Here is a 57,496-nt window from a genome sequence, read left to right as displayed (position 1 = left end):
AGTCGCGGAGGGCCGGGGCGGAGTCGAGGGCGCCGGCGAGCAGTCCGCTCACGTGCCGGGCGTGCCCCGGGTTGATCGGCGCGGGGTCCTCGAGGACCTCCACCAGTCGGTGGAGCACGGCGCAGGTGTCCGGACGCGACATGCGATCCACCGTATTGACGGCCCTCGCCTCCCGGTAGAGGCGATTCGCGCCAGACCCCCCGTCTACGCTTCGGACATGACTCGATTCGAAGGCTCCGTCGTCCTCGTCCTCGGTGCCTCCGGCGGGCTCGGGCGGCTGATCGCGGACGAGCTGGAGCAGCGCGGCGCGACCGTGGTCCGCTCCGGGCGCCGCGCCGCCGACCTCGGCGACGCGCCGCTCGTCGCCGATCTCCTCGGCGAGGACGCCCCGCAGCGCCTGGTGGACGAGGTCCTCCGCCGTCACGGGCGACTCGACGGCGTCGTCGTCGCGGCGGGCGTCGTCGCCTTCGGCCCCTCGGCCGAGCTCGATCCGGCGGTGCTCGAGGAGCTCGTCGACGTGAACGCTCTGGCGCCGATCCGCGTGCTCACGGCGTCGTTCGCCGCCCTGTCCGCCTCGGGGAATCGGCCCTTCGCGGTCACGATCAGCGGGGTGGTCGCCGAGGCGCCGACCGCCGGTCTCGCGGCGTACTCCGCGTCCAAGGCGGCCCTGTCCTCGTTCGTCCGGGCATCGGCCCGGGAGTACCGGAAGGCGGGCGTCCTCCTGCTCGACGCGCGGCCCGGCCACACGGAGACCGCGCTGTCGCAGCACCCGCTGGCGGGCACGGCTCCGCGCTTCGGCGCGGGGCACTCGCCGGAGACGGTCGCGGCGCGCATCGTCCGCGCCGTCGAGGACGGCGAGACGGACCTGCCGCCGGCGGCCTTCGACGCCTGAACGAGTCCGGGAAAAGAAGCGGTCGCTCGTCCCTCCACAGCCGCGTGATCGCTCGGCCCTCCCCAGATCTCGGGATCCGACGCCGGAGCGAGCGCGGCGCTCGCCACCATCGACGCATGGGAATCCGTTATTACGCTTACGCCTTCGATGCCGATCTGACCGAGCGCGCGCTCGCCGACCCGCGGAGCGTGATCGGCGAGACCGCCCTGGCGGGCGCCTGGGGGATGCCGCACGGCGCCGAGATCGACGCCGCCGATCTGCCGCAGCCGGTGCCGGAGGACGACATGCTCTTCCTCGACCGGGCGTGGTCCGGGTTGCAGGCGCTGACCGCTCCGCGCTCGCCGGAGCAGCCGCCGCGGCCGGCGCACCGGATGCTGGAGGGCCGGGTGTCGCTGCGGGGGATGTGCTGGGATCCGTGGGTGCGCGCCGTTCCGCCGGGAGAGGTCGCCGAGATCGCCGACGATCTGCTCGCGCTCCGGCAGGAGCTCGAGGAGGGCCTGCCGCAGCACCCCGAGGGGGAGCAGCTCGGGCAGTACCTGGACCGCGCCGTGGAGTTCGCGTCCCGGATCGCGCGGTCGGGTCGCGGCTTCGTCTACCTGATCGGCTAGCGCGTGCCTCTCCCGGATCGGCCGGCGCGTGCGTCGCACCTCACGCCGTCGCGAAGCGCTGGGCCGAGCGCTCGCGGGCCTTCGCCGCCTCGACCTCGCGGTCCTTCGGCGGGGCGGCCGTCACCAGGTCCTCGAGGAGGTGGCCCGTGATGTGGGCGATCTCCGCCACGGCGCGGTCGAACGCCTCCTGGTTCGCCTTCGACGGGCGGGTGGCGCCGCTGATCTTGCGGACGTACTGGAGGGCGGCGGCGTGCACCTCCTCGTCGGAGGCGGCGGGCTCGAAGTTGTGGAGGGTGTGGATGTTCCGGCACATGCGACGAGGGTACGTCCGGGTACGTCCGGGTACGCGCGGGCGCGAGAGGGCGGACACCGGCCGTTCACCCCGGCGTCGCTCGGGGCCCCTAGCGTCGCTCCGTGCCCTCCGTCTCCGATCGCTCCCTCAGCCCCGACGCCGTCCTCGACGCCGCTCCCGGCGCCAATCCCGGTGCCGCTCCCCGCGGCGCCCTCGTGCCGACGCCCGAGCTGCTCCGCTCGCTCACGCCCGAGGACGCCCGCGACCTCGTCGTGCTCGACGAGGACGACGACGATCCGGTGCTGCTGCGCCGCGACGGCACGCAGGTCGACACCTGGCGCGAGGGCTACCCCTACGACGAGCGGATGTCGCGCGAGGAGTACGAGGCCGGCAAGCGGCTGCTGCAGATCGAGCTGCTCAAGCTCCAGAACTGGATCAAGAAGCACGGCCGGCGCTTGGTCGTCGTCTTCGAGGGGCGCGACGCCGCGGGCAAGGGCGGCACCATCAAGCGCTTCACCGAGCACCTCAACCCGCGCGGCGCCCGGGTCGTCGCGCTCGAGAAGCCGACCGAGCGGGAGGGCACGCAGTGGTACTTCCAGCGGTACGTCTCGCACCTGCCCGCCGCGGGCGAGATCGTGCTGTTCGACCGCTCCTGGTACAACCGGGCGGGGGTCGAGCGCGTGATGGGCTTCTGCACTCCGGAGCAGTACGACGAGTTCGTCCGGCAGACGCCGCTGTTCGAGAGCATGCTCGTCGGCGAGGGCATCGACCTGGTCAAGCTCTGGTTCTCGGTCTCGGCCGAGGAGCAGCGCACCCGGTTCACCATCCGGATGATCGACCCGGTGCGGCAGTGGAAGCTCTCGCCGATGGACCTCGCCTCGCTGGACAAGTGGGACGACTACACCGCGGCCAAGGAGGCGATGATGGCGGCGACCGACACCGCCGACGCGCCGTGGACCATCGTCAAGAGCAACGACAAGAAGCGCGCCCGGCTCGAGGCCATGCGCTACGTGCTGAGCCTGTACGACTACGACGGCCGGGACGACGAGGTCGTGTCGCCGCTCGGACCCGATCCGCTGATCGTCGGCTCGGCGGCGGACGTCTACGAGCGCGGCGAGCACGCGGCGACCGCTCGGGCCGCCGAGTAGCGCCGGACCGGGGGGACGGGATCATGGGGGACACGACCGTGGGGGACGGGATGAGGAACGACGACGGCGTGCGCGATCTGCCAGGGGTGCACCTGCGCTGGCTCGCGCTCGACGAGCAGCGCCTCGACGCCGAGCGGCTGCTGCCGCTGCTCGGCACGGCGGAGCGGGAGCGCTACCGCGCGACGGGGTCGGCGGCGGTGGCGGAGCGCTTCGTCTTCGGCCGGGTGCTGCTGCGGATGCTCGCGGGCGAGCTGCTGGGGCTGCCCGCCTCGATGATCCGGGTCACCGCCCGCTGCTCCCGCTGCGGCGGTCCGCACGGGCGCCCGTGGATCGAGGGCGCCGAGCACCTCTCCGTCAGCATCGCGCACTGCCCGGGCGCGGTCGTCGTCGCGGCCAGCAGCGCGGGCGTCGTCGGGGTCGACGTCGAGCCGGTCGCGGGTCCGCCCGAGCGCGGCGTCGCGATCACGCGGATCGCCGGCGCTCCCTTCGCGACGGGCGGGTTCCGCGCCGCCGATCCGATCCTGCACTGGACCCGCATCGAGGCCGCACTGAAGGCCGACGGCCGCGGGCTGGACGTCGACCCGCGGCGCGTCCGGATCCACGAGTCGCGCTTCACCGCGGAAGCCCGGATCGACTCCTCGCGCTTCCGGCTCGCCGAGCCGCACCTCGACCCGTCGCTCCGGGTCAGCGTCGCGCTGGGCGACTCCGTCGGAGGTGCCGGTCCGATCATCGGCTGGCGCCGCGAGCACGGCGACGCGCTCGAGGACTCGCTGGTCTCAGCGGGCGGGCGGTAGCGGCGGCAGCCGCACGTCGACGAGCCAGGCGTCGAGCAGCGACTCGACCGCCGAGGCCGCCGTGCCGCCCGCGATCGCCGAGCCACCGGCGACCTCGGCGCAGAGCGCACGGAAGTCGTCCTCGCTCGCGGTGGCGGACGCGTGCCGCGCGGTCCAGGTGCGCAGGAGCCGGAAGAACGCCTCGTCGCCGAGCCGGAGCCGCAGCGCGTGCAGCGTCAGCGCGCCCCGCTTGTAGACGCGGTCGTCGAAGAGGTCCACCGGTCCCGGGTCGCCCAGCACGAGGTCCTGGCGCTGGAACCGCAGGAGTGCGTGGTGCCGGCGGGCCTGGGCGTCGGCGCTGAGTCCGCCCGACTCCTCCGACCACAGCCACTCGGCGTAGCAGGCGAAGCCCTCGTTCAGCCAGATGTGCCGCCAGCGGGCGAGGCCGACGCTGTTGCCGAACCACTGGTGCGCGAGCTCGTGGGCGATCAGGCGCTCCGAGCCACCGCGGCCGTCGACGTGGTTCGCGCCGAACACGGCCATGCCCTGCGCCTCGAGCGGGATCTCCAGCTCGTCCGCGGTGACCACGACGGTGTACTGGCGGAACGGGTACGGGCCGAAGACCCGGGAGAAGAACGCGAGCATGGCGCTGAGCGGTGCGAAGTCGCGGGCGGCGCGGGCGGCCAGGGCGGCCGGGCGCGCCAGCGTCACGGCCACTCCGGAGAGCAGGCGGTCCTCGAGCACGTAGCGGCCGATCTGCACCGACGCGAGGTAGCTCGCGGTCGGCTCGCGCTGCTCGTACAGCCAGGTGCGGCGGCCCGAGCGCTCGCTCGTCTCGAGCAGGACGCCGTTCGCGAGGACGGAGTAGCCCTCCTCCGCGCTCACCCGGATCCGGTAGGTCGCCTTGTCGGCGACGTCGTCGTTGCAGGGGTACCAGGTCGACGCGCCGGAGGGCTGCGAGGCGACGAGCACGCCGTCGGTCAGCTCCTCCCAGCCGAGCTCGCCCCAGTGGCTGGCGCGCGGTCCGGGGTGCCCGCCGTACTCGATCTCGACGACGGCGCTCGCGCCGGCCTCGAGCGGCTCGGCGGGGGTGATCCGGAGCTTGTGCGCCGCCTGGTCGCTGCGCGCCTTGCGTCCGGCGACCCGCACCCGCGTCGCCCGGAGGCGGCTGAGATCGAGCGAGAACCGGCGCAGCGGCTGCAGCGCGACGATCCGCAGGGTCGCCCGGCCGGCGAGCCGGTTGCTCGAGACCCGGTAGTCCAGGTCGAGATCGTAGGACTCGACGCGGTAGCCGGTGTTGCCGATGCCGGGGAGGTACGGGTCGCCCGCCGTCTCCAGTCCCGTCTGCGCGTCGCTCACGCGACGGGCGCGTGGTAGTCGCCGACGCGGACCTCGCGCCACGGGCCGATCGGGTTGCCGCTCCAGCGGCTGCCGGCGGGCACGAGCTCGCCGCGCATGACGAGCGAGGCGGGGCCGACCGTGCCGTGCGCCGCGATGGTCGCGGCGGGGAGGATCACGCTGTGCGGGCCGAGGGTCGCGCCGGCGTCGAGACTCACGAGATCCATGCTCATGATTCGATCATGGAACAGGTGGGTCTGCACGACGCAGCCCCGGTTCACGGTCGCTCCGTCGCCCAGATCGACCAGATCGGCCTCCGGGAGCCAGTAGCTGTCGCACCAGACTCCGCGGCCGATCCGCGCGCCGAGGCTCCGCAGCCACCAGACGAGGGCGGGCGTTCCGGCCGCGGCGTGCGCGAACCACGGCGCCGCCACCATCTCGGTGAAGGTGTCGGCGAGCTCGCTGCGCCAGACGAAGGAGGACCAGAGCGGGTGCTCGCTGGGGCGGACGCGCTGGATGAGGAGCCACTTCGCCGCGGTCGAGACACCTGCGGCGACCGCACCGGCGGCGAGCAGGACGACGCCGCCGACGACCGCCGTCGCCGGTGCCCCGATCACCGGTATCAGCGCCAGCAGGGCCGCGACGACGCCGAGGCCGATCGCCATCGAGACGACGACCGGCACGAAGCGCAGCAGCTCCCAGACGATCCGGGCGGCGCGAAGGCGCGCGGCCGGCCGGAACGTGCGCGCCGACTCCGCCTCGACCACGGTGCGCCGCAGCCGCACCGGCGGCGAGCCCAGCCAGGACGAGCCCGCCTTCGACTTCCGCGGGGCGGAGGAGAGCACCGCGACCAGCCCGCCGGCCGGCACCGTGTGGCCGGGCGCCGCCATTCCGGAGTTGCCGAGGAACGCGCGCTCGCCGATCTCCGCGCGGGCCAGCCGCATCCAGCCGCCGCCGAGGGCGTAGGAGGCGACGAGGGTGTCGTCGGCGAGGAAGGCGCCGTCGCGGATGGTCGTCATCGCGGGCAGCAGCAGCACGGTCGAGGCCTCGACGTCGCGGCCGACCTTCGCGCCGAGCAGCCGCAGCCAGACCGGCGTGAAGAGGCCGGAGTAGAGCGGGAAGAGGAGCGCGCGCGCGTGGTCGAGCAGGCGCTCCGTGGACCAGACCTGCCAGCCGATCCGGCCGCGGACAGGATGCGTGCCGGCCTCGACGCCGCGGCCGAGCAGGCGCACGAGCACGACGACCAGCCCCGCCAGCACGACGCCGGTGACGGCGACCGCGGGGACGAGGGCGGCGACGGCGCGGGGGAGCGCCTCCGCGAGATCCGCTGCGCCCTGCACGGCGAGGGCGAGCACGCCGAGGCCCGCCGCGAAGGAGACGACCGGCACAGCGGCGAGTCCCACCGCCGAGACGGCGTAGGCCCAGACCCACGGCGTCGCACGCGGCGGGCGCTCGGCGGGGAAGCCCGCGCTCGCCTTGCCGAGGCGCTGTGCGGGCGAGCCGCCCCAGCGCTGGCCGGCCGGCACCCGGCCGAAGACCGCGGAGCCGGGCTCGATCTGCGCGTTCTTGCCGATGCGGGTGCCGGGCAGGAGGGTGCTGCGGGCGCCGACCGTGCTGCCGGCGCCGACGCGGACCGCGCCGACCCGCAGGACGTCGCCGTCGATCCAGTAGCCGGAGAGGTCCACCTCCGGCTCGATGGCGGCGCCGCGGCCGAGGGTGAGCATCCCGGTGAGCGGCGGGAGCGAGTGCAGGTCGACGTCGTCGGCGATCCGGGCGCCGAGCGCGCGGGCGTAGTGCGCGACCCAGGGTGCTCCGGCGAGGCTGACGGCACCGAGCTGGTGGGCGATCCGCTCGGCGAGCCACAGCCTCAGGTGCACCCCGCCGCCGCGCGGGTGGTCGCCGGCGCGCACGCCGCGCAGCAGTGCGCGGGCGGCGAGGACGGTGAGGCCCATCCGGCCGAACGGAGTGCAGAAGAGGGCGAACGCGACGACGAGCCCGGGCAGCGGCACGGTGGGCAGCCAGCCGAAGCCGGGCAGCAGGTCGAGCAGGGCGCAGACCGTGAGCACGACCGTCGTCCAGCGGGCGCCGCTCAGCACCAGGAGCGGCGCGCCGAGGAGGGTCTGCAGCACCTGCATCCGGCGCGGAACCGGAGCGATCCGGTGGCTCGAGACCTCGCCGGCGCCGGTCGCGCGACTCGCGATCTCGGCCGACATCGCCGCGAGCCGGGGGTGCGCGTAGACGTCGGCGACGGTGAACTCGGGGTCCTGCTCGCGGATCCGGGCGACGAGCTGGGCGGCGGCGAGCGAGCCGCCGCCGAGGTCGAAGAAGTTCGCCCTCTCGTCGACCGGGACGCCGAGGACCTCGCGCCAGAGTCCGGCGAGCCAGGCGGTCCCGGCGTCGAGCCCGGGGTCGGCCGCGGTGCTCTCGGGCAGCGGCCAGGGCAGAGCGGCCCGGTCGACCTTGCCCGACACGCGCGTCGGCAGCTCGTCGACCACCGCGAGCAGCGGGACCAGCGCGGCCGGCAGTTCCTCGCGCAGCCGCGTCAGCGCCGCGTCGCGGTCGAGCTCACGGCCGCCGGCGAGGGCGAGGTAGCCGACGAGCACCTGGATCCCCGCGCCGGTGGTGCGGACGGCGGCCGCGGCGCCCGAGACCCCGGGCAGCCCCTGCAGCGCCGCCTCGACCTCGCCGAGCTCGATCCGCCGGCCGCCGAGCTTGACCTGGTCGTCGGCGCGGCCCTGGAAGACGAGTCCGGCGCTCTCGAAGCGCACGAGGTCGCCGGAGCGGTAGGCGCGCTCCCAGCCCAGCGTCGGCGCGGGAGCGTACTTCTCGGCGTCCTTCGCGGGATCGAGGTAGCGGGCCAGCCCGACGCCGCCGATGATCAGCTCGCCGACCTCGCCCTCGCCGACGCGGCGGCCCTCGGGATCGACGACGGCCAGCCGCCAGCCGTCCAGCGGCAGGCCGATCCGCACCGGGCCGGCCCCGCCGAGGGGCGCGGCGCAGGCGACGACGGTCGCCTCGGTCGGGCCGTAGGTGTTCCAGACCTCACGGCCGTCGACGGCCAGGCGCTGGCCGAGCTCGGGCGGGCAGGCCTCGCCGCCGAAGATGAGCAGGCGGACGTTCTCGAGCGACTCGGCGGGCCAGAGCGCGGCGAGGGTCGGCACGGTCGAGACGACCGTGATGCCGTGCGTGGTCAGCCAGGGACCGAGGTCCATCCCGCTGCGCACGAGCGAGCGCGGCGCAGGCACGAGGCAGGCGCCGTGCCGCCAGGCCAGCCACATCTCCTCGCAGGAGGCGTCGAACGCGACCGAGAGGCCGGCCAGCACGCGGTCGCCGGGCCCGAGCGGCTCGGCCTGGAGGAAGACGCGCGCCTCGGCGTCGACGAAGGCGGCGGCCGAGCGGTGGCTGACGGCCACGCCCTTCGGTGTGCCGGTCGAGCCCGAGGTGAAGATGATCCAGGCGTCGTCCTCGAGGGTCGGCGGCTGCAGCAGCGGGATCGAGGCGGTGCTGGGGTGCGGCGCCGACCCGGTGAACAGCCGCGCGGGCTCCGCGTCGGCGCGCTCGAAGCGTCCGGAGCCGGTGATGACACCGCGGACGGCGGCCTCGCCGAAGACGAGTCGCGCCCGCTCCTCGGGGTCGTCGGCGTCGACCGGGACGTAGGCGGCACCGGCGGCGAGGATGCTGAGGATCGCGAGGTAGAGCTCGCGCGAGCCGCTCGCCATCCGCACGCCCACTCGGTCGCCGCGACGCACCCCGGCGGCGGTCAGCTCGGCGGCGGCGGAGACGACGCGGGCGAGCAACTCGCGGTAGCTGAGGGCGCCGGCGGGATCCTCGAGTGCGGAGGCGTCGGGGTGGCGCTCGGCGGTGTCGCGGAGCACGTCGATCAGGGTCCGCGGTGCCGGGGCGAGGGCGCCGGCGTCGAGGAGGTCCTGGGGATGCGCGTCCGTGCTCACGAGTGCTCTCCGTTCCGGCCGCGCGTCCGGGAGCGAATCGGCCGGGGCGCCACGGTAGGGGCACCCGGTGTCGCGGAGGTGAACAGCCGGTGCCCCGCGCGGACGCGGAGCACCGACGGTCGGCCTAGTGCGCGACCATCGGCCGCGGGCCGTCCGTCTCGGCGGGGCGCTTCACGAAGAAGGCGGCGACGATCGCGGCGGTCGCGATCGAGGCTCCCCAGACGAACGCGGAGTGGATGCCGCCCGCCGTGGCGACGACCTCGTCGACGCCCTCGCGGGCGAGCGCGGCCGACTGCACCGAGAGAACCGTGACGAACAGCGCCGTGCCGGCTGCGCCGCCGAGCTGCTGGACCGTGCCGATGATCGCGCTGCCGTGCGAGTAGAGCGCGGGGCGCACCGAGCCGAGGCCCGCGGTGAACAGCGGAGTGAAGACCAGCGCGAGGCCGAGGCTCAGCACCACGTGCAGGGAGAGGATGAACCAGGAGACCGAGTTCTCGTCGAGCGTCGTGTAGCCCCAGAGCGCACCGGCCACGATGATCGAGCCGGGCACCAGCAGCACCCGCGGGCCGAAGCGGTCGTAGCCGCGGCCGACGAACGGCGCGAGCAGACCCATCAGCAGCCCGCCCGGCAGCAGCAGCAGACCGGTCTCGAGCGGGGTGAGGCCGAGCACGTTCTGCGTGTAGAGCGGGAGCAGGATCAGCGTGCCGAAGAGCGCCGACATGCTCACCGCCATCATCACGATGACCACGGTGAAGTTGCCCGAGGAGAAGGTGCGCAGGTCCAGCAGGGCGCGGTCGGTCTTCTGCAGCAGCAGCTGGCGGACGATGAAGGCGGCGAGCGCGACACCGGCGACGACGAAGGGCACCCAGGGAGCGACGATCGCCTCGCCGCCCTCGCCGAGGCTGCTCAGGCCGTAGACCAGGCCGCCGAAGCCGAAGACCGAGAGGACGACGGAGAGCGAGTCGATCGGGATCTTGCGCGGCTCGGTGACGTTCTCGACCTTGCGGAGGCCCAGGATCAGGGCACCGACGGCGATCGGCAGCACGATCCAGAACATCCAGCGCCAGCTGAGGAAGTTGAGGATGACGCCCGAGATCGTCGGCCCGACGGCGGGTGCGACCGAGATGACGATCGAGATGTTGCCCATCATCCGGCCGCGGATCGCCGGCGGCACGAGGGTCATCACGGTGGTCATCAGCAGCGGCATCATGATCGCCGTGCCGCCGGCCTGCACGACGCGCGCCGCCAGCAGGACCTCGAAGGTCGGCGCGAGCGCGGCGCTGAGCGTGCCGAGGCTGAAGAGGGTCATCGCGGCGGCGAAGAGCGTGCGGGTGTGCAGCCGCTGGATCAGGTAGCCGGTGATCGGGATGACGACCGCCATCGTCAGCATGAACGCCGTGGACAGCCACTGGCCCACGTGAGCTTCGACACCGAAGTCGCGCATGAGGTCGGGCAGCGCCACGCTCATGATCGTCTCGTTGAGGATGACGACGAAGGCCGAGACCAGCAGCAGGCTGATCACCAGGCGGCTGCGCGGATCGAGCGCCGTCGAGGGCGTGTCGGTCGCGGCGGCGGGCCGGGTCTCGGGAAGGGTGCGCTCGGTCACTGGTGCGTCTCCGGTCGTGAAGGGGATCGTCGTGAGGGGGCGCATCGCCAGGGTGACGTCGATGCGACGGGTGGTACGAGACTCAGAACACTGCCAGGCGCCTCCGACATTCCCGATCGGCCGACATCCGTCGCGCATCCGGCGTGTCGGGAGCGAGGCGAGCGGTGACGCGACGGCGCACCGCCGCCGCGACTGCCTGCTGGTCGAGCAGCCCGCAGGGGCCTGCCGCGACTGCATGCTGGTCGAGCAGCCCCGAAGGGGCATATCGCGATTGCATGCTGGTCGAGCAGCCCCGAAGGGGCGTATCGAGACCCACCGTCCCCAGCACGGCGAGTCTGCAGTCGTCTCGTCTGCTGTCGGTGGATCTCGATACGCCCGCTCTGCGGGCTACTCGATCATCATGAAGGGCGCAGCGACGTCTTCGAGGAGTGCCCGTCACTCGACGGGAACCAGGTCCCCGATCAGGCACCGACCGGTCGAGAGCGGCGCGACGACCGCCCCGAGGTACCTCGGGTCGCCGTCCTCGCCCGAGGCCTTGTGCCGGTACTGACCCACGAGGCAGGAGCCGCCGACCCTCACCGCGACGAAGACCGCATCGGCCCTCTTGTCGGCGGTCGTGATGTCGGCCGTGACCTCCAGACCGGCCCGGTCCACGCCACCGGCGATCAGCGCCCGCGTCAGATCCGCGCCGCTCGGGTCGCTGATCGACGCGACCGACGCGCTGTTGATCGCGTCGAACGCCTCGAGATCGAGAGGCACGGCCTGACCGGGTCCGTCGACGCTCGGGACGGCGCTCGGAGCGGGCGACGGTGGTGCGGATCCGTCGATCGGCGGCAGTCCGAGTGCGCAGCCGCTGAGGACGGCGGTCACGACCGCGAGGACGGTCACGGCCCTGGCGCCGGATCGGGAGGGCGACGGCGTCGGCTCGCGAATCACCATCTGCACACCGACCGCTCGTCCTTCTGCAGGATCGTCGTCGTCCTGGTCCGTAGAGGACCCTAGGCACGATCGACAGCCAGAGCCTTCCCGCCGCAAGAACTCGAGAACATCGGCGCGCGACGTCTGGTCAGTGGGTCGGACCGCACGCACATGCTGGTCGAGCAGCCCCGCAGGGGCGTCTCGAGACCTGCCCCGTCGGTACGTGAGCGCTGAGGGCCCTGCTCCTGACGGTGGTGGATCTCGATACGCCCGCTGCGCGGGCTACTCGATCAGCAGGGAGGAGGTGTGCCTGCTCCGCTCCTCACCAGCAGGGAGGAGGTGCACTCGCGCCGCGCCCTACGCCGGCGCGAGCACCGCCGCGAACGCGTCCGCCGCGGCGTCCGCGTCCGCCGGCGTCGACTCCGCGCCGAAGCTGAAGCGCACCGCCGTCTGCGCGACGGCCGGCTCGAGGCCGAGCGCCAGGAGCGTCGGCGACGGCTCGTCGCGCCCGGCCGCGCAGGCCGAGCCGCTGGACACCACGACGCCGCGCTCCTCCAGAGCGAGCAGGATCGACTCGCCGCTGCGTCCCGGCACGACGAACGACGCGATCGAGGGGAGCCGGTGCTCCGCCGCCCCGAGCGGCACGGCCCGCGGCACCTCCGCCGCCACCCGCGCCGCGAACGCGTCGCGCACCGCCGAGACGCGGGTGCCCCGCGCGGGATCCACGAGCTGCACCGCGGCCCCGAGGGCCACCGCGAACGCCACGTTCTCCGTCCCCGAGCGCCGCGCCCGCTCCTGACCGCCGCCGTGCACGAGCGGCTCGAACGGCACGCGACTGCGCAGCAGCAGCGCCCCCACGCCCTTCGGCGCCCCGAGCTTGTGCCCCGAGATCGACACCGCGTCCGCGCCGAGGCCGGCCAGGTCGATCCAGCCCGCCGCCTGCACCGCGTCCACGTGCAGCGGGATCCGGTGCGGCCGGCAGAGCGCCGCGATCGCCGGCACGTCCTGCAGCGTCCCGATCTCGTTGCTCGCCGCGAGCACCGAGACCAGCGCCGTGTCCGGTCGCAGCAGCGCGGAGAGCGCGTCCAGGTCGAGCCGCCCCTCGCCGTCCACCGGCGCGACCGACACCTCGAAGCCGTGCAGCCGCCGCAGATGATCGGCCGACTCCACCGTGGCCTCGTGCTCGATCGCCGAGATCACGACGTGCCGGGCGCGCCCCGCGGCGAGACCGCCGAGCGCGATGCCCTTGACCGCCGTGTTGATCGACTCCGTCCCGCCCGAGGTGAAGAGGACCTCCGAGCCGCGCCCGCCGAGGAAGCGCGCCACGTGCCGCCGCGCCTCCTCCAGCGCCCGCGCCGCCGACGCGCCCAGCGCATGACTGCTCGACGGGTTGCCGTACTCACCGGTCAGAAACGGCCACATCGCCTCGAGCACCTCGCGGCGCACGGGCGAGGTCGCCGCGTGGTCGAGGTAGATCACGCGGCCGGAGCCTCGATCGCGATGTCGAGGCCGAGATCCAGCGAGCGGACGCTGTGAGTCAGCGCTCCGACGGAGATCACGTCGACGCCCGCCTCGGCGATCGCGCGGACCGTCTCGAGGTTCACCCCGCCGCTCGCCTCGACCACGGCCCGGCCGCCGATCAGCGCGACGCCCTGCGCCAGCTGCTCGGGGGTGAAGTTGTCGAGCATGATCGTGTCGGCGCCGCCGGCGAGGGCGGCGCCGATCTGCTCGAGCCGGTCGACCTCGACCTCGATGTGCGTCGTGTGCGAGACGGCCGCGCGCGCCGCGAGCAGCGCCTCCGTCAGATCGAGTCCGCGCTGGGCGAGGATCGCGAGGTGGTTGTCCTTCGCCAGGATCGCGTCCGAGAGCGAGAAGCGGTGGTTGTGCCCGCCGCCGCTGCGCACCGCGTGCCGCTCGAGGGCGCGCAGTCCCGGCGTGGTCTTCCGGGTGTCGACGATGCGCGCGCGCGTGCCCGCCACGGCCTCGACGTAGCGCGCGGTCAGGGTCGCGATGCCGCTCATCCGCTGCACGAGGTTGAGCGCCACGCGCTCGCCGCGCAGCACCCCGCCGGCCGGTCCGTCGATCCGGGCGAGGACGTCACCGGCCGCGAAGACCGTGCCGTCCGCGGCGACGTCCTGCACACGGATCCGCGAGTCGGCCTGCAGGAACGTGCCGAGCAGCACCGCGCCGCCGCTGAAGACGCCGGGCTCGCGGGCGACGAGGGCCGCCGAGGCGGTCGCATCGGCGGGCAGCAGGGTGTCGGAGGTCAGGTCGCCCCAGGGGGCGTCCTCCTCCAGGGCCAGGGTGACGATGCGCTCGATGCTCTGACGGGTCAGCACGGGACGGCGACCTTTCTCGTACCGGCGACGCGGTAGGCGCTCGCCGAGGGGTGGGGGTGGTCGGTGCGGTGGTGGGCGCCGCGCGACTCGGCGCGGGCCAGGGCGGCGTCGATCAAGGCGAGACCGCAGGCGCGGAGGTTCGCGTCCTCCAGCGTCGCTCTGGTCAGCGGCGCGGGGGAGCCGGCGGCGGCGAGGGCGGCCCGGGCGGCCTCGAGACCGGCGGAGTCGCGGGAGAGACCAGCCCCCGTCCAGAGCGTCTCCTGCAGGAGTGCGCGGTCGAGCGCGAGCGGCACGAGGGCGGAGGGCTCCGGCGCCTCGGACGAGGGCACCGCAGGCGGGCCGTCGAGCGCCGCCGCGACCCGCCGGGCGAACACGACGCCCTCGAGCAGGCTGTTCGACGCCAGCCGGTTCGCGCCGTGCACGCCGGTGCAGGCGACCTCGCCGACGGCGAAGAGCCCGGGGAGGCTGCTCCGCCCGTCGAGGTCGGTGGCGATCCCGCCCATCCAGTAGTGCGCGGCCGGCGTCACGGGGATGAGGTCGTCGGCGAGCGAGAGCCCGCCCGCGCGGCAGGCGGCGGAGATGGTGGGGAAGCGGTGCCCGAGCACGTCCGCGGGAATGGCGCGCGCGTCGAGGTGCACCGGCAGTCCGCCCTGGAGCAGCATCCGGTCGGCGATCGCACGGGCGACCACGTCGCGGGGCGCCAGCTCGGCGTCCGGGTGCACCCCGACCAGGAAGCGCTCACCCGCGGCGTCGCGCAGCACCGCGCCCTCGCCGCGGACGGCCTCCGAGACCAGGAACCCGCCGGCCAGCGCGAGCCAGGTGGGGTGGAACTGGTAGAACTCGAGGTCGGCCGTCTGGGCACCGGCCCGGAGCGCCGCGGCGAGCCCGTCGCCGGTCGCGACCGCGGGGTTCGTGGTGTGCCGGTAGAGCTGCCCGGCGCCGCCGGTCGCGAGGACGACCGCGTCGGCGTCGATCCGCTCGACCCGGCCGTCCCGCAGCACGTCCACGCCGGTCACGGCGGCGCCCGGGCGCACCAGGTCGACCAGCACCGTCTCCTCGAGCACCGTGACGGCGGCGGCGCGAACCGCGGCGACGAGCGCCTCCTCGATCGCGGAGCCGGTCGCGTCGCCGCCGGCGTGCAGGATCCGCGGCCGCGAGTGCGCCCCCTCCAGCCCGCGGGCGAGGTCGTCGCCGTCGCGGTCGAAGCCGACGCCCCACGCCTGCAGCGCGGCGACCGCCGCCGGGCCTTCGGCGCAGAGCACCTCGACGGCCGAGCGCGAGCAGAGCCCGGCGCCCGCGGTCAGTGTGTCCTCGACGTGCAGAGCGACGGAGTCTCCCGCCGCGGTGACGGCGGCGATCCCGCCCTGCGCGGCGCGCGTGCTCGACTCCGCGAGCGCACCCTTGGTGACGAGGACGACCTCGTGCCGGCGCGAGGCCAGCAGGGCGACGACCAGCCCGGCGATCCCGCTGCCGACCACGACGACGCGGGCCATGTCAGAGCCCTGCCACGGGAGCAGGAGCGGGAGCAGGAGCCACCGGACCGGCCGGCGGCACCGCGGCGAGCATCCGCTCGAGCGCCACGCGCGCCTGGTCCTGAACCGACTCGTCGACCGAGATCCGGTTGTGCACCGTCCCCGCGACCAGCCCCTCCAGCACCCACGCGATGTACCCCGGGTGGATCCGGTACATCGTCGAGCACGGGCAGACCACGTCGTCGAGGCAGAAGATCGTGTGCTGCGGGTACTGCACGGCGAGGCGCTGCACCAGGTTGATCTCGGTGCCGATCGCGAAGGTGCTGCCCGCCGGCGCGGCCTGGATCGCCTTGACGATGTAGTCGGTCGAGCCGTACTCGTCCGCCGCGTCGACGACGGCCATCGGGCACTCCGGGTGCACGATCACGCGGACGTCCGGGTGCTGGAGCCGCGCGCGCTCGATCTGCGCGACCGTGAAGCGCTTGTGCACCGAGCAGAAGCCGTGCCAGAGGATGACCTGCGCGTCGAGCAGCGTCGCCTCGTCCGAGCCGCCGCCGGGCTTCCGCGGGTTCCACATCGGCATCCGCTCGAGCGGAACGCCCATCGCCTTCGCGGTGTTGCGGCCGAGGTGCTGGTCCGGGAAGAAGAGGACCCGCTGCCCGCGCGCGAACGCGTCCTCGAGCACGGTGGTCGCGTTCGACGAGGTGCAGACCACGCCGCCGTTCCGTCCGCAGAACGCCTTGAGCGCCGCGGACGAGTTCATGTAGGTCACCGGGATCAGCGGCACCCGGCCGTCGGCGTCCGGCTCGGTGCCGTAGAGCTCGGTCAGCTCGGCCCAGGCGTCCTCGACCGAGTCGATGTCGGCCATGTCCGCCATCGAGCAGCCCGCGGCGAGGTTCGGCAGGATGACCGCCTGGTCCGGCCGGGAGAGGATGTCCGCCGTCTCGGCCATGAAGTGCACGCCGCAGAAGACGATCGCCTCGGCGTCGGGCCGGTTCGCCACCGCCTTCGCGAGCTGGAAGGAGTCGCCGACGAAGTCCGCGTACTGCACCACCTCGTCGCGCTGGTAGAAGTGGCCGAGCACGACGACCCGCTCGCCCAGCGTCTCCTTCGCCGCGAGGATGCGGCGGTGCAGCTCGTCGGCGCTCGCCGCGGTGTACTCGTCGGGGAGGCGGCCCTGGACGGGCGACGCCGCCGGGATCGGGTCCGCCTGCGAGGCGCCGGGTCCGTAGGCGGGGAGGCCGAGGTCGAACGCCCAGGGCGCCTCGGCGAGCTCGGGTGCGCAGGTCGCGCCGGGGGCGGCTCCCCGCTCGATGAGCTGGATGGTGCTGTCGACCGATGTCACGGTGTCTCCTCGATGGTGCGGTTCGGACGGGGGCGGCGGCCGGTGCGGGGCCGGCGGCGGCCTGGTGCGGGCGGCGGCCGGTGCTAGACCGGCAGGGGCCCGTTGTCGACGAGTGCCACGGACCCGTCGTAGCGGTACAGCCGGGGCGGGCGGTGACGGGTGCCCGTCAGCCGCTGCTCGGTCGGCACCACGGTCTTGGAGGCCTCGATCGTCCGGCGGAAGTTCGCCGGGTCGAGGGGCTTCTGCAGGACGGCCTCGTGCACCTCGCGCAGCTGGGCGAGCGTGAAGGTCTCGCCGAGGAAGGCCTGGGCGATCCGGGAGTACTCCATCTTGTTGCGCAGGCGCCAGAGGGCGTAGTCGACGATCAGCCCGTGATCGAAGGCCAGCTCGGGGAGCAGATCGGTGCAGAGCCAGGCGACGTTCTCGTCCACGATCGCCGCGTCGGCCTCGGAGGTGCGCACCAGCGCCCAGTAGACGATCGAGACGACGCGGTGCTCGCCGCGGGAGCGCTCGGTGCCGCCGACGGCGTAGAGCTGCTCGAGGTAGCGCGGGGCGAGGCCCGTCGTCTCGCGGAGGGTGCGGCGCGCCGCCTCGGCGAGGTCCTCGTCCGGCCGGAGCGGGCCGCCGGGCAGCGCCCAGAGCCCCTGATAGGGATCGCGCAGGCGACGGACGACGGGGATCCAGACGGCAGCGGCCCCGGTCTCCGGATGCGGGCGCAGCGCGAAGATCACGGTCGACACCGCGAGCTGCGGCACTGCTGCCTCCACGAGCCCCCCTAAAAGTCACCCTGACCCTAACGACTTCCCCGAGCTTAGTGTCACCCCGACCCGAACACCACCCCGGCACACGCCGTCCTCCCCGCCGCGAGATGCCATTTGCGTACGCGACACGCCGTGAGAAGCGTGCACAAGTGGCATCTCGCGGCGGGGGGACAGGACGCGCACCCGCCCGCTAGGGTGAGCGGACAACCGAATACCGGGCCGCATACGCGACGCGGGAGAGCCGACTCCGGTCGGCACCGAAGGAGCAAGCCTCCCCGCCAATCTCTCAGGTCTTGTACCGCGTCGAACTGGCCACTCTGGAAAGCGATCCGCAGAGGATCCGCCGATGGTGAAAGCGCCCACCCCGCGAGGGACGGCGTGAATCTCTCAGGCACCACGACAGAGGGGGAGTTCCCACGGCACTGCTGTGCCACGCATCACCGACCTGTGCGGGCGCGTGCGCAGCACTGCGACGAAATGGAGAACTCCCATGTCCGAAGAAAACTCCGTCGACGAGAACGCTGTCGAAGGCACCTCCGTCCCGACGACCCCGGCCGAGTCCGGCGCCCCCGAGACCGGCGGCATCGAGATCGACTCGCCCGACGCCACCGCGCCGAGCACCGAGCCCCGCCGCTCGCCGCTGCACGACGTGCACGTCGCCGCCGGCGCCTCCTTCACCGACTTCGCCGGCTGGTGGATGCCCGTCCGCTACACCGGCGACCTCGCCGAGCACCACGCGGTCCGCACCGCGGCGGGCCTCTTCGACCTCTCCCACATGGGCGAGATCCTCGTCGTCGGCCCCGAGGCGGTGGACGCCCTCGACTACGCGCTCGCGAGCGACCTCTCCGCCGTCGCTGTCGGCCGCGCGAAGTACACCCTCCTGCTCGACCGCACCGGCGGCGTGATCGACGACCTCGTCGTCTACCGGACAGGCGAGGACCGCTTCATGGTCGTCGCGAACGCGGCCAACCGCCACGTGGTCGCCGAGCAGCTGCGCGACCGCACCGCGATGTTCGAGTGCGAGCTCTACGACGAGAGCGACGACGTCGCCCTGATCGCGATCCAGGGCCCGCGCTCGCTGGAGATCCTGCAGAACCTGCAGGGCCTCGCGATCGAGGTCGACCGCGGCGAGGAGTCGGTGCTCGACACCGACGACGCCGCCCGCCTGCTCGAGGAGCTGCGCTACTACCGCGCCGTGCCCGCCACCTTCGAGGCGCACCCGATCCTGATCGCTCGCACCGGCTATACGGGCGAGGACGGCTTCGAGATCTACGTCGCCCCCGACACCGCCCCCGCGCTCTGGGAGGCGCTCGCCGAGACGGGCGCGGGCGCGGGCCTCGTCCCCGCCGGGCTCGCCGCGCGCGACACCCTGCGCCTCGAGGCGGGCATGCCGCTCTACGGCCACGAGCTCTCCCGCGACGTCTTCCCCGCGCAGGCCGGCCTCGGCCGCGTCGTCGCCCTCGGCAAGCCGATCGACTTCGTCGGCCGCGCGGCCAGCGAGGAGGGCCCGTCCGGCGACGCCCCCGTGCTGGTCGGCCTGATCGGCGAGGGCCGCCGCGCCGCCCGCGCCGACTACAGCGTGCACGGCCCCGATGACGACGTGATCGGCGTCGTCACCAGCGGCATCCTCTCGCCCACCCTCGGCGTGCCGATCGCGATGGCCTACGTCGCGCCGGCCTCCGCGCAGCCCGGCAGTGTCGTCTCCGTCGACATCCGCGGCAGCCGGCTCCCGATGACCGTCACCGAGCTCCCCTTCTACTCCAGAAAGAAGAACTGACCATGGCCGTTCCCACCGAGCTCCAGTACACCTCCGACCACGAGTGGATCCTGGTCGAGGGCGAGACCGCGACCGTCGGCATCACCGCCTACGCCGCCGACAAGCTCGGCGACGTCGTCTTCGTCGAGCTGCCCGAGGCGGGCACGCGGGTCGAGGGCGGCTCCGTCGTCGGCGAGATCGAGTCGACCAAGTCGGTCGGCGAGCTGTTCGCGCCGGTCGACGGCGAGGTCCTCGAGACCAACACCGCGGTCGTCGACAGCCCCGAGCTGGTCAACGCCGACCCGTTCGGCGACGGCTGGCTGATCAAGGTGCGCTTCGATGCGCTGCCGGACGGCCTGCTCGACGCCGCCGCCTACGACGAGCTGGTGGGCGAGTAGATGGCGGCCCGCACCCCCGGTGAGTTCGAGTCCCGCCACATCGGGACCGACGCCGACGCCCAGCGCACCATGCTCGCCGCCCTCGGCTACGACTCCGTCGACGCGCTGGTCGAGGCCGCCGTCCCCGAGTCGATCCACGTCCGCGACCTCGCACCGGTGCTCCCCGCGCCGGCCACCGAGGCCGAGGCGCTGGCCGAGCTGCGCGCCCTCGCCGCGCGCAACACCCTCCGCCGCCCGCTGATCGGCCTGGGCTACCACGGCACGCTCACCCCGGCCGTGATCAAGCGCAACGTCCTCGAGAACCCGAGCTGGTACACGGCCTACACGCCGTACCAGCCCGAGATCTCCCAGGGCCGGCTCGAGGCGCTGATCAACTTCCAGACGATGGTCGCCGACCTCACCGGTCTCGACACCGCCGGCGCCTCGATGCTCGACGAGGGCACCGCCGTCGTCGAGGCGATGCTGCTGGCGCGCCGCGCCTCCAAGGCGAAGACCGACGTCTTCGTCGTCGACTCCGACGCGCTGCCGCAGACCCTCGCGCTGCTGCGCGGCCGGGCGGAGGCGGTCGGCATCCGCATCGTCGAGCTGCCGCTCTCGCGGACCGACGCGGACGAGCTGCCCGAGTCCTTCGGCGCCCTCGTCCAGTACCCCGGTGCCTCCGGTCACCTCTGGGACCCGTCCGCCGTCCTCGGCGCCGTCAAGGCGCACGGCGGTCTCGCGATCGTCGCGGCCGACCTCCTCGCGCTCACCCTCGTCCGCTCGCCGGGCGAGCTCGGTGCCGACGTCGCCGTGGGCACCACCCAGCGCTTCGGCGTCCCGATGGGCTTCGGCGGACCGCACGCCGGCTACCTCGCCGTCCGCAAGGGCCTCGAGCGCCAGCTCCCCGGCCGCCTCGTCGGCGTCAGCCAGGACGCGGCCGGCAACCCCGCCTACCGGCTCTCGCTGCAGGCGCGCGAGCAGCACATCCGCCGCGAGAAGGCGACGTCGAACATCTGCACCGCGCAGGTCCTGCTCGCCGTGATGGCCGCGATGTACGCGGTCTACCACGGGCCGGACGGCCTCGCCCGGATCGCCGAGCAGGTGCACTCCCGTGCCGCGCTGCTGGCGCGGCTCCTGCTCGACCGCGGCCACGCGCTCCGGCACGCCGATTTCTTCGACACCGTCGCGGTCGTCGTGCCGCAGGGCGCGGAGGCGGCCGTCGCCCGCGCCCGCGAGGCCGGCTTCGACCTGCGCCTCGTCGACGCGGACACCGTCGCGGTCGCCCTCGACGAGACGGTGACCCCGGAGGAGGTCGTGGCGGTCGCCGTCGCGATCGGCGACCTCGACGCCCGGCACGGCGTCCTCGCCGGCGCCGCGCGCAGCATCCCCGGCGCGCTGGAGCGGACCACTCCGTTCCTGGTGCACCCCGTCTTCAACACGCACCGCAGCGAGACCTCGATGATGCGCTACCTCAAGCGCCTCGCCGACGCCGACTACGCGCTGGACCGCGGCATGATCCCCCTGGGCTCCTGCACGATGAAGCTCAACGCCGCCGCCGAGATGGAGGCGGTCAGCTGGCCTGAGTTCGCCGGCCTGCATCCCTTCGCCCCCGAGGCCGACGTCGAGGGCTCCCTCGCCCTGATCGACCAGCTCGAGCGCTGGCTGGCGCACCTCACCGGCTACGACTCCGTCTCGCTGCAGCCCAACGCCGGCTCGCAGGGCGAGCTCGCCGGGCTCCTCGCCATCCGCGGCTACCACCGCTCGCGCGGCGACGAGGCGCGCACCGTCTGCCTCATCCCCTCGAGCGCCCACGGGACGAACGCGGCCAGCGCCGTCCTCGCCGGGATGCGCGTCGTGGTCGTCGCCTGCGACGAGCTCGGCAACGTCGACCTCGACGACCTCCGCGCGAAGATCGCCGAGCACGCCGAGGGCCTCGCCGCCCTGATGATCACCTATCCGTCCACCCACGGGGTCTACGAGCACGAGGTCGCGGAGATCTGCCGGCTCGTGCACGAGGCCGGCGGCCAGGTCTACGTCGACGGCGCGAACCTCAACGCGCTGCTCGGCTTCGCCCGCTTCGGCGACTTCGGCGGTGACGTCTCGCACCTCAACCTGCACAAGACGTTCTGCATCCCGCACGGCGGCGGCGGCCCCGGCGTCGGCCCCGTCGCCGCGAAGGCGCACCTCGCGCCGTTCCTGCCGGGCCACCCGCTCGCGCAGCGGCTCGAGCACTCCGTCGGGCAGCACGGCGAGACCGTCGTCCACGGCGGCGCACCCGTCTCCGCGGCCCCGTACGGCAGCCCGGGCATCCTGCCGATCTCCTGGGCCTACGCCCGGATGATGGGCGAGGAGGGACTGCGCGCCGCCACCGGCGCGGCCGTCCTCTCGGCCAACTACGTCGCCGCCCGCCTGCGCGAGCACTACCCGGTGCTCTACACCGGCGGCAGCGGCCTCGTCGCGCACGAGTGCATCCTCGACATCCGCCCGCTCACCGCGGCGACCGGAGTGACCGTGGACGACGTCGCCAAGCGCCTCGTCGACTACGGCTTCCACGCGCCGACGATGAGCTTCCCCGTGGCGGGCACGCTGATGGTCGAGCCGACCGAGAGCGAGGACCTCGCCGAGATCGACCGCTTCATCGACGCGATGATCGGCATCAAGGCAGAGGCCGACCGCGTCGGCGCGGGGGAGTGGCCGGTGGACGACAACCCGCTGCGGGGCGCCCCGCACACCGCGGAGTGCCTCGTCGACGCGGAGTGGTCGCACCCGTACAGCCGCGAGGAGGCCGTCTACCCGGTCCGCTCGCTGGTCCGCGGCAAGTACTGGCCGCCGGTCCGCCGCGTCGACCAGGCCTACGGCGACCGCAACCTCGTCTGCGCCTGCCCGCCGATCGAGGCCTTCGCCTGATCAGACTGCTCAGCGGTGCACAGCTAAGGCTGGATGGCCCGAAACGCTCGAAAAAGTCGAGTTTCGGGCCATTCAGCCTTAGTTGTGTACGCGGCGCCGCTCCACCTCCATCACCTGCCCGCGCGCGTTCTCCACATCTTTCGCGAGAGTGCCGCACCAGGAGTGTCCGCCGCGCCACCCTCGACGCATGGATCGCCTTCTCACCGCCCTCGCCGAGCAGGGAGGCGTGGCGTCCGCCGCGCAGCTCGCCGCCGCGGGGTGTAGTCGACGCGACCTCGACCGGTCGCTGAGGGACGGGCTGGTTCTCCGCCTGCGGCGGGGCTGGTTCGCGCTTCCGTCCGTTGCGCCCGAGGAACGCGCCGCGGTCGCGGCGGGCGGAGTCCTCTCGTGTGTCTCCGCGCTGGCCGCTCGCGACCTGTGGGTCCTCTCGGAGGGCGCGCTTCACGTAGCTGTTCCGTCGAACGCCGTTCGAACGATTCGACGCGGTGTCGTTCTGCATTGGCGGCAGTGGCCGGGGTGCGGACCCGAGTCCAACTCCCGCGACGGCGTCCGTTCCGCGATCGTGCACGCTGTCATCTGCCTGCCGGAGGAGGAGGCGGTCATGGCCTTGGACTCTGCTGCGTACAACGGAGTGCTGCCGTACGACGACCTGATGGATCTCCGAGCGATGGTCCCTGTCGAGAAGCGTCGAGTCTTCGATCTGGTCGAGCCTCTCTGCCAATCGGGTCTCGAGACGCGCATCAGACTCGCGGCCGTCCGGCTCGGAGCTCGAGTGCGTGCGCAGGTCCCCGTCGAGGGGGTGGGGCACGTGGACAACGTCCTCGGAGACTGCCTCGCCGTCGAGACCGACGGGCGGAGGTTCCACACCGGTTCGACTCAGTTGGAAGAGGACTACCGGAGGAGCCTGGCGTTGCAGGCGCTCGGGTTCGTCGTCGTGCGGCTCTCTTCGAGGCAGGTGCTGCACTCCTGGCCGCAGACGGAGGCCGTTCTGAGACTTCTCGTGCAACGGCGGAAGCATCTGTGGACCAGCACCGAGCGCAATCGGCTCGCCGAGGAGCGCTGATCGTCGACTGCGGTGGCGCGCTCGACAGCAGTGTCGGGGCGTCAGCAGAGTCAGGGCGTCGGAGTGACCGTCGGCGTCGCGGTCGGCGTCGGCGCCGCGAACAGCTCCGGCCAGAGGGCGACCGCCAGCGGGTAGCCCACGAACGACACGATGTCGATGATCGAGTGCGCGATCACCAGCGGAAGCGTGCGCCCGAAGCGCTGGTAGAACAGGCCGAAGACCACGCCCATGATCACGTTGCCGATGAACGGCCCGATGCCCTGGTAGAGGTGGTAGCTGCCCCGGAGCAGGGCGCTCGCGAACAGGATCCTCCACCGCCCCCAGCCGAGGTCGCCGAGGCGCGCGAAGAGGTAGCCGATCATGATCACCTCCTCCTGCACCCCCGCCCGGATCGCCGAGAGCACCAGCACGGGCACCGTCCACCAGTAGGCGTCCAGCGGCGACGCGACCACAGCGACCGTGATCCCGAGCGCCCGCCCGAGCGCGTACAGACCGATGCCGGGTGCGCCGATCGCCACCGCGAGCACGACTCCCGTGCCGAGGTCGGGGAGCGGACGGCGCAGGTCGAGCCCGAGCCGACCGAGCGGACGCCGGCCGCCCTGCCAGAGCAGGAAGACGCAGAGCAGCACCGGCACGAGGTCGAAGAACAGCGCGAGCAGCTGGTAGATCAGGTCGAAGGCGGGCCGGTCGCTGAGCGCCCCGTTGATCGTCGTCGACTGCTGCCCGAGCGAGACCGAGCGGGTGAGCTTGTTGGCGATCGAGACGACGGAGTAGACCGCCGACGCCCCGAGGGAGAGCCCGAGGACCAGGAGGATCTCCGCCCCGATCCGGCCCCGGGACTGTGCGGACGCTGGGGGAGCGGTGGACACGCGGGCCCCTTCCTCGGATTCGCTGGTGTGCGCGGAACGACGCGCAGACGCACGTTTCGTGCGAATCCGCGCAAGGATTCCACCTCCTGGTTACCGCTGTGTAACGGTTTCCTCATCGTTTTGTGGCGATAGGCAGTCGATACATAGTCTCGACAGAGGCATTCGCGCGGTGGCCACCAGTCTCGCGCGCCGACGTCGTCGCCACGCGCACGGCACTCCACGCGTCAGGGAAACCACTTCTCGCGCGCCCCCACACCACTGGAGGAATTGTGAAAATCAGACGTTACGGCCTCGGAGCTCTGGCGCTCGTCGCCGCGAGCACGCTGGTCCTGGCCGGCTGCAGCAGCTCGAACGACTCGGGCGGCGGAGACGCGAGCGGTGACACCGCCGCGATCATCTCCACCAACGGCTCGGAGCCGCAGAACCCGCTGGTCCCGACCAACACCAACGAGGTGGGCGGCGGCAAGATCCTCGACGAGATCTTCGCGGGCCTGGTCTACTACGACGCCGAGGGGGCGCCGAACAACGACGTCGCCGAATCGATCGAGTCGGACGACGCGCAGAACTACACCATCACCATCAAGGACGGCCTGACGTTCACGAACGGCGACCCGGTGACCTCGAGCTCCTTCATCGACGCCTGGAACTACGGCGCGAAGCTCTCGAACAACCAGCTCAGCTCGTCGTTCTTCGCGAACTTCGAGGGCTACAGCGACACCGAGGACAGCGAGCTCACCGGCCTCAAGGCCGTGGACGACACCACCTTCACCGTGGCGCTCAAGTCCCCGCAGTCGGACTTCCCGATCAGCCTCGGCTACTCGGCGTACTACCCGCTGCCCGCCGTCGCGTTCGACGACATGGCCGCGTTCGGCGAGAACCCGATCGGCAACGGCCCGTACAAGCTGGCCGGCGACGACGCGTGGCAGCACGACGTCCAGATCGACCTGGTCAAGAACGAGGACTACTCCGGTCCCCGCGAGGCGCAGAACGGCGGCCTGAAGATCGTCTTCTACGCCACCCAGGACGCGTCCTACGCCGACCTCCTCGGCGGCAACGTCGACGTGGTCGACCAGATCCCGGACTCCGCCTTCGGCACCTTCGAGAGCGACCTCGGCGACCGCGCCGTGAACCAGCCCGCCGCGATCTTCCAGTCCTTCACCATCCCGGAGCGCCTCGCGCACTTCGGCGGTGAGGAGGGCCAGCTGCGCCGTCAGGCCATCTCGATGGCCTTCGACCGCAAGGAGATCACCGACGTGATCTTCGAGGGCACCCGCACCCCCGCCTCCGACTTCACCTCCCCGGTGATCGACGGCTACAGCGACTCCCTCGAGGGCGCCGACGTGCTCGAGTACAACCCCGACGAGGCCAAGGCGCTGTGGGCTCAGGCCGACGCGATCAGCCCCTGGGACGGCACCTTCAAGATCGCCTACAACGCGGACGGCGGCCACCAGGGCTGGGTCGACGCGGTGACCAACTCGATCAAGAACACGCTGGGCATCGAGGCCGAGGGCGACGCCTACCCGACCTTCGCCGAGGCGCGCACCAAGATCGTCGACCGCTCGATCGAGACGGCGTTCCGCACCGGTTGGCAGGCCGACTACCCGAGCCTCTACAACTTCCTCGGACCGCTCTACGTGACCGGCGCCTCGTCGAACGACGGCGACTACACGAACCCCGAGTTCGACGCTCTCGTCGCCTCGGGCCTCTCCGACGCCGACACCGACGCTGCGAACACCACGTTCCAGCAGGCGCAGGAGACCCTCCTCACCGACCTCCCGGCGCTGCCGCTCTGGTACGCGAACGTGACCGGCGGCTACGGCGAGGGCGTGTCGAACGTCGAGTTCGGCTGGAACTCGGTGCCGCTCTACTACGAGATCACCAAGAACTAAGCTCGAACCACTGGGGCGCTTCGCCCGTGCCGCCGGCCACCAGGTCACGGCACGGGCGGAGCGCCCTGTTTCGGTCACAATCGAATGAGGTCCCCATCCATGCGACTCCGGAACCGGCTGGGCTGACATGCTCGCCTACATCGTCCGACGCATCCTGCAAGCCGTCCCCGTGCTCATCGGCACCACGTTCCTCATCTACTTCATGGTCTTCTCCATGCCGGGGAACCCGCTCCTGTCGCTCTTCGGCGACAAGACGCCGAGCCCCGCGCTCCTCGCCCGCCTCGAGGAGCAGTACCACCTGAACGAGCCGTTCATCGTCCAGTACCTGTACTACCTGGGAGGCGTCGTCCGCGGCGACTTCGGCATCTCGTTCTCGGGCCAGTCGGTCAACGAGATCCTCGCCCGCACCTTCCCGGTCACCCTGACCCTCGCGATGATGGCCATCATCATCGAGATCGTCGTGGCGCTGACCATCGGCCTCATCAGCGGACTGCGCAAGGGCAGCTTCTTCGACGCGAGCGCCCTGGTCGTCAGCCTCCTGCTCGTCTCGGTGCCGATCTTCGTGCTCTGCTTCATCGCGCAGTCGTTCTTCGCGATCCAGCTGGGCTGGTTCCCTCCGACGGTCGGTGCCGACGCGTCGTTCCAGAGGCTCCTGCTCCCGGCGATCGTGCTCGCGCTGTTCGTGGTCGCCTCGGCGATCCGCCTGACCCGCGGCTCGGTCATCGAGACCGCCGGCTCGGACTTCGTGCGCACCGCGTACAGCAAGGGACTCTCGCGTCGTCGCGTCATCCCGGTGCACGTCCTGCGCAACTCGCTGATCCCGGTCACCACGCAGTTCGGAGCCGACTTCGGCCTCCTGATCGTCGGTGCCACCGTGACCGAGGGCATCTTCAACGTTCCCGGCGTCGGGAACACGCTCTACCAGGCGATCATCCGAGGGGAGCGACCGACCGTCGTCTCCTTCGTCACGGTCATGGTGCTGTTCTACCTCGTGGTGAACATCCTCGTCGACCTGCTCTACGCCGTACTCGACCCGAGGATCCGCTATGCCAAATGAGTTCTCCGGCGGCGCGCAGAAGGCCCGCCGCATCGACCACTTCGTCGCCCCGCTCGAGGAGACGCCGATCGCGTCCGTCGACGCGGTCAGCCTCGACGAGAAGCCCAGCAACCTCTGGACCGACGCCTGGCGCGACCTGCGCAAGCGCCCGATGTTCTGGATCTCCGGCGTGATGATCGTCGTGATCATCGCGGTCGCCCTGCTCCCCGGCCTGTTCACCTCGGTGGACCCGCGGCAGTGCGCGCTCTCGTTCAGCAACCAGGGCCCGGGCGGCGGCAGCCTGCTCGGCTACACCAAGCAGGGCTGCGACGTCTTCTCACGCATCATCCACGGCACGTCCACGTCGCTGACCGTCGGTCTGATCGTGATCGTCATCACGACCGTCTCCGGCGTCATCGGCGGCGCGCTGGCCGGCTTCTTCGGCGGCTGGGTCGACACCGTGATCATGCGCCTCGGCGACATCTTCTTCTCGATCCCCTACATCCTCGCCGCGGTCGTCATCATGTCGGTCTTCTCGGCCTACCGGAACGTCTTCGTCATCGCCCTGGCGATCGGAGCGTTCGCCTGGCCCACGACGGCGCGCGTGCTGCGCTCCGAGGTCCTCCGCGTCAAGCAGTCCGACTTCGTCGGCGCCGCCACCGCGACGGGCCTGTCCAAGATGGCGATCCTGTTCCGGCACGTGCTGCCGAACTCGATCGCCCCCGTCATCGTCGTCACGACCATCTCGCTCGGCGCGGCCATCACCGCGGAGGCGACGCTGTCGTTCCTCGGCGTCGGCCTGCCCGGCTCGGTGATGTCCTGGGGCAACGACATCAGCCAGGCGCAGCGCGACCTGCGCACCAACCCGCAGACGCTGATCTACCCGTCGATCGCGCTGACGGTGACGGTGCTGAGCTTCATCCTCCTGGGCGAGTCGCTCCGCGACGCGCTCGACCCGAAGGCGAGGGCCCTCCGATGACGTCCACGACACCGAGCACCCCGCAGGGGCCGCTGCTCCAGGTCACCGACCTCGAGGTCGGCTTCCAGACCGGCAGCGGACTGGTCCCCGCACTCCGCGGCGTCAGCCTGACGATCGAGCACGGCCAGACCGTCGCGATCGTCGGCGAGTCCGGCTCCGGCAAGTCGACGACCGCCGCGGCGATCATCGGCCTGCTCCCCGGCACCGGCACGGTCACCGGTGGCTCCGTCCTGTTCGACGGCAAGGACCTCGCGAAGGCGACCAGGACCGAGCTCGAGGACATCCGCGGCCGCCGGATCGGCTACGTGCCGCAGGACCCGATGTCCAACCTCAACCCGGTCTGGTCGGTCGGCTTCCAGGTCGAGGAGACGATCAAGGCCAACGGCCTCGCCTCCGGCCGCAAGGAGGTCCGCGCCAAGGCGATCGAGGTCCTGCAGAACGCCGGGCTCGCGGACGCCGAGAAGCGGCTCAAGCAGTTCCCGCACCAGTTCTCCGGCGGCATGCGCCAGCGGGTGCTGATCGGCATCGGCCTGGCCGCGTCGCCGCAGCTGCTGATCGCGGACGAGCCCACCTCGGCGCTCGACGTGACCGTGCAGCGGCGCATCCTCGACCACCTCGAGACCCTGACGAGGACCGACGGCACCGCGCTGCTCTTCATCACGCACGACCTGGGCCTCGCCGCCGAGCGCGCCGAGAAGCTCATCGTGATGTACAAGGGCCGGATCGTGGAGTCGGGCGCCTCGGTGGAGGTGCTGCAGAACCCGCAGCACCCCTACACGCAGCGCCTGATCGCCGCGGCGCCGAGCCTCGCCTCGCGCCGCATCCAGTCGACCGCCGGCAAGGCCACCGAGGCGGTGCCCGGCGAGTCCGAGGCCGTCCGCGAGGTCGACCTGGTCGGCGCGGCCGGCGCCCATCACGGCGCAGCGACCACCACCGCGCGGCCGATGATCGAGCTCGACGGGCTCACCAAGGTCTTCAAGATCCGCCGCGGCGGGCTGAAGGCCGAGGACTTCACGGCCGTCGACGACGTGTCGTTCTCGATCCCCAAGGGCACCACCACGGCGCTCGTGGGGGAGTCGGGCTCGGGCAAGTCGACGATCGCCCGCCTCGTGCTCGGCCTCGAGACGGCGACGTCCGGCGCGATCTCGATCGACGGCCGTCGCACCGAGAAGCTCCGCGGCAAGGAGATGCTGGCGCTGCGGCGCTCGATGCAGCCGGTGTTCCAGGACCCGTACGGCTCGCTCGACCCGCTGCACAACATCGGCAACACCATCTCGGAGCCGCTGCGGGTGCACAAGGTCGGCGACCGCACCTCGCAGCGCGAGCGCGTGCTCGAGCTGCTCGACCAGGTGTCCCTCCCGCGGGTCATCGCGAGCCGCTACCCGAACGAGCTCTCCGGCGGCCAGCGCCAGCGCGTGGCGATCGCCCGCGCGCTCGCGCTCAAGCCCGAGATCGTGGTGCTCGACGAGGCGGTGTCGGCCCTGGACGTGCTCGTCCAGGCGCAGATCCTCCGCCTCCTGGCCGACCTGCAGGCCGAGCTCGGGCTGACCTACCTGTTCATCACGCACGACCTCGCCGTGGTCCGCGTGATAGCCGACGACGTCTGCGTGATGCAGAAGGGCCGGATCGTCGAGCACGCCTCGACCGACACCGTGTTCGAGTCGCCGCAGCAGGAGTACACCCGCGAGCTGCTCGCCGCCATCCCCGGCGCCGGGATCGAGTTCGCGGTCTAGTCCGCCGGATCCACTCCACGAGGGCCCCGTTCCGGGCCGGCGACACCCGATGTTCATCGGGTCGGCGGCCCGGAACGGGGCCCTCCGCCGTCTCGGCGCGAGCCTGCGGTACGATGGAGGGTCCCCCTTACTGCACGAGAACACGAGACGAGTCCGTTCACATGGCAAGTGCCACCCGCTCCGACCTGCGCAACGTCGCGATCGTCGCCCACGTCGACCATGGCAAGACCACCCTGGTGGACGCCATGCTCAAGCAGACGAACTCCTTCGACGCGCACGCCCACGTGGACGAGCGCGCGATGGACTCGAACGAGCTCGAGCGCGAGAAGGGCATCACGATCCTCGCGAAGAACACCGCTGTGTCCTACAGCGGCAAGCACGCGGTCGACGGCCCCATCACCATCAACGTGATCGACACCCCCGGCCACGCCGACTTCGGCGGCGAGGTCGAGCGCGGCCTGTCGATGGTCGACGGCGTCTGCCTCCTCGTCGACGCGTCGGAGGGTCCCCTCCCGCAGACCCGCTTCGTGCTGCGCAAGGCGCTCGAGGCGAAGCTCCCCGTCATCCTGCTGGTCAACAAGACCGACCGCCCCGATGCTCGCATCGACGAGGTCGTCGCCGAGAGCCAGGACCTCCTCCTCGGCCTCGCCTCCGACATGGCGGACGACGTCCCCGACCTCGACCTCGACGCCATCCTCGACGTCCCCGTCGTCTACGCGTCCGGCAAGGCCGGCCGCGCCTCCGCGAACAAGCCGGAGGACGGCACGCTGCCCGACGCCGAGGACCTCGAGCCGCTGTTCGAGGCGATCCTCAAGCACATCCCCGCGCCGACCTTCGACGACGAGGCGCCCCTCCAGGCCCACGTCACCAACCTCGACGCGTCGCCGTTCCTCGGCCGCCTCGCCCTCCTCCGCGTCTTCAACGGCACGATCAAGAAGGGCCAGACCGTCGCCTGGGTCCACCACGACGGCTCGCACACCAACGCGCGCATCACCGAGCTGCTGATCACCAAGGCGCTCGACCGCTACCCGGCCGAGACCGCGGGCCCCGGCGACATCGTCGCGATCGCGGGCTTCCCCGAGATCACCATCGGCGAGACCATCGCCGACCCGGAGGACATCCGCCCGCTGCCGGCCATCACGGTCGACGACCCGGCGATCTCGATGACCATCGGCACCAACACCTCGCCGCTGGTCGGCAAGGTCAAGGGCCACAAGCTCACCGCGCGCATGGTCAAGGACCGCCTCGACCGCGAGCTCATCGGAAACGTGTCGCTCAAGGTCCTCGACATCGGCCGCCCCGACTCGTGGGAGGTCCAGGGCCGCGGCGAGCTCGCGCTGGCCATCCTCGTCGAGCAGATGCGCCGCGAGGGCTTCGAGCTCACGGTCGGCAAGCCCCAGGTGGTCACCCGTCAGGTCGACGGCAAGGTGCACGAGCCCTTCGAGCACCTCACCATCGATGCTCCGGAGGAGTACCTCGGCGCGATCACCCAGCTCCTCGCCGCCCGCAAGGGCCGCATGGAGAACATGGCGAACCACGGCACCGGCTGGGTCCGCATGGAGTTCATCGTCCCCTCGCGCGGCCTGATCGGCTTCCGCACCGAGTTCCTCACCACGACCCGCGGCACCGGCATCGCGAACGCGATCCTGCACGGCTACGAGCCGTGGGCCGGCGCCATCGTCACCCGCAACAACGGTTCGATCGTCGCCGACCGCACCGGCGTCGTGACGCCGTTCGCGATCATCGCGCTCCAGGAGCGGATGACCTTCTTCGTGAACCCCACCGAGGAGGTCTACGAGGGCATGGTCATCGGCGAGAACTCGCGCAACGACGACATGGACGTGAACATCACCAAGGAGAAGAAGCTGACCAACATGCGTCAGTCCACCTCCGACACGTTCGAGTCGATGACGCCCTCGCGCCAGCTGACGCTCGAGGAGTGCCTCGAGTTCGCCCGCGAGGACGAGTGCGTCGAGGTCACCCCCGAGATCGTGCGCATCCGCAAGGTCGAGCTGGACGCGAACGCCCGCGCCCGCGCGACCAGCCGCCTCAAGAAGCAGGCCTGATCCCCGGGCGCCCCTGAGGCGCCCGCCACGACGAACGACCGGCCGGAGCCCGCTCCGCCGGTCGTTCGTCGTTCCGGCCCTTCATGCTGGTCGAGTAGCCGCGGAACGCGGCGTATCGAGACCCGGGTCCTGCAGAGCGTTGGTCTCGATACGCCCTCTCCGAGGGCTACTCGACCAGCATGGAGCGCAGCGCCGTCGCAGACGGCTCGGCCGGCGTGGAGTGCACCGCCGTCGTCTGCTGCTCGGCCGGCCTCCCGCGGGGCCCGCTTCATGCTGGTCGAGTAGCCGCGCAGCGGCGTATCGAGACCGAGGTCCGGCAGAGGGTGGGTCTCGATACGCCCTCTGCGAGGGCTGCTCGACCAGCATGGGCTGCAGCATGCTGGTCGAGTAGCCGCGCAGCGGCGTATCGAGACCCGGCCGTCAGCCCGCCGGCGTCGGCGTCGGAGTCGCGCCCTCGGCCTCGAGCGTGGCCGTGATGAAGGCGACGAACGCGTCGGCGTCGTCCGGCTTCCCGGTGTACTGCTCGCCGTTGACGAGCACGGTCGGCGTCGAGCTCAGCTTCGCGACCGAGGAGTTCGCCAGGGTCCCGCTCGTCGCCCGCTTCGTGGCCGCCGCCACCCACGGCCGGAACTCGCCGCTCGTGATGCAGGCCAGCACGTCGTCGTCCGTCACGCCCGCCCCGGTCACCAGCGCCCGCAGCTCGTCGTCGCTCAGCCCGGTCGTCCCCTCCGCCGGCTGCTTCGCGAACAGCGCCTCGTGCACGGCGAGGAAGCGGTCCGGGTCCTCGTCCGCCACGCAGGCCGCCGCGTTCGCGGCCCGGCTCGAGTACTCCGACCCCGCCGAGGAGGAGTCGAGGATCGCGACCGGATGGATCTCGAGCGTGATCGCCCCCTGCGTCAGCCACGACTGCAGATTGTCCATGTTCGCCGTCTCGAACTGCCCGCAGTACGGGCAGAGGTAGTCCACGTACAGGTCGACGGTGACGACGCCGCCCGCACGCGTGGCGTCCTCGTCGGTCGGCACCGGCTCCTCTCCCGCCTCGAGGGGGGCGGTCGTCACCGGAGTGACTGCCGACTCCGCCCCCGCGAGCACGATCCCGTCGCTCAGCATGTTCGCCGGACCGGTGCTGGCGATCTCCTGTTGCGACCAGACGTTCCACGCGACGAGCGCCACGACGGCGAGCACGCCGACCACCGCACCGCTCTGCCCGAGCACCCGGTTCCGCCGCTTCCGGCGCCGCTCCTGCTCGCGCCTCTCCTTCGCCTCGAGGCGGGCGAGCTCCTGGCGCTCGCGCTTGGTCGGCTGGTTCTTCGCACTGTTCCCGGACATCGTCGTCGACGCTAGGGAGCCGACCTTGCCGCACTCGGAGAGGCAGCCGCCGACGACCTGTGCCGGCATGGAGATTCCCTCAGGAACGCTGCCGGATCAGGCGAACAGCCCCGAGCCCACGAAGTCGCCCTCGTCGCGCACCCCCGGCGGAACAGCGAAGACCGCGGAGCCGACGTGCTTGATGTACTCGTTGAGCGCATCGGTCGCGAGGTTCCTCTGCACGGTGATGAACTGCTCCGGCGACCGCTGGAACGAGAGGAAGAACAGCCCCGCGTTCAGTCGTCCGAGCTCGTCGTTGCCGTCGACGAAGTTGTAGCCGCGGCGCAGCAGCCGGACGCCGTTGTTCACGGTCGGGTGCGCGAGCCGCACGTGCGACTCCTTGTCGACCAGCGGCACGCCGGTCGCGCCGGCCGCCTCGAAGTCGGGCTCGGTGAACTCGCCGCCGCCGGAGAGCGGGGCGCCGGAGCCCTTGCTCCGGCCGATCACGCGCTCCTGCTCGCCGAGCTGGCTGCGATCCCAGGTCTCGATGATCATCCGGATCTTGCGTGCGACGAGGTAGCTGCCGCCCGCTAGCCAGGCCGGGCCGTCCGCGTCCTGCACCCAGACGTGCTCCTGCACGGCGTCCGGCTCCTCGGACTTGATGTTGGCGGTGCCGTCCTTGAAGCCGAAGAGGTTCCGCGGAGTCGCCTGCGCCGTCGAGGTGGAGGAGGTGCGGCCGAAGCCGAGCTGCGACCAGCGCAGCGACGCGCGGCCGAAGGCGATGCGGCTGAGGTTGCGGATCGCGTGCACCGCGACCTGCGGGTCGTCGGCGCAGGCCTGGATGCAGAGGTCCCCACCGCCCGCGGTCGGCACCAGCGCGTCGCCGCGGAACCGCGGGAGCTCCGCGAGCTCGGCCGGCCGACGGTCGGCGAGGCCGAAGCGGTCGGCACCCGACTCGTCGGTGAACAGCGTCGGTCCGAAGCCGAAGGTCAGCGTGAGCGAGGACGCGTCGAGGCCGAGCGCCTCGCCGGTGTCGTCCGGCGGCGCCGTGTCCGGGCCGCCGACGGCGCCCTCCTCGCTGACGTCGAGCCCCTGCGTGAGACGGGCGGCCGCGAGGGTCCAGTCCTGCAGCAGCTCGATCAGGTCGTCGCGGGTCGCCGTGGAGGCCAGGTCGAACGCCGCGAAGTGCAGCCGGTCCTGCGCGGCCGTGGTGATGCCGGCCTGGTTCGCGCCGTGGAACGGCACGACGCGCGTCGCGGCGGAGGAGGCGCTCGCGCTGGTCGCCGAGGTGACGGCGACGGTGCCGCCGATCCCCGCCGCGAGGCCCGCGGTCCCCGCCGAGACGAGGCCGAGCAGCCCGCGCCGCGAGAGGCGGCGGGGCTGCTCGTCGGGTCGGCCCGACTCGTCGGCGGGGCCGGCGGCGTTCTGCTCGGGCTCCACTACTCCGCGGGCTCCTCGACGCCGAGCACCGTGTGGGTCAGCTGCGAGAGCGGCTCGGACAGGGCGTTGACCTGGTCCGAGAGCTCCTTCTTCTGCTCGTCGGTGACGCTCGAGTAGGCGACGAAGCCCGAGTCGATCGAGCCGTACTGGGCGAGCATCGCGTCGAGCTCGGCGAAGCGCTGGCCGATCTCGGCGGTGAGCGCGGCGCCGTCGTCACCGGTGGCGGTCGCGATCGGCTCGACGTTGCCGAAGGCCACCTCCGCGCCCTGCACGTTCGCGGCGAAGTCGGTCAGGTCGGTGCCCGACCACCAGTCCTCCTCGCCGGTGATCTTGCCCGCGGCGACCTCGTCCAGCAGGCCGATCGCGCCGTTCGAGATGTCGCCGACCGAGACGGTGAAATCGGGCGCGGCGACGAGGTCGTAGAGGTCCTGCACGTCGGAGACGAGCCCGTCGGCGAAGGCCGTCCGCTGCTCGGGAGTGGAGGGCGCCCAGTCGAGCCAGGCGCTCGTCCCGTCGGAGTTCAGCGCGTCGGCGGCGGGGACCCAGAGGTCCTTCTCGATGCGGTGGAAGCCGGTCCAGTCCAGGCCCTCGGCGACGGCGTCGACCTCGCGGTAGTCGATCTTCGGGTCGAGGTCGCCGAACGCCTCGGCGGTCGGCTCGATGCGCTCGTAGAAGACGCGGGTCGCGGCGAAGAGGCTGCGCGCCTTCTCATCGTCGCCGGCCGCGTACGCGTCGGCGAAGGCCGTCACGGCGGGCAGCAGCTCGCCCGACTGCGACTGCACGTAGGAGACGTAGTTGGTGACGGCGGCCTCGGTCGCGGCCTGCTCGTCGGCCGACTGCTCGGTCGCCTCGCCGGTCACGGTGAACTCCGCGAGCCCGACGGGAGCGCCGACCTGCTGGAACTTGCAGGCCGTGTAGTAGGTGCCGGGCTCGAGCTGGGCGACGTAGGAGACGCTCTGACCCGGAGTGACGTTCTCCTTCTCGCCCACGATGCGCAGCTTGTCCTCGGCGAGGATCTCGAACTCGTTGACGTCCGATCCGGTGTTCTCGAGCGCGAAGGTGACCGCGCCCGCCTCGGCCGTGGCGGCGGACACCGCGCAGGCGCCGTCGTCGATCGCGACGTCGAGGGCCGCGGCGGAGGAGGCGGCCGGGGTGTTCGGCACGCAGCCGGTGAGGAGCAGGGCGAGAGCGCCGGCGCCGGCGAGGCCGGTGGCGACGCGGGGGAGGCGGGGTCGAGTGCGCGGGGGCATGGTTCTCCTGGTGGTGGGAGGTCGTCCCGGCGGTGCCGGGGCGGGATCAGACGGAGGTGGCGACGGGAGCGGCGACCGGGGCCGCGCTGCCCCGTCGCGGCCGGCGGGAGCGGACCTGGCGGACGAAGAGGGACCCGACGACCACGAGGTAGAGCAGCCAGGCGGAGAACTGCAGTGCCGTCGGCTCGGGCGTGTAGTTGAAGAGTCCGCCGAGGACCGCGGCGACCGTGGCCGGCAGGATCGGGCCGAGGTCGAACAGCGGAGTGCCCCAGCCGGGCAGCAGTGCCGCCTCCTGCAGGTCGCCGACGCCGTAGAGCAGCACCCCGGCCGCGACGACGATGAGGAAGCCGCCGGTCCAGGTGAAGAAGCGGCCGAGATCGATCCGGACGAAGCCGCGGAAGATCAGGTAGGAGGCGACGACCGCGCTGAGGATGCCGAGGAACGCGCCGATCGTGCCGACCCAGGCGTTGGAGGCGGAGGAGGCGCTGCTCGAGGAGACGCTCGCCCAGACGAACAGGGCGGTCTCGATCCCCTCGCGGCCGACGCTGACGAAGCCGAGCACGACGATCCCGAGGGCGGAGCCGCTGACCGCCGCGTCCAGCTTGGACTCGAGCTCGCCCTTGAGGCTGCGGGCGTTCGCACCCATCCAGAAGATCATCCAGGTGACGAGGCCGACGGCGAGCAGCGAGAGGCCGCCGCCGAGGAGCTCCTGCGCGGTGAAGCTGAGCCCGTAGGGACCCCAGGTGAGGATCGCGCCGGTGACGAGCGAGAGGACGACCGCGGCGGCGATGCCCGTCCAGAGCCGGGGGAGCACGTCGCGCCGCTGCAGCTTGGTCAGGTAGGCGACGAGGATGCCGACGACGAGCCCGGCTTCGAGGCCTTCACGGAGGCCGATGAGGTAGTTTGCGAGCACGTGTGTTCTCTTCGTCGTCTGCACGGGAGGACGGTGCGAAGCCCACCCCCGGGCCGCATCCTCAGGTAAGCCTTGCCTAACCCGTGGACGACTGTAGTGGCCATCCGGTCCCGTGTCCACACAGGACGCCGGGCGCGCGATGTGCGGCGCCGAGCGGCCGGTCCGAGGCGCCTCGAGCGGGGCCAGGCGGCGGAACGAGAGCACAGGACGGACGAGAGGCGGAGAGTGGACGCGAGTCGAGACGGCGCAGGCGAGCGGGTCGTGGCGGTGCACGCCCATCCCGACGACGAGACCATCACGATGGGCGGGACCCTCGCGCGACTCGTCGCGGACGGCGCCGCGGTCACCGTCGTCACCGCGACGCGCGGCGAGTGCGGCGAGGTCATCCCGGCCGATCTCGCGCACCTCGAGGGCTCGGACGAGCTCGCCGCGCACCGCACCACCGAGCTGGTCGTCGCCCTGACCGCCCTCGGCGTGGCCGATCACCGCTTCCTCGGCGATCCGGCCGCCCGCGCCGCCGGCCTCGCCCCGCGGGTCTACCGCGACTCCGGCATGCAGTGGGGCCCGGGTCGCGTTCCCGTCCCGCTCGAGCCCGTCGACCCGCGCTCCTTCACCTCCGCGCCGGAGGAGGAGGCGATCGCCGACCTCGTCGCCGTCCTCCTGCAGACCGGCGCGACCCTCGTGCTCTCCTACGACGTCGGCGGCGGCTACGGCCATCCCGACCACATCCGCGCCGCCCTGATCGCCTCGACGGCCGCCGAGCGGCTCGGACTGCGCTACCTGGCCGTCCTGCCCGACGCCGTCCCCGAGCAGCCCGGCGACGTCGCGATCGAGCTCGACGACACCGACTACGCCCGCAAGCGCGCGGCGCTCGAGGCGCACCGCACGCAGCTCGTCGTCGACGGCGACGAGCTGCGGCTCTCGAGCGGCCCGCCGTTCCCGATCGGCCGCCTCGAGCGCTTCCGCCCCGAGGGTGCGCCGAGGCCGCCGGAGCCGGTCGCCGAGGAGCGGCCCGATCTCGGCACCCGCATCGTCTCGGGTCTGCTCTCGGTGCTGACCGGCGCGGTGGTCGGCGTGATCACGACCGTCGCGCACCAGAGCACCGTGACCGTCGGCGACGCGGAGCTCCCGGTCGGCCTCGCCGTGTCGCTGGCCGCCGTGCTGCTCCTGCTGCTCGGACTCCGTCTCGTGATGGTGGACCGCTTCGTCGCCTTCTGCACCGCGATGGGCCTGCTCGGCGCGATCGGGCTGCTGGCGCTGCGCAGCACCGGCGGCTCGGTCCTCGTGCCGGCCAACGGCCTCGGCGTGGTCTGGACCTTCGCCCCCGCGCTGATCGCCCTCGTGGTGATCGCCTGGCCGCGGGTCCGCCCGCCGTCCCGCCCCGCTCCGGCGGAACCGGCGGCCGACAGCACCGCCCCGCCGCTCCCCGTACGATAGAGAACACTGTTCGAAGGGAGGTCCACGACCGTGACCTACGTGATCGCACTTCCGTGCGTCGATGTCAAAGACCGCGCCTGCATCGACGAATGCCCGGTCGACTGCATCTACGAAGGCGAGCGCTCGCTCTACATCCACCCCGACGAGTGCGTCGACTGCGGGGCGTGCGAGCCGGTGTGCCCCGTCGAGGCCATCTACTACGAGGACGACCTCCCCGAGGAGTGGTCCGACTACTACAAGGCCAACGTCGAGTTCTTCGACGAGATCGGCTCGCCCGGCGGCGCCGCGAAGGTCGGAGTGATCGCGAAGGACCACCCGGTCATCGCCGTCCTCCCGCCGCAGAGCCACTGAGCGCGCGTCCGTGGCACTCGGACCGCTGCCGGACTACCCCTGGGACCTGATGGGTCCCGCCACCCGGGTCGCCTCCGCGCACCCCGGCGGCCTCGTCGACCTCTCGATCGGCTCGCCGGTCGACCCGACGCCCGAGCCGATCCGCGCGGCGCTCGCCCGGGCGACGGACGCGCACGCCTACCCGACCACGGTCGGCACTCCCGCCCTGCGCGAGGCGATCGCCGCCTGGTACGCCCGGCGCCGGGGCGTCCCGGGGCTCGGCCTCGACGAGGTGCTGCCGACGATCGGCTCGAAGGAGCTCGTCGCCTGGCTGCCGTTCCTCCTCGGTCTCGGCGAGGGCGACGTCGTCGTCCACCCGCGCGCCGCGTACCCCACCTATGCGATGGGCGCCGCGATCGCCGGAGCCTCGGTGCTCGCCTCCGACGACCCCGACGAGTGGCCGGCCGAGACGCGCCTCGTCTGGCTGAACTCGCCCGGCAACCCCGACGGCGCCGTGCTCGACGTCGACGCGCTGAGGCGCGCGGTGGAGCGCGCGCGCGAGCTGGGCGCCGTCGTCGCGGGCGACGAGTGCTACGCCGAGCTCGGCTGGGACGGCCGCTGGGCCGACGAGCCGATCCCGAGCGTCCTCGACCCCCGAGTGGCGGGCGAGGACCGCCTGGGCGTGCTCGGCGTCTACTCCCTCAGCAAGCAGTCGAACCTGGCCGGCTACCGGGCCGCCTTCGTCGCGGGCGACCGCGAGCTGATCGCGCGGCTCGTCACCGTCCGCAAGCACGCCGGGATGATCGTCCCCGCACCGCTGCAGGAGGCGATGGTCGTCGCTCTCGCCGACGACGGGCACGTGGCGGAGCAGAAGGAGCGCTACCGCTCCCGTCGCGACCTCCTGCGCCCGGCGCTCGAAGCCGCGGGCTTCCGCGTCGACCGCAGCGAGGCCGGCCTCTACCTCTGGGCGACCGAGGGGCGACCCGCCTGGGAGTCGATCGACCGGCTCGCTCGCCTGGGGATCCTCGCCGGCCCCGGCGTCTTCTACGGCGACCACTTCACCGAGCACGTCCGCCTCTCGCTGACGGCCACCGACGAGCGGATCGCGGCCGCCGCCGAGCGGCTGGCGGGCGGTCTCTGACCCTCGGCTCACCGCGATCCTGAAGGATCCCCACAACGGACGGGGGCGAGCACTGGGCGGTGTCACAGTGCCGCCGCTTTGCCCATAGGCTGTATGGGGTTCGGTCAGCGTCGCCACAAACGGCCCTGGTTCCGGACAGTTCCAGCCCCCGGCGCCGCCCGCTCCGCGCGAGCGCACCCGGGTGCGACCGATGACCTGGGAGGCGTTGTGACCGAATCCGGCACGCAGAGCGACGGAACCGCGACGGTGGAGACACCCGAGCCCGCCACGGAGAGTGCGCCGGCCGCGGCCGAGGTCCTGCCCGAGAAGGTGACGCTCACGTTCGGTGATCGCACCGCGGAGTTCCCGGTCCTGCGCAGCGTCGACGGCTCCTCGAGCATCGACTTCTCGACCCTGTCGAAGCAGACCGGTCTGATGTCGCTCGACTACGGCTTCGTCAACACGGCCGCCACCAAGTCGAGCATCACCTACATCGACGGGGACGAGGGGATCCTGCGCTACCGCGGCTACCCGATCGAGGAGGTCGCGACGAACGCGACGTACCTCGAGGTGGCCTGGCTGCTGATCTACGGCGAGCTGCCCACCGCGGACGAGCTCGCCGGCTTCGACGACCGCATCCGCCGGCACACGCTGCTGCACGAGGACCTCAAGCGCTTCTTCGACGCGCTGCCGCACAGCGCGCACCCGATGTCGGTCCTCTCGGCCGGTGTCTCGGCGCTGTCGACCTACTACGAGGACAGCTCGAACCCGAAGGACCCGGAGGCGGTCGAGCTGACCACCATCCGCCTGCTCGCGAAGCTGCCGGTGATGGCGGCCTACGCGCACAAGAAGGCGATCGGCCAGGCGTTCCTCTACCCGGACAACTCGCTGAGCTTCGTCGACAACTTCCTCCGCCTGAACTTCGGCACCATGGCCGAGCCGTTCGAGGTGGACCCGGTGCTCTCGAAGGCGCTCGATCGCCTTCTGATCCTGCACGAGGACCACGAGCAGAACGCGTCGACCTCCACCGTCCGCCTGGTCGGCTCGACCGAGGCGAACCTCTACGCGTCGGTCTCGGCCGGCATCAACGCCCTGTTCGGCCCGCTGCACGGCGGCGCGAACGAGGCCGTGCTGACGATGCTCGGCCGCATCCGCGAGTCCGGCGAGAGCGTCCAGACCTTCGTCGAGCGGGTGAAGAACAAGGAGGAGGGCGTCCGCCTGATGGGCTTCGGCCACCGGGTGTACAAGAACTACGACCCGCGCGCGAAGCTCGTCAAGGAGAGCGCGTCCGAGGTGCTGCAGGCGCTCGGCGTCAAGGACCCGCTGCTCGACATCGCGATGGAGCTCGAGGCCCTCGCCCTGGAGGACGACTACTTCAAGGAGCGCCGCCTCTACCCGAACGTCGACTTCTACACCGGCGTCATCTACAAGGCGATGGGCTTCCCGACCCGGATGTTCACCGTCCTGTTCGCCATCGGCCGCCTGCCCGGCTGGATCGCGCACTGGCGCGAGATGAACACCGACAAGCAGACCAAGATCGGCCGCCCCCAGCAGCTCTACACGGGAGCCCCCGAGCGCCACTGGCCCACCGGCCGCTGACCCGGCCCGAGGAGCCCGTCGGCGGGTGGGTCTCGATACGCCGCGTGCCGCGGCTACTCGACCAGCATGTTTCGCCCTGCTGGTCGAGCAGGCTGCGCAGCTGGCCCACCATGCTGGTCGAGTGGCCCGCGCAGCGGGCGTATCGAGACCCGACGTCTGCAGAGGGGTGGGTCTCGCTATGCCGCGTTCCGCGGCTACTCGACGAGCACGTGCCTCGCCCCCGCGTCAGGCGTGCAGGGCCGTGTTCAGCTCGATGCCGGCGCCGGTGCGGGGGAGCACCTCGACCGCGCCCGTGAGCGAGTTGCGGCGGAAGAGCAGGTTCGGCACTCCCGACAGCTCGACGGCCTTGACCGTCTGCGGACGCCCGTCGGCACGGGGGGCGCCGCCCACCACGACGACCTTCGTGCCCGCCGTGACGTAGAGCCCGGCCTCGACGACGGTGTCGTCGCCGATCGAGATGCCGATGCCCGAGTTCGCGCCGAGCAGCGCCCGCGCGCCGATCGACACGCGCTGCACGCCACCGCCGGAGAGCGTCCCCATGATCGAGGCGCCGCCGCCGATGTCCGAGCCGTCGCCGACGACGACGCCCTGTGAGATGCGGCCCTCGACCATCGAGCTGCCGAGCGTCCCGGCGTTGAAGTTGACGAACCCCTCGTGCATGACCGTCGTCCCGGGAGCGAGGTGCGCGCCCAGGCGCACCCGCGACGTGTCCGCGATGCGCACCTTCGCCGGCGTGACGTAGTCCGTCAGTCGCGGGAACTTGTCGATCCCTGCGGCCTGGATCCCGTGGCGCCGCAGCGACGGACGCAGCCGGGTGAACGAGTCCGGCGCGACCGGCCCGGCGTTCGTCCACACGACGTTCGGCAGGTGCGCGAAGATCCCGTCGAGGTTCACGGTGTTCGGCTGGACGAGCAGGTGCGAGAGCAGGTGCAGCCGCAGGTACGCGTCCGAAGTTGACGCCGGCGCGCTCTGCAGGTCGATCTGCAGCGTCACCACGTCGATCCGCACCTCGCGCCGCGGGTCCTCACCGGCGAGGGCCTCGAACTCCGCCGGCACGATCCACGGGTCGCGGCCCGCGGGGATCGTGCCCAGCCGCGGCTCCGGGAACCAGGTGTCGAGGACGGTGCCGTCCGAGGCGATCGTCGCCAGCCCGTAGCCCCAGGCGGAGGCGGGCGCGGGCACGGCGGAGTCAGCGGTGTTCTGGAGGCTCATGTCGCCCAGGGTAGCGCGCACGATCCGGCCGGTACCCTGGGGCGCATGGCCGTACCGACCTCCGCCCCGGCGCCCGTCGCGCCCCTCGATCTGGGCTCCGATCCGATCGCGCTGACCCGCGTGCTCTGCGACATCCCCTCCGTCTCCGGCGATGAGCTGGCGCTGGCTGACGCGGTGCAGCTCGCCCTCGAGCAGTACCCGCACCTCGAGGTGCTCCGCGACGGCCACACCGTGGTCGCCCGGACGAACCTCGGGCGCGAGCAGCGCGTCGTCATCGCCGGCCACCTCGACACGGTCCCGATCAACGACAACCTCCCCGTGCGCGCGGAGACGATCGACGGCGTCGAGCACCTCGTCGGCCGCGGCACCACCGACATGAAGGCCGGCGTCGCCGTCCAGCTGGTCCTCGCCGCCGAGCTGACCGATCCGGTCGTCGACGTCACCTGGATCTGGTACGACAACGAGGAGGTCGCCTCCGACCTCAACGGCCTCGGCCGCCTCTCCCGCCACCGCCCGGACGTCTTCGCCGCCGACTTCGCCGTGCTCGGCGAGCCGACCAGGGGCGAGGTCGAGGGCGGCTGCAACGGCACCCTCCGCGTCGACGTGACGACGCACGGCCGCCGCGCGCACTCCGCCCGGAGCTGGGTCGGCGAGAACGCGATCCACGCCGCCGCCCCGATCCTGGACCGCCTCGCCGCCTACGAGCCGCGCGAGGTCGAGGTCGAGGGCCTCGTCTACCGCGAGGGCGTCAACGCGGTCCGCATCAGCGGGGGAGTGGCGGGCAACGTGATCCCCGACCTCTGCACGGTGCACGTCAACTACCGCTTCGCGCCGAACCGCACCGGCGAGGAGGCGGTCGCCCACCTCCGGGAGCTGTTCGAGGGCTTCGAGGTCGATGTCGTCGATCTGGCCGAGGGCGCGCGCCCCGGGCTCGACGCTCCGCTCGCGCAGGCCTTCATCGCCGCGGTCGGCGCCGAGGCGAAGCCCAAGTACGGCTGGACCGACGTCGCCCGCTTCTCCGCGATGGGCATTCCCGCGGTGAACTACGGCCCCGGCGACCCGCTCAAGGCGCACGCCGACGACGAGCACGTCGCCGTGCACGAGATCACCGCCTGCACCGAGGGCCTCCGCCGCTGGCTGCGCGGCTCCGCGTGAGCGCCGTCCTCACCGGGCTCCAGGTCCGCCGTCGCGCGCAGCTGCGCCTCGTCCCCTGGTGGGCGCGCGTCCTCGCGGTCTTCGTCCTCACCCGCATCGTGACGACCGTGATCATGCTGCAGTTCGCCGCGAATCAGCAGGCGAACTCGTGGACCGGCCCGTCGCCGGCCTACGTCGACTTCGCGACGATGTGGGACGGCCGCTGGTACGAGATCATCGCGACCGCCGGCTATCCGACCGAGCTGCCCGTGACCGACGCGGGTGAGATCGGCGAGAACGCGTGGGCGTTCATGCCGCTCTACCCGGTCGTCGTGCGCCTGCTGATGGTGCTGACCGGCCTCGGCTGGGCCACCGCCGGTGTCGCCGTCTCGGTGATCTGCGCGGCCGTCGCCTGCCTGGTGCTCTACCGGCTGATGCGGCACTCGCTGAGCGAGTCGCAGTCCCTCGTCGCCGTCCTCTTCTTCTGCGTCGCGCCGACCTCGCCGATGCTGCAGATCGCCTACGCCGAGTCGATGGCGATGATGCTGACCGCGATCGTGCTGCTGCTGCTCGTCCGGCGCCGGTACGCCTGGGTCTTCCCGGTCGTGCTCGCGCTCGGGCTGACGCGCCCGAGCGGGCTGGCCTTCGCCGCGGCGATGGGCCTCTACGTCGTCTACCGGTTCGTCCGGCGCGCGAAGGAGCCGTTCCCGCGGGCCGACGCCGTCCCCGCCGTCGCGCTGACGGTCTGGGGCCTCGTCGTCGGCTTCCTCTGGCCCGCGGTGGCATGGGCGGTCACCGGGTCGCCGACGGCCTACACCGACACCGAGCTGGCCTGGCGAGCCTCCTACATCGGCTACCAGGAGCTGTTCCCCTTCACCTCCTGGTTCCAGGGCGGCGCGTGGTGGGGCGGCTGGTGGTTCGGCGCGCCGATGGTCGGCATCGCGCTGGTCGTCGTCCTCGTGCTGCTGTTCGTCGGCATCCTCGCGTCGCCCTGGACGCGGCGGCTGGACCTCTTCAGCCGCGCGTGGATCGCGGGCTACGGCGTCTACCTCTTCGCCTTCTTCTTCCCGCAGTCGAGCACGTTCCGCCTGCTGGGCCCGATGTTCCCGCTGGTCGGAGCGCTCGCGGTGCCGCGCTCGCCCCTGTTCCGGAGCGCGCTGGTGCTCGTCTCGATCGCCGGCCAGATCGGCTGGATCACCATCGGCTGGGCCGTCGACGGCTACGACTGGACACCGCCGTGATCGACGCCGTGTTTCCGCGGAAGGCCGCCGATTTCGTCCCTGGCGCGGATGCACGATAATAGACGGATACGTCACGAAAGGGGAACTCTATGGCGGCCATGAAGCCGAGGACCGGAGACGGACCGATGGAGGCTGTTAAGGAGGGGCGACTCATCGTCGTGCGCGTTCCGCTCGAAGGCGGCGGACGCCTCGTCGTCTCAGTCAACGATGCAGAGGCGAAAGAACTCCACGACGCTCTCGCGTCGGTGGTGACTCCAGCCTGACCCACCAGCACCGTCGAGAACGCCCGCCGCATCCGATGCGACGGGCGTTCCCTCGTTCCCGGGGTCGGGCCCGTGCTACGCGCGGCGCTTGTTCGCCTGCAGCAGCCCGTCGCCGATCGGCGACAGCACGCTGACCACGGCCGGCGAGCCGCAGACCTCGGCGACCAGCGTCCGGAAGGCGGAGGCGATCTCGTCGCGCTGCGCGGGGTTGGAGACCCGGCCGCGCCAGAGAGCGTGCGGCACGAGCACGGTGCCGCCGACGCGGACGAGGCGCAGCGCGTGCTCGACGTTCTCGATGACCTGCAGCGGATCGCCGTCGACGAAGACGATGTCGTAGGAGTTCTCGTTCATCCGGGGGAGCACCTCGAGAGCGCGTCCCGGGATCAGGCGCAGGCGGTTCGGCGAGATTCCGGCCTCGTGGAACTGAGCGCGGGCGTGCTGCTGGTGCACCGCCTCCGAGTCGATCGAGGTGAGCATGGCCTCCGGGGCGCCGTCGAGCAGCCAGAGTCCGCTCACGCCGGTGCCGGTTCCGATCTCGATGATCGACGTCGCCCGGGCTGCCGCCGCGACGAGCGCGGACTGCGCGCCGATCGAGGGCGCGATCGCGTCGATGCCCAGCTCGACGGCGAGCCGGCGGGCGGAGGCGATCGCCTCGGGCTCGACGACGGCGTCCTCGGCGTACTTCCAGTTGGCATCCTTGTCGGACACGGGCGGGCTCCTCTGGTGGGGGTCGCGGCGGGCGGATCGCGCCTGCGCATCGCCAGGGTACGGGGGTCCGTGCGGTCGTCGGCGCAGGCGCGGCGGACTAGGGTGGTCCCGTGTTCGGTTTGACGTTCGACAAGCTCCTCATCATCGGAGTCATCGCCGTCTTCGTGCTGGGCCCTGACCGCCTCCCCTACTACGCCTCGCAGCTCGCTGCGCTGGTGCGGAAGGTCCGCGGATTCGCCACGCAGGCGCGCGAGCGCGTGAAGGACGAGATGGGCGACGAGTTCGACGAGGTCGACTGGCGCAAGCTCGATCCGCGGCAGTACGACCCGCGGCGCATCATTCGCGACGCCCTGCTCGAGGACGAGCCGGCCCCCACGGTCAAGCCGCCCTCCGCGGTCTCCGCGCCCGTCACCGCGGGCGGCGGCGCCTCGACGGCGGACAGCTACTACACGACGATGAAGCGGTCGGCCGGAGCCGGCGAGCTCTCGACGGTGGCGCCCCCGCCCATCGACCTCGAAGCCACCTGACGCGCGCCGTCGGCCGAAGTGCTGACGACAGTGGGTCTCGATACGCCCCTGCGGGGCTACTCGACCAACATGATCGCGGCAGGTCCGCCGGATACTGCGGGTCGAGCTGCCCGCGCAGCGGGCCCCTCTTGCTGGTCGAGTAGGCCGCGCAGCGGCCGTATCGAGACCCGCTCAGGCCGGGGCCTGCGGCGAAGGCCTCAGCCGACCGACATCGGGAGGCGGCGGCCCGTCAGACCGCGCGGACGCGAGGCGAGGGTCCGGGCCAGCTCCGTGATCGCGACGGCGGCCGGGTCCTCCGGGTCGCCGATGACGACCGGAAGCCCGTCGTCGCCGCCCGCGCGCAGCGCCACGCTGATCGGCAGCGAGGCGAGCAGCGGCACGTCCTCACCGCTCGCGCTGAGCCGGCGGGCCACCTCGGCCCCGCCGCCGCTGCCGAAGAGCTCGAGCACGGACCCGTCGGGTTGCGGCAGCCCGGACATGTTCTCGACCACGCCGACGATCCGCTGCCCCGACTGCCGGGCGAGCGCACCGCTGCGCTCCGCCACATCGGCGGCAGCCGGCTGCGGAGTCGTCACGATCAGCACCTCCGCGTGCGGCAGGAGCTGGCCGATCGAGATCGCGACGTCGCCCGTGCCCGGGGGCAGGTCGAGCAGCAGCACGTCCAGGTCGCCGAAGTACACGTCGGTGAGGAACTGCGAGATGGTGCGGTGCAGCATCGGTCCCCGCCAGGAGACGGCCGCTCCGCGGGTGTCGCCCTCGAGGAACATCCCGATCGAGATCACCTTCACGCCGTGCGCGACCGGGGGGAGCATCAGCTCGCCGACCCGCGTCGGGCCGTCCACGCGGCCGTCGTGCATCAGTCCGAGCAGCCCCGGGATGGAGAAGCCGTGCACGTCGGCGTCGACCAGCCCGACCGCGAGCCCGCGCCGGGCCAGGGCCACCGCCAGATTCGCGGTGACGGTCGACTTGCCGACCCCGCCCTTGCCGCTGGTCACCGCGTAGACCCGCGTCAGCGAGTCCGGGCCGAACGGCATCTCGCGCCGCCCGCCGCGCAGCCGCTCGGTCAGAGCCGTGCGCTGCGCCGGCGTCATCACGCCGACCTCGACCCGCACCGCGGCGGAGCCCGCCGCAGACTCCGCCGCCGCGCGGACATCGCGCTCGATCGCGGACGCGGCCGGGCAGCCGACGATCGTCAGCCGGATGGCGACGGTCACCGCGCCGTCCTCGCCCACCGTCACCGCGTCGACCATGTCGAGCTCGGTGATGGGCTTCCGGATCTCGGGATCGATGACCCGCGCGAGCGCCGCGAGCACCGCGCTCTCGAGAGCGGCGGGATCCGCCGGACCCGTCACGGCGACGTCAGGCATCGCGCCGCTCGCTCGCGATCGACTCCGCCCGGTCCTTCTCGAGCTCCTCGACGAGGCTGCGCAGCTCGGAGCGGATGAAGTCCTTGCTCGCCATGTCGCGGATCGCCAGGCGGAGCGCGACGACCTCGCGGGCCAGGTACTCCGTGTCGGCGAGGTTGCGCTCGGCGCGCTGGCGGTCCTGCTCGATCTGCACGCGGTCGCGGTCGTCCTGGCGGTTCTGCGCGAGCAGCAGCAGGGGCGCCGCGTAGGAGGCCTGCAGGGACAGGATCAGCGTGAGCACCGTGAAGCCCAGGGCCTGGGAGTCGAAGCGCGACTCCTCGGGGCCGTAGGTGTTGAACAGCAGCCAGAACACGCAGAAGATCGTCATGCCGACGAGGAACCACGGCGTGCCCATGCCGCGGGCGAAGGATTCGGTCAGGCGGCCGAAGCGGTCGCTGCTCTGCCGGTTGCGCCGGGGGAGCACCCGCGTGCGCAGGCCCTTCGGGGCGTCGAGCCGTCGATCCTGCTTGGTGTCCCTAGCCACGCGCACCCCTCCGTCCTCGTCGTCCTGCCCTGAACCTGCTGGTCGCCGCCGCGGGCGGCGCGATCGGTATGCCCTGGGTCGTCGTGCTCACCGGCACGCGCGGTTCGTCGTCGCCGTCGTGGCTGCGCCAGTCGTCGGGGAGGAGGTAGTCGAGCACGTCGTCGATCGTGACGACGCCGACCAGGCGGTGCGACTCGTCCACGACCGGCACCGAGACGAGGTTGTAGCTCGCGAGGATGCGGGCGACCTCGGCTGCGGAGGTGTCGGGCGTGATCGGGTCCAGGCTCTGGTCGAGCAGGGTGCCGAGGCGCTCGTGCGGCGGGTAGCGGAGCATCCGCTGGAAGTGCACCATGCCGAGGAAGCGGCCGGTCGGCGGCTCGTAGGGCGGCAGGGTGACGCAGACTGCGGCGCCGAGCGCCGGGGCCAGCTCGTGTCGGCGGATCATCGCGAGGCCCTCGGCGACGGTCGCCTCGGACGAGACGATGATCGGCTCGGTCGTCATCAGTCCACCGGCCGACTCGGGAGCGTAGGAGAGGAGCATGCGGACGTCGTCCGCCTCCTCCGGCTCCATCAGCTCGAGGAGCGCCTCGCCGCGCTCGTCCGAGAGCTGCGCGATCAGGTCGGCCGCGTCGTCCGGCTGCATCTGGTCGAGGACGTCGGCCGCGCGGTCGTCGTCGAGCCGGCCGAGGATCTCGACCTGCTCGCTCTCGGGCATCTCCTCGAGGACGTCGGCGAGCCGGTCGTCGGAGAGCTCGCCCGCGACCTCGAGCATCCGCTGCTGCGGCAGGTCGAGAAGCGTGCTGGCGAGGTCGGCGGGCTTGAGCTCGGAGAGGCTCGCCACGTACTGCTCGGCCGACTGCGCCTCGGTGGACACGCTCTCGCGGACCTCGCGCCAGCCGGCGAAGGTCGTCGCGCCCTTCGCGAAGGGGGAGGGGCTGGTCTTGGGGCGGCGGACGAAGAGCTGCGCGAGCTCCCACTCGCCCGGCCCGACCTCCTCGATCGCGACGTCCTCGACGATCGCGTCGCCCGAGCCGTCGACGAAGGTCATCCTCCGGCCGAGCAGCTCGGCGATGACGCGGACCTCGCCGCCGCGCTGCTCGAAGCGGCGCACGTTGATCAGACCGGTCGTGATGATCTGCCCGCTGCCGATGCTGGTGACCCGTCCGATCGAGACGAACACCCGGCGACGGCCGGGGATCTCGACGACGAGGCCGACCACGCGCGGCGCGTCGTTCTGACGGTGCACGAGCAGCACGTCTCGGACCTTGCCGACGCGATCGCCCGCCGGGTCGAAGACGCTGCAGCCGGCCAAGCGCGCTACGAAGACTCTGGCGGAACTCACGGCTACCAACCTAGACCCGGGCGCCCCTGCGGAAGCCGAGCGCGAGGTCCAGCGCTCCCACCGTGCGCTCGGGAAGCTCCCGATCCGTGTCCAGAATGCTCCAAGTCCTCTGTGACAGTCTGAGCGAGTGACTCAGCAGATGCCCATGAACAACCGCCGGGGCGCCGCCTCCCCGACGATCCCGCGCGGCGAGATCCTCGCTACCTTCGACACCTACGAGAAGGCGCAGCAGGCCGTCGACGTCCTCGCCCGGGCCGACTTCCCGGTCAAGCAGCTGGCCATCCTCGGCAACGACCTCAAGAGCGTCGAGCGCGTCACCGGCAAGCTCACCTGGGGCCGCGTCGCCCTGGCCGGCGCCGCCTCGGGCGCCTGGCTCGGTGTCTTCCTCGGCCTGCTGCTGATCATCTTCTCGCCGGCCACCGAGTTCTCCTTCCTGATCGCGGCCGTGCTGCTCGGTGCCGGATTCGGCATGCTCTTCGGCCTCGCCTCCTACGCGGTCAACCGCCGCCGCCGCGACTTCACCTCGACGATGCAGGTCATCGCCACCAGCTACTCGGTGATCGTCGACCCCGAGGTGGTGAACCGCGCGCGCAACCTGCTCGACGGCACCCCCGCCGAGTCGGAGGCGCCGGTCTGGTCGCCGCCGCCCGCGAACGCGGAGCCCGTGCCGATCCGTCCGGAGGACGAACGGCGCTGACCCCCCTCGAAGGCCCCCGGAGCGATCCGGGGGCCTTCGTCGCGTCCGTGCCGTAGCGACCGGGCGGGTCCGTCTGCCGGGCCGTCGCGTCAGCGGGCGGCGGACCCCACCGGTGGCAGCACGATGTCGACCGCGAGACCGTGCGGCTTCCGGTTGGAGAGCGCCACGGTCCCGCCACCGGAGAGCACCGTGGTGTGCACGAGGGCGAGACCCAGGCCGCTGCCGCCCGAGGCGATCGTGCGCGAGTCGTCGGGGCGGGAGAAGCGGTCGAAGGCGACCGGGATGAACTCGGCCGGCATGCCCGGGCCGTCGTCGGAGACCGTCAGCAGCAGCCGGCCGTCCTTCTGCGCGAGCGCCGCGACGATCGTCCCGCCGTGGCCGATCGCCTGGATCGCGTTGCGGACGAGATTGTCGATCACCCGGCCGAAGTCCTGGGTGGCGACGGCGTAGAGCCGAGCGGGCTCGCGCTCGTCGATCTCGTAGTCGATCTCGACGTCCGACTCGGCCGCGAGCAGCCGGGTGCGGTCGACCGCGCCGACCAGCTCGTCGACCAGCTCGGCGAAGGGCGACGCGGGTCGGGCCGACCTGCTCTCGATCCGGGAGATGTCCAGCAGTGCGGAGGCGAGGCGGACCAGACGGTCGACGCTCTTCTGCGCGTCGAGGATCACGCGGTCGACGGCGACCGGGTCCTCGACGCGGTGGTGCGCGATCTCGAGCTGGGCCGAGAGCGCGGCGAGCGGCGTCCGCAGCTCGTGGCTGGCGTCCGAGACCATCTGCTTCTCCCGCGCCAGGGAGGCCGTCTGCTTGGCGAGGAACGCGTTGAGCGTCTCGGCGAGCTCGTCGATCTCGTCGCGGGTGCCGACGACCGGCAGCTGATCGCCGGGAGTGGGGTCGGCGGCGATCTGGTCGGCGCGCGCGCGCATCCTGCGCACCGGGGCCAGAGCCGCTCCGGTGAGGATCCAGGAGGCGAGCCCGAAGGTGACCACGAGGAAGATCGCCGCGTACACCAGCACGTGCGCGAAGTCGTCGAGCACCAGCTGCGACGCGGCCTGGTCGCGGGCGGTGGCGACGCTCCAGGTGCCGTCCTCGCCCTCCACCGCGGTGATGCGCACCAGGTAGCGCGTGGTGGCGGTGGTGACCTCGGTGTAGCGCGGCACCGCGTCGGCCGCGCGGTCGCGCAGCTCCGCCTGCACCGAGCGGCGCACCTCGGTCGGCATGGTGGTCGCGTCGATCGCGCCGTCCGGGGTGATCGCGAGGTAGAGCTGCCCCGTGGAGGAGTCCCGGACCCGGGGGACGTCGCCGGCCGCGATGTCGCGCCGGATCTCGTCCTCGATCGAGACGAGGATCGTCCGCTCGCTGCGCTCGACGATGCCGGTGACGACCTGGTAGAAGAGCATCGCGGCGAGGGCGAAGAGCACGGTCGCGACGGCGACGGAGCCGACGGTGATCCTGGCGCGGATCGACAGGGCTCCCGAGCGCCGCCTCGCGGCACGCGCCGCGGCGAGCGGGCTCGGGGCGGCCATGCGTTTACTCGACCGGGCGGAGGAAGTAGCCCTTGCCGCGCACCGTCACGATGCTGACCCCGGTGTCCTCGGCGGGCAGCTTCTTGCGCAGGTAGCTGACGTACTGGTCGACGATGTTGTTGTCGACGATCTCGCCGCCGCCCCAGATCTCGGAGAGGATGCGCTGGCGGGTGACGACCGAGCCGACCGGCGAGATCAGCAGCTTCAGCAGCTCGAGCTCCTTCGGGCTGACGTGGATGCGCGTGTTGTCCGCGGTGCGGCGGATGCTCGATCCGTCCACCGTGATGCGGCCGACCTCGATCGAGGTGGACATCAGCGACGGGCTGCGCCGCAGCAGCGCCCGCAGCCGCGCGTTCAGCTCGGTGAACGCGAACGGCTTCGTCAGGTAGTCGTCGGCGCCGGCGTCCAGGCCGAACACGCGGTCCTCGACGGAGTCGCGGGCGGTGAGTAGCAGGATCGGGGTGGAGCGGCCCAGCTCGCGGATGCGCCGGCAGATCTCGAAGCCCGACATCGCGGGGAGCATCACGTCGACGATGGCGGCCGAGAACTCGGCGTTGCTGAACGCGACGAGCGCGTCGATGCCGTTCGTCGTCAGCTCCGCTTCGTAGCCGGCGTCTTCTAGGCCGCCCACGAGTGCTTCGCCCATGGCTGGATCGTCTTCGACGACAAGGATCTTCACGGGCTCACCCTACGACGCCGCTCTCAGGAACGGCGTGTGCGCCGAGCGTGTCTCGGCGGCGCGAGGGAGAAGGAACGCGCTGCTCACCGGCCGGGACGTGATCGCACTGCTGCCGCTCCTCTGTCGCGGACGGGTTGAGCGCGGAGGCCCAGACTTTCCAGCAGTTGCACGGAATTCTACCCTGCCAGTACCCCTACGGGGGGCGTAGAGTACGTCAAAACGCGACGACCCGAAAGTCGCGTAGATACGGAGCGAACGATGCTCATGAAGATCTCTCGACCGCCCTCGATCCTCGCCCGGATCATCGGAGCGCCCGTCAGAATCCCCAAGGAATCGGCAGCCCAGCGGGCCACCCCGCAGCAGTCGCACCGTCGAACTCCTGCGGCGGCGTTCTCGTTCTCGCGCAAGAGCTCCAGCTCCTCACGGTGCGAGGCCTGCGGCGTCAAGCCGGCTCGACGCGACGGCTTCTGCGACGACGCCTGCGCGAGGACCAACTATCTGTACGTCTGATCGCGCCCGACCTCCCTGCGGGTACTGCGGGGAGACGACCCCCGCGGCGGAGCCGTACTGCTCCTCCACGTGAGCTCGCCGAGCGCAGGGTTCGATCTGAACCCCTGACGCCGGCGTCGCGCAGCGCGTCGGACGCGCCGTCCCGCGCCAGTTCCGCCGCCGGCAGCGACTTGCGGTTGAGGGCTGCCGCCGATACGGCAGCCTGCTGACGTCCCCCGCCTCCATCGCTGCGAGTTCCGCCGCGTCCGGGTGACCGGTCGGAGTGGCAGCGATGACCTACCGGGCCCTCGACTCCGTCCGGGCCTGCGCTGCCCTGCTCGTCGTCGTCGCCCACGTGCGGCAGGCCTTCCTGGTTCCGGCTGCTGAGACGCGACTCGGCCCGGTCGACAGTGCGCTCTATGCGCTGACGTCCCTCGGTCACGGTGCCGTCATCGTCTTCTTCGTCCTGAGCGGCTTCTTCGTCGGCGGCTCCGTCCTCAGCGCTCTGTCCCGCGACGCCTTCAGCTGGACGAGGTATCTCACCTCCCGCCTGACCAGACTGTGGCTCGTCCTGATCCCGGCCCTCGTGCTCACGGCCGTCCTCGACGCCGTCGGCGTCGCCTTCCTCGCGGACCGGCCGCAGTACGCGTCGGGCGGTTCCGCGCAGGTGAACGGCGGTGTTCTCGGGGCACTGGGCAACGTGGTCTTCCTCCAGCCGCACCTGGTCCGCCCCTTCGGCACCGACCAGCCGCTCTGGTCGATCGGCTACGAGGCTGGCTACTACCTGCTGTTCCCGCTGCTCCTCGTCGGGCTCACGCGCGGCTCCTGGCGGCGGCGAGTGCTGTGCGCCGCAGCCGCCGTCGTGATCGTCTGCGTTCTCGGATCAGCCGGAACGGGCCTCTTCCTGGCGTGGCTCGCCGGCGCGGCGGTCGCCTGGAGGGGAGCGGCGGCCACGCGGTTCCTCTCCCGACTCGGACCGAAGGGCACCGCCGCCTCGATCGGCGCGGTACTCCTGCTCGTGATCTCGGCGATGTCGGTCGACCGGCTCGCGAAAGCCGGCCCGGATGATCTCGGCTGGACGACCTGGGCGACGACGATCACGGCGGCGGCGCTCATCGTCGTGCTGTGCCACTCCGCGGGGACTCCGGGGAAGGGTCTCGACCGTCTGCTCCGCGGCGGCACCTGGGCCTCGGGGTTCTCGTTCTCGCTCTATGCGACGCACATGCCCGTGCTGATGCTGCTCCACGCGCTGCTGTTCCCGCCGGCATCTGCCTGGTGGCAGCCGTCCGCGGCGAGCTGGGCAGGCGTCCTCGCCCTCGCGCTCCTCGCCTGCGCCGTGGGCTGGGCCTTCGGCGCGCTCACCGAGCGGAGGACCGAGGCCGTGCGCGCCCGGGTGCTCGGCGCCGTCGAGCGTCTCCGGCGACCGCGGCGCACGGCCGTCGGCGGAGGCTGATCAGCCGAGGACCCCGACCTGGTCGAGGCGGCCGTCGGAGAAGGCGAGCGGGAGCGAAGAAGGCCCGGTTCGCGCTGCTTCGGCGTGATTCCGGGCCTTCGAGAGTGGTGCCCCCAGTAGGATTCGAACCTACGCCCCTGCCTCCGGAGGGCAGTGCTCTATCCCCTGAGCTATGGGGGCCAGGAGTGCCTGTCAACATTAGCACCCGGGGTGGGCGCCGCCGGACGCCCTGGCGGGCTGTGCGGTCGTGCCACGATGGGGGCATGCTGCGCACCGTCTCCGCCTCGCTGGGCCTGCGACTGAACGGGCCGACCGACCTGATCTTCCTGATGGCGGCGACGCCGACAGGAGACGGGTTCGAGGACTCGTTCACCGTCACGCTGGACGGCGAGCCCGTCCCGGTGCGGGAGTTCCCGGCGCGGCACGGCGCGCGGGTGCACCGCGTCGCGGCGAACGCCGGGGCGATGCAGGTGGAGTACCGCGGCCGCGTCTCCGGGCGCGGCGTGCCGGACGAGCCGAGCGAGCTCGAGCTGGTCGAGTACCTGCGGCCGAGCCGCTACGCGGAGACGGACGCGCTCGGCGGCATCGCCCGGCGCGAGTTCGGCCGGGCGCGGGGCTTCGAGGCGCTCGCCGCGGTCGAGGAGTGGGTGCACGCGCACCTCTCCTACGTCTACGGCTCGACGGTCGCGACCGGGGGAGCCGCGCAGGTGATCGAGAGCGGGCAGGGCGTCTGCCGCGACTTCGCGCACACCGTCGTGGGGCTGCTCCGCGCGCTCGACATCCCGGCGCGGGTGACCGCCGTCTACGCTCCCGGCCTCGAGCCGCGCGACTTCCACGCGGTGTCGGAGGCCTGGGTCGACGGGGCCTGGCACGTGGTCGACGCGACCCGGCTCGCTCCGCGGCCGTCGATGCTCCGGATCTCCTCCGGCCGGGACACGGCCGACACGGCCTTCCTCAGCAGCTACCTCACCGACCTGCGGCTCGAGACGATGAACGTCGAGGCGACTTGCGACGAGGTCGTCGAGGACGACCACGTCTCGCCGGTGCGCCTGGGCTGAGCGGCCCCACCGACCGGGGCGGTCAGCCGGCGAGGGCGTCCAGCGCCGCGCGCACGAGCGGCTCCGGGTCGCCCGGCTCGACGAACGACGCGCTCGACGCCTCGAGCCAGTTGTCGCCGATGAAGGCGTCCGCGATGCCGCGGCTGTCGGCCACCTCGTAGTAGCCCTCGATCTCCGGGGGCCGGCCGTAGGTGGGGACGGCCTCGCTCGTGGTGAAGAACTCGTTCTTGAGGGCCTCGATGACGGCCGGGTCGAGCCGGGCGACCGCGAGCTGGAAGTCGGCGCCCTCGGAGTCGGCCCAGCCGCAGACCAGGCCGTCGTAGCCGGCGATCTCGGCGGAGACCGCGGTCGGCTCCACCGCGTCGCTGGGGGAGAAGCCCGCCCAGAGACCGGTCAGCGCGGAGGCGGGCACGAGCTCCTCGCAGGTGACGGCTACCGGAGTGCCGGTGACCGCGTCGCTCGCGCTCGGCACCGGATCCGCGGCCGGCGCGCAGCCGGCGAGGGCGGCGACGACGACGAGGAGGGCGAGGGCGGCGGGTCGGCGCATGCGCTGCACCCTAGCAATCGCGGCGGGCGGGGCGCCGGGGCGCGGGCGGGCGGGGTCTGGCGGGTGGGCTCTCGACGACGGTGGATCTCGATACGCCGGCTGCGCCGTCTACTCGATCAGCATGATCGGTGGATATCGATACGCCGGTTGCTCGATCAGCAGGAAGACGGCGGCCCGATCAGCAGGAAGAAGGCGCGTGGGGACCGGCCGGTAGAATCGTGCCCCGTGACTCCCGAACAGCTCGCCGCCTCCCTGCACGCCCTCGTCCTCGACGCCGTGCAGCGACGAGGGAGCGACGCCGAGGTCGCGCTCGGCGACGTCGTGCTCGAGCGGCCCAAGAACCGCGACCACGGCGACTGGGCCTCGAACATCGCGATGAAGATCGCCAAGAAGGCCGGGGCGAACCCGCGCGAGCTCGCGACCGAGCTCGCCGAGGGCCTCGGCGCGATCGACGGAGTCGCCTCGGTCGAGGTCGCCGGCCCCGGGTTCCTCAACGTGCGGCTCGACGCCGCCGCGGCGGGCGCGCTCGCCGGCGCGATCGTCGACGCGGGCGAGGCCTACGGCACCGGCTCCGCCTACTCCGGTCTGAAGATGAACCTCGAGTTCGTCTCGGCCAACCCCACCGGCCCCATCCACATCGGCGGGACCCGCTGGGCGGCCGTCGGCGACAGCCTGGCCCGCGTGCTGATCGCGCAGGGCGCCGAGGTGACCCGCGAGTACTACTTCAACGACCACGGCGCGCAGATCGACCGCTTCACCCGGAGCGTCCTCGCCGCCTACCGCGGCGAGCCGACGCCCGAGGACGGCTACGGCGGCGCGTACATCGCCGACATCGCCGATCGCGTCGTCGCCGCCTACCCGGGAGACCTCTCGGTCCTGCCCGAGGCCGAGCTGAACGAGACCTTCCGCTCGATCGGCGTCGACCTGATGTTCGGCGAGATCAAGCAGAGCCTGCACGAGTTCGGCGTCGACTTCGACGTCTACTTCCACGAGAACTCGCTGCACGAGTCGCGCGCCGTCGAGCGGGCGATCGAGCGCCTCCGCGAGCTCGGCCACATCTTCGAGGCCGACGGAGCGACCTGGCTGCGCACCACCGACTTCGGCGACGACCGCGACCGCGTCATCATCAAGAGCGACGGCGAGGCGGCCTACATCGCCGGCGACCTCGCCTACTACCTCGACAAGCGCGAGCGCGGCTTCGACCGGGCGATCATCATGC

General features: G+C 72.2%; 49 protein-coding genes, 1 tRNA gene and 1 riboswitch (2 of these 51 only partly in view). Of the genes, 25 read left to right on the top strand and 25 right to left on the bottom strand.

The genetic code is table 11. The features are described from left to right. Nucleotides 1-142, bottom strand: partial view of a hypothetical protein gene (locus tag EDF43_RS04540; protein WP_123445428.1) — the 5' portion only. Its footprint begins 71 nt before the window's first position; only the first 142 of its 213 coding nucleotides appear in the window; its start codon is at nt 140-142; its stop codon lies beyond the left edge, outside the window. A 75-nt stretch (nt 143-217) separates the two neighbouring features. Here EDF43_RS04540 and EDF43_RS04535 point away from each other — a divergent pair, with 75 nt between their 5' ends. Together EDF43_RS04535 and EDF43_RS04530 are read left to right on the top strand one after the other, a co-directional pair. Then, nucleotides 218-892 carry an SDR family NAD(P)-dependent oxidoreductase gene (locus tag EDF43_RS04535; RefSeq protein ID WP_132435796.1) on the top strand — a complete coding sequence of 225 codons (675 nt, stop codon included), beginning with the start codon at nt 218-220 and terminating at the stop codon, nt 890-892. Between the two features lie 116 nt (nt 893-1,008). Continuing rightward, nucleotides 1,009-1,500 (top strand): DUF1877 domain-containing protein, encoded by a 492-nt coding sequence (locus tag EDF43_RS04530; protein ID WP_132435795.1) that lies wholly within the window; start codon nt 1,009-1,011, stop codon nt 1,498-1,500. Nucleotides 1,501-1,540: 40 nt separating this feature from the next. Here EDF43_RS04530 and EDF43_RS04525 read toward each other — a convergent pair whose 3' ends face one another. Next, on the bottom strand, nt 1,541-1,813 hold the full coding sequence (locus tag EDF43_RS04525) for a DUF2277 domain-containing protein (RefSeq protein ID WP_123735301.1): 273 nt from the start codon (nt 1,811-1,813) through the stop codon (nt 1,541-1,543). 251 nt (nt 1,814-2,064) lie between these two features. On the opposite strand from EDF43_RS04525, the gene ppk2 reads away from it, so the two are divergent. Beyond that, on the top strand, nt 2,065-2,940 hold the full coding sequence (ppk2, locus tag EDF43_RS04520; RefSeq protein WP_243582447.1) for a polyphosphate kinase 2: 876 nt from the start codon (nt 2,065-2,067) through the stop codon (nt 2,938-2,940). 50 nt (nt 2,941-2,990) lie between these two features. Beyond that, a complete protein-coding gene (locus tag EDF43_RS04515) occupies nt 2,991-3,734 on the top strand; it encodes a hypothetical protein (protein WP_165909018.1) in 744 nt (247 codons plus the stop codon). On the opposite strand, the gene EDF43_RS04510 is transcribed toward EDF43_RS04515, so the two are convergent. From EDF43_RS04510 to EDF43_RS04465, 9 genes are all read right to left on the bottom strand, one after another. Continuing rightward, nucleotides 3,717-5,072, bottom strand: coding sequence for a M1 family metallopeptidase (locus EDF43_RS04510; protein WP_243646229.1), 1,356 nt, complete (start codon nt 5,070-5,072; stop codon nt 3,717-3,719). The two genes, EDF43_RS04515 and EDF43_RS04510, sit on opposite strands and share 18 nt — an antisense overlap. Continuing rightward, entirely contained in the window at nt 5,069-9,001 is a 3,933-nt protein-coding gene (locus EDF43_RS04505) for a Pls/PosA family non-ribosomal peptide synthetase (RefSeq protein WP_132435793.1), read from the bottom strand. Before EDF43_RS04505 ends, EDF43_RS04510 begins: the two co-directional genes overlap by 4 nt. Nucleotides 9,002-9,125: 124 nt before the next feature. Beyond that, nucleotides 9,126-10,652, bottom strand: coding sequence for a DHA2 family efflux MFS transporter permease subunit (locus EDF43_RS04495; protein ID WP_123735304.1), 1,527 nt, complete (start codon nt 10,650-10,652; stop codon nt 9,126-9,128). A gap of 390 nt (nt 10,653-11,042) precedes the next feature. Further along, entirely contained in the window at nt 11,043-11,546 is a 504-nt protein-coding gene (locus EDF43_RS04490; protein WP_165932474.1) for a hypothetical protein, read from the bottom strand. A gap of 336 nt (nt 11,547-11,882) precedes the next feature. Then, nucleotides 11,883-13,004 (bottom strand): cysteine desulfurase family protein, encoded by a 1,122-nt coding sequence (locus EDF43_RS04485; protein ID WP_132435790.1) that lies wholly within the window; start codon nt 13,002-13,004, stop codon nt 11,883-11,885. Then, nucleotides 13,001-13,864, bottom strand: coding sequence for a carboxylating nicotinate-nucleotide diphosphorylase (gene nadC / locus EDF43_RS04480; RefSeq protein ID WP_132435789.1), 864 nt, complete (start codon nt 13,862-13,864; stop codon nt 13,001-13,003). The genes EDF43_RS04485 and nadC overlap by 4 nt, the downstream gene beginning before the upstream one ends. Then, the gene (gene nadB, locus EDF43_RS04475; RefSeq protein WP_132435788.1) at nt 13,858-15,357 is read right to left on the bottom strand and encodes an L-aspartate oxidase; all 1,500 of its coding nucleotides are present in this window, start codon (nt 15,355-15,357) and stop codon (nt 13,858-13,860) included. The genes nadC and nadB overlap by 7 nt, the downstream gene beginning before the upstream one ends. Nucleotide 15,358: 1 nt before the next feature. Further along, nucleotides 15,359-16,681, bottom strand: coding sequence for a quinolinate synthase NadA (gene nadA, locus EDF43_RS04470; RefSeq protein ID WP_132435787.1), 1,323 nt, complete (start codon nt 16,679-16,681; stop codon nt 15,359-15,361). Between the two features lie 83 nt (nt 16,682-16,764). Then, entirely contained in the window at nt 16,765-17,448 is a 684-nt protein-coding gene (locus EDF43_RS04465) for an NUDIX domain-containing protein (RefSeq protein ID WP_132435786.1), read from the bottom strand. Between the two features lie 217 nt (nt 17,449-17,665). Continuing rightward, nucleotides 17,666-17,753, top strand: a riboswitch (glycine riboswitch). A 179-nt stretch (nt 17,754-17,932) separates the two neighbouring features. Between EDF43_RS04465 and gcvT the strand changes: the two genes are divergently transcribed. The 4 genes from gcvT to EDF43_RS04445 all read left to right on the top strand — a co-directional run bounded on the left by gcvT (nt 17,933) and on the right by EDF43_RS04445 (nt 23,545). Then, a complete protein-coding gene (gcvT, locus tag EDF43_RS04460) occupies nt 17,933-19,219 on the top strand; it encodes a glycine cleavage system aminomethyltransferase GcvT (RefSeq protein WP_132435785.1) in 1,287 nt (428 codons plus the stop codon). 2 nt (nt 19,220-19,221) lie between these two features. Then, nucleotides 19,222-19,596, top strand: a complete 375-nt coding sequence (gene gcvH / locus EDF43_RS04455; RefSeq protein ID WP_123445441.1) for a glycine cleavage system protein GcvH — start codon at nt 19,222-19,224, stop codon at nt 19,594-19,596. After that, nucleotides 19,597-22,482, top strand: a complete 2,886-nt coding sequence (gene gcvP, locus EDF43_RS04450; protein ID WP_132435784.1) for an aminomethyl-transferring glycine dehydrogenase — start codon at nt 19,597-19,599, stop codon at nt 22,480-22,482. It begins immediately after the preceding gene. 187 nt (nt 22,483-22,669) lie between these two features. Further along, nucleotides 22,670-23,545: a type IV toxin-antitoxin system AbiEi family antitoxin domain-containing protein gene (locus EDF43_RS04445; protein WP_132435783.1), complete on the top strand. Its 876-nt coding sequence runs from the start codon at nt 22,670-22,672 to the stop codon at nt 23,543-23,545. Between the two features lie 50 nt (nt 23,546-23,595). Here EDF43_RS04445 and EDF43_RS04440 read toward each other — a convergent pair whose 3' ends face one another. Then, entirely contained in the window at nt 23,596-24,414 is an 819-nt protein-coding gene (locus EDF43_RS04440; RefSeq protein ID WP_132435782.1) for a CPBP family intramembrane glutamic endopeptidase, read from the bottom strand. 269 nt (nt 24,415-24,683) lie between these two features. On the opposite strand from EDF43_RS04440, the gene EDF43_RS04435 reads away from it, so the two are divergent. From EDF43_RS04435 to typA, 5 genes are all read left to right on the top strand, one after another. Beyond that, nucleotides 24,684-26,303, top strand: a complete 1,620-nt coding sequence (locus tag EDF43_RS04435; protein ID WP_123735315.1) for an ABC transporter substrate-binding protein — start codon at nt 24,684-24,686, stop codon at nt 26,301-26,303. A gap of 127 nt (nt 26,304-26,430) precedes the next feature. Beyond that, the gene (locus EDF43_RS04430) at nt 26,431-27,360 is read left to right on the top strand and encodes an ABC transporter permease (RefSeq protein WP_123445445.1); all 930 of its coding nucleotides are present in this window, start codon (nt 26,431-26,433) and stop codon (nt 27,358-27,360) included. Further along, the gene (locus tag EDF43_RS04425; RefSeq protein ID WP_123445446.1) at nt 27,350-28,318 is read left to right on the top strand and encodes an ABC transporter permease; all 969 of its coding nucleotides are present in this window, start codon (nt 27,350-27,352) and stop codon (nt 28,316-28,318) included. Before EDF43_RS04430 ends, EDF43_RS04425 begins: the two co-directional genes overlap by 11 nt. Beyond that, on the top strand, nt 28,315-30,051 hold the full coding sequence (locus EDF43_RS04420) for an ABC transporter ATP-binding protein (RefSeq protein ID WP_123445447.1): 1,737 nt from the start codon (nt 28,315-28,317) through the stop codon (nt 30,049-30,051). Before EDF43_RS04425 ends, EDF43_RS04420 begins: the two co-directional genes overlap by 4 nt. 161 nt (nt 30,052-30,212) lie before the next feature. After that, entirely contained in the window at nt 30,213-32,117 is a 1,905-nt protein-coding gene (typA, locus tag EDF43_RS04415; RefSeq protein WP_123445448.1) for a translational GTPase TypA, read from the top strand. A gap of 420 nt (nt 32,118-32,537) precedes the next feature. Here typA and EDF43_RS04410 read toward each other — a convergent pair whose 3' ends face one another. Genes EDF43_RS04410 through efeU form a run of 4 tightly spaced genes read right to left on the bottom strand, consistent with a single transcriptional unit; the run spans nt 32,538 to nt 37,028 of the window. Beyond that, nucleotides 32,538-33,515, bottom strand: a complete 978-nt coding sequence (locus tag EDF43_RS04410; protein WP_132435781.1) for a thioredoxin domain-containing protein — start codon at nt 33,513-33,515, stop codon at nt 32,538-32,540. Nucleotides 33,516-33,542: 27 nt separating this feature from the next. Continuing rightward, complete coding sequence (gene efeB, locus EDF43_RS04405; RefSeq protein WP_132435780.1) at nt 33,543-34,865, bottom strand: iron uptake transporter deferrochelatase/peroxidase subunit; 1,323 nt, start codon at nt 34,863-34,865, stop codon at nt 33,543-33,545. Beyond that, on the bottom strand, nt 34,865-36,115 hold the full coding sequence (efeO, locus tag EDF43_RS04400; protein WP_132435779.1) for an iron uptake system protein EfeO: 1,251 nt from the start codon (nt 36,113-36,115) through the stop codon (nt 34,865-34,867). The genes efeB and efeO overlap by 1 nt, the downstream gene beginning before the upstream one ends. A 46-nt stretch (nt 36,116-36,161) precedes the next feature. Then, nucleotides 36,162-37,028 carry an iron uptake transporter permease EfeU gene (efeU, locus tag EDF43_RS04395; protein WP_123445452.1) on the bottom strand — a complete coding sequence of 289 codons (867 nt, stop codon included), beginning with the start codon at nt 37,026-37,028 and terminating at the stop codon, nt 36,162-36,164. Between the two features lie 225 nt (nt 37,029-37,253). Here efeU and EDF43_RS04390 point away from each other — a divergent pair, with 225 nt between their 5' ends. The 4 genes from EDF43_RS04390 (at nt 37,254) to EDF43_RS04375 (ending at nt 41,514) form a co-directional block, all read left to right on the top strand. Next, nucleotides 37,254-38,465 (top strand): PIG-L family deacetylase, encoded by a 1,212-nt coding sequence (locus EDF43_RS04390; protein ID WP_132435778.1) that lies wholly within the window; start codon nt 37,254-37,256, stop codon nt 38,463-38,465. Nucleotides 38,466-38,495: 30 nt separating this feature from the next. Next, on the top strand, nt 38,496-38,816 hold the full coding sequence (gene fdxA / locus EDF43_RS04385) for a ferredoxin (protein WP_085475430.1): 321 nt from the start codon (nt 38,496-38,498) through the stop codon (nt 38,814-38,816). Nucleotides 38,817-38,826: 10 nt separating this feature from the next. Beyond that, entirely contained in the window at nt 38,827-39,936 is a 1,110-nt protein-coding gene (dapC, locus tag EDF43_RS04380) for a succinyldiaminopimelate transaminase (protein WP_132435777.1), read from the top strand. Between the two features lie 297 nt (nt 39,937-40,233). After that, on the top strand, nt 40,234-41,514 hold the full coding sequence (locus EDF43_RS04375; protein ID WP_123735615.1) for a citrate synthase: 1,281 nt from the start codon (nt 40,234-40,236) through the stop codon (nt 41,512-41,514). 225 nt (nt 41,515-41,739) lie between these two features. Here EDF43_RS04375 and dapD read toward each other — a convergent pair whose 3' ends face one another. Continuing rightward, a complete protein-coding gene (dapD, locus tag EDF43_RS04370; RefSeq protein ID WP_123735323.1) occupies nt 41,740-42,726 on the bottom strand; it encodes a 2,3,4,5-tetrahydropyridine-2,6-dicarboxylate N-succinyltransferase in 987 nt (328 codons plus the stop codon). Between the two features lie 45 nt (nt 42,727-42,771). On the opposite strand from dapD, the gene dapE reads away from it, so the two are divergent. The 3 genes from dapE to EDF43_RS04355 all read left to right on the top strand — a co-directional run bounded on the left by dapE (nt 42,772) and on the right by EDF43_RS04355 (nt 45,364). Beyond that, nucleotides 42,772-43,881 (top strand): succinyl-diaminopimelate desuccinylase, encoded by a 1,110-nt coding sequence (gene dapE, locus EDF43_RS04365; RefSeq protein ID WP_132435776.1) that lies wholly within the window; start codon nt 42,772-42,774, stop codon nt 43,879-43,881. Further along, complete coding sequence (locus EDF43_RS04360) at nt 43,878-45,101, top strand: hypothetical protein (RefSeq protein ID WP_243646228.1); 1,224 nt, start codon at nt 43,878-43,880, stop codon at nt 45,099-45,101. Before dapE ends, EDF43_RS04360 begins: the two co-directional genes overlap by 4 nt. Nucleotides 45,102-45,190: 89 nt before the next feature. Beyond that, on the top strand, nt 45,191-45,364 hold the full coding sequence (locus EDF43_RS04355) for a DUF3117 domain-containing protein (RefSeq protein ID WP_077221916.1): 174 nt from the start codon (nt 45,191-45,193) through the stop codon (nt 45,362-45,364). Between the two features lie 75 nt (nt 45,365-45,439). On the opposite strand, the gene EDF43_RS04350 is transcribed toward EDF43_RS04355, so the two are convergent. Continuing rightward, on the bottom strand, nt 45,440-46,072 hold the full coding sequence (locus tag EDF43_RS04350) for a class I SAM-dependent methyltransferase (protein ID WP_123702830.1): 633 nt from the start codon (nt 46,070-46,072) through the stop codon (nt 45,440-45,442). A gap of 110 nt (nt 46,073-46,182) precedes the next feature. Between EDF43_RS04350 and EDF43_RS04345 the strand changes: the two genes are divergently transcribed. Beyond that, entirely contained in the window at nt 46,183-46,599 is a 417-nt protein-coding gene (locus EDF43_RS04345; RefSeq protein ID WP_123445460.1) for a Sec-independent protein translocase TatB, read from the top strand. A gap of 197 nt (nt 46,600-46,796) precedes the next feature. Here EDF43_RS04345 and EDF43_RS04340 read toward each other — a convergent pair whose 3' ends face one another. From EDF43_RS04340 to EDF43_RS04330, 3 genes are read right to left on the bottom strand one after another with little or no spacing between them, the layout of a single operon-like run. Further along, nucleotides 46,797-47,966, bottom strand: coding sequence for an Mrp/NBP35 family ATP-binding protein (locus tag EDF43_RS04340; protein WP_132435775.1), 1,170 nt, complete (start codon nt 47,964-47,966; stop codon nt 46,797-46,799). Continuing rightward, nucleotides 47,959-48,489, bottom strand: coding sequence for a DUF1003 domain-containing protein (locus tag EDF43_RS04335; protein ID WP_123445981.1), 531 nt, complete (start codon nt 48,487-48,489; stop codon nt 47,959-47,961). Before EDF43_RS04335 ends, EDF43_RS04340 begins: the two co-directional genes overlap by 8 nt. Beyond that, nucleotides 48,482-49,831: a CBS domain-containing protein gene (locus EDF43_RS04330; protein ID WP_123735327.1), complete on the bottom strand. Its 1,350-nt coding sequence runs from the start codon at nt 49,829-49,831 to the stop codon at nt 48,482-48,484. The genes EDF43_RS04335 and EDF43_RS04330 overlap by 8 nt, the downstream gene beginning before the upstream one ends. Nucleotides 49,832-49,976: 145 nt before the next feature. On the opposite strand from EDF43_RS04330, the gene EDF43_RS04325 reads away from it, so the two are divergent. Next, nucleotides 49,977-50,528 (top strand): general stress protein, encoded by a 552-nt coding sequence (locus EDF43_RS04325; RefSeq protein ID WP_207901626.1) that lies wholly within the window; start codon nt 49,977-49,979, stop codon nt 50,526-50,528. Nucleotides 50,529-50,617: 89 nt separating this feature from the next. On the opposite strand, the gene EDF43_RS04320 is transcribed toward EDF43_RS04325, so the two are convergent. Together EDF43_RS04320 and EDF43_RS04315 are read right to left on the bottom strand one after the other, a co-directional pair. Then, the gene (locus EDF43_RS04320) at nt 50,618-52,051 is read right to left on the bottom strand and encodes a HAMP domain-containing sensor histidine kinase (RefSeq protein WP_132435773.1); all 1,434 of its coding nucleotides are present in this window, start codon (nt 52,049-52,051) and stop codon (nt 50,618-50,620) included. A gap of 4 nt (nt 52,052-52,055) precedes the next feature. Continuing rightward, nucleotides 52,056-52,730, bottom strand: a complete 675-nt coding sequence (locus EDF43_RS04315; protein WP_260300519.1) for a response regulator transcription factor — start codon at nt 52,728-52,730, stop codon at nt 52,056-52,058. Between the two features lie 781 nt (nt 52,731-53,511). On the opposite strand from EDF43_RS04315, the gene EDF43_RS04310 reads away from it, so the two are divergent. Further along, nucleotides 53,512-54,672, top strand: coding sequence for an acyltransferase (locus EDF43_RS04310; protein WP_132435772.1), 1,161 nt, complete (start codon nt 53,512-53,514; stop codon nt 54,670-54,672). Between the two features lie 105 nt (nt 54,673-54,777). On the opposite strand, the gene EDF43_RS04305 is transcribed toward EDF43_RS04310, so the two are convergent. Then, nucleotides 54,778-54,852: transfer RNA gene (locus EDF43_RS04305), tRNA-Arg, on the bottom strand. A gap of 83 nt (nt 54,853-54,935) precedes the next feature. Here EDF43_RS04305 and EDF43_RS04300 point away from each other — a divergent pair. Then, nucleotides 54,936-55,730: a transglutaminase family protein gene (locus tag EDF43_RS04300; protein ID WP_123732006.1), complete on the top strand. Its 795-nt coding sequence runs from the start codon at nt 54,936-54,938 to the stop codon at nt 55,728-55,730. 22 nt (nt 55,731-55,752) lie between these two features. Here the strand turns inward: EDF43_RS04300 and EDF43_RS04295 are convergent, their stop codons facing one another. Further along, nucleotides 55,753-56,277, bottom strand: coding sequence for a hypothetical protein (locus EDF43_RS04295; protein WP_132435771.1), 525 nt, complete (start codon nt 56,275-56,277; stop codon nt 55,753-55,755). A 225-nt stretch (nt 56,278-56,502) separates the two neighbouring features. On the opposite strand from EDF43_RS04295, the gene argS reads away from it, so the two are divergent. After that, nucleotides 56,503-57,496, top strand: the 5' portion of a protein-coding gene (argS, locus tag EDF43_RS04290; RefSeq protein WP_132435770.1) for an arginine--tRNA ligase. The gene runs 665 nt beyond the window's last position; only the first 994 of its 1,659 coding nucleotides appear in the window; it begins with the start codon at nt 56,503-56,505; its stop codon lies beyond the right edge, outside the window.

Source organism: Rathayibacter sp. PhB179 (genome assembly GCF_004345345.1).
Taxonomy (GTDB): domain Bacteria; phylum Actinomycetota; class Actinomycetes; order Actinomycetales; family Microbacteriaceae; genus Rathayibacter; species Rathayibacter festucae.
Note: the sequence above shows the minus strand (reverse complement) of the source record. Positions and strands in the feature narration are given on the sequence as shown.

What these genes read in the sequence shown, in the direction of transcription:
- EDF43_RS04535 (WP_132435796.1), top strand. Translation starts at nt 218, where the DNA reads ATGACTCGATTCGAAGGCTCCGTCGTCCTCGTCCTCGGTGCCTCCGGC.
- EDF43_RS04530 (WP_132435795.1), top strand. Translation starts at nt 1,009, where the DNA reads ATGGGAATCCGTTATTACGCTTACGCCTTCGATGCCGATCTGACCGAG.
- EDF43_RS04525 (WP_123735301.1), bottom strand. Translation starts at nt 1,813, where the DNA reads ATGTGCCGGAACATCCACACCCTCCACAACTTCGAGCCCGCCGCCTCC.
- EDF43_RS04515 (WP_165909018.1), top strand. Translation starts at nt 2,991, where the DNA reads ATGAGGAACGACGACGGCGTGCGCGATCTGCCAGGGGTGCACCTGCGC.
- EDF43_RS04495 (WP_123735304.1), bottom strand. Translation starts at nt 10,652, where the DNA reads ATGCGCCCCCTCACGACGATCCCCTTCACGACCGGAGACGCACCAGTG.
- EDF43_RS04490 (WP_165932474.1), bottom strand. Translation starts at nt 11,546, where the DNA reads ATGGTGATTCGCGAGCCGACGCCGTCGCCCTCCCGATCCGGCGCCAGG.
- nadB (WP_132435788.1), bottom strand. Translation starts at nt 15,357, where the DNA reads ATGGCCCGCGTCGTCGTGGTCGGCAGCGGGATCGCCGGGCTGGTCGTC.
- gcvT (WP_132435785.1), top strand. Translation starts at nt 17,933, where the DNA reads ATGTCCGAAGAAAACTCCGTCGACGAGAACGCTGTCGAAGGCACCTCC.
- gcvH (WP_123445441.1), top strand. Translation starts at nt 19,222, where the DNA reads ATGGCCGTTCCCACCGAGCTCCAGTACACCTCCGACCACGAGTGGATC.
- gcvP (WP_132435784.1), top strand. Translation starts at nt 19,597, where the DNA reads ATGGCGGCCCGCACCCCCGGTGAGTTCGAGTCCCGCCACATCGGGACC.
- EDF43_RS04445 (WP_132435783.1), top strand. Translation starts at nt 22,670, where the DNA reads ATGGATCGCCTTCTCACCGCCCTCGCCGAGCAGGGAGGCGTGGCGTCC.
- EDF43_RS04430 (WP_123445445.1), top strand. Translation starts at nt 26,431, where the DNA reads ATGCTCGCCTACATCGTCCGACGCATCCTGCAAGCCGTCCCCGTGCTC.
- EDF43_RS04425 (WP_123445446.1), top strand. Translation starts at nt 27,350, where the DNA reads ATGCCAAATGAGTTCTCCGGCGGCGCGCAGAAGGCCCGCCGCATCGAC.
- EDF43_RS04420 (WP_123445447.1), top strand. Translation starts at nt 28,315, where the DNA reads ATGACGTCCACGACACCGAGCACCCCGCAGGGGCCGCTGCTCCAGGTC.
- typA (WP_123445448.1), top strand. Translation starts at nt 30,213, where the DNA reads ATGGCAAGTGCCACCCGCTCCGACCTGCGCAACGTCGCGATCGTCGCC.
- EDF43_RS04410 (WP_132435781.1), bottom strand. Translation starts at nt 33,515, where the DNA reads ATGCCGGCACAGGTCGTCGGCGGCTGCCTCTCCGAGTGCGGCAAGGTC.
- efeO (WP_132435779.1), bottom strand. Translation starts at nt 36,115, where the DNA reads ATGCCCCCGCGCACTCGACCCCGCCTCCCCCGCGTCGCCACCGGCCTC.
- dapD (WP_123735323.1), bottom strand. Translation starts at nt 42,726, where the DNA reads ATGAGCCTCCAGAACACCGCTGACTCCGCCGTGCCCGCGCCCGCCTCC.
- dapE (WP_132435776.1), top strand. Translation starts at nt 42,772, where the DNA reads ATGGCCGTACCGACCTCCGCCCCGGCGCCCGTCGCGCCCCTCGATCTG.
- EDF43_RS04355 (WP_077221916.1), top strand. Translation starts at nt 45,191, where the DNA reads ATGGCGGCCATGAAGCCGAGGACCGGAGACGGACCGATGGAGGCTGTT.
- EDF43_RS04340 (WP_132435775.1), bottom strand. Translation starts at nt 47,966, where the DNA reads ATGCCTGACGTCGCCGTGACGGGTCCGGCGGATCCCGCCGCTCTCGAG.
- EDF43_RS04325 (WP_207901626.1), top strand. Translation starts at nt 49,977, where the DNA reads ATGAACAACCGCCGGGGCGCCGCCTCCCCGACGATCCCGCGCGGCGAG.
- EDF43_RS04320 (WP_132435773.1), bottom strand. Translation starts at nt 52,051, where the DNA reads ATGGCCGCCCCGAGCCCGCTCGCCGCGGCGCGTGCCGCGAGGCGGCGC.
- EDF43_RS04310 (WP_132435772.1), top strand. Translation starts at nt 53,512, where the DNA reads ATGACCTACCGGGCCCTCGACTCCGTCCGGGCCTGCGCTGCCCTGCTC.
- EDF43_RS04300 (WP_123732006.1), top strand. Translation starts at nt 54,936, where the DNA reads ATGCTGCGCACCGTCTCCGCCTCGCTGGGCCTGCGACTGAACGGGCCG.
- EDF43_RS04295 (WP_132435771.1), bottom strand. Translation starts at nt 56,277, where the DNA reads ATGCGCCGACCCGCCGCCCTCGCCCTCCTCGTCGTCGTCGCCGCCCTC.